Genomic DNA, 57,671 nt, shown 5'->3' on the forward strand with positions numbered 1-57,671 from the left:
TCAGTCCGAAGATTTCACTATATATCCTTCGCTCGACTTGCATGTGTTAGGCACGCCGCCAGCGTTCATCCTGAGCCAGGATCAAACTCTCATAATAAAAGTTTTATCCTTCAGAACTAATTACTTCTGTATGTTAAACATACAGACTTAAGTTATGAATTATATTTAAATCAAAGTTATTAACTTAAGGACTTTTTTACACTGTTTAATTTTCTAGGTTCTTTTGTTGCTTTTTTGCTGACTTATTCAGTATAGCGTATTTTTTTTATTTTGTCAAGTCTTTTTTTGATTTATTTTTTGTTCTTTTTTTATGTTTTTTATCTAATTCGCTATATCGGTGACAGCTCTTAAAAATATATCAGTTTTTTTAGATTTTGTCAATAGTTTTTTGCAAAAATATTTAAAATTTATATTTTACGTCTTAAATATTACAATTGCTATAGAATTTGATAATATATAAATATAGTATGAACTTTTTTTGAAAGTGGTGATTAAATTGGATCTTCGTCAATTAGAAACTTTTGTTGAAGTTACAAATCTAAAGAGTTTTTCTAAAGCTGCAAAAAAATTATATATTACACAACCTACTGTCACAAGCCATATTCAAAACCTAGAAAAAGAACTCGGAACAATACTTATAAATCGTTCTGGAAAAAACATGTCACTTACAGAAGCAGGAGATATTCTTTATAAATATGCTATAAATATTATTAATACTTGTGAAATGGCCAAGTTTCAACTTGCTTCTTATAAAGGAAAGATTCAGGGACATCTAGAAATATGCTCTAGTTCCGTTCCTAGAAAATATGTCCTCCCGAATATTCTTAAAGAATTTGTTCTAAAATATCCAGATGTAACTTTTTCACTAACTGATAGAGATTCAAAAGAAGTTATAAGAAATATTCTAGATGGTGAAAATGACTTTGGAATAGTTGGAGCAAAATATCCATCTAAAAATTTAGATTATATTGAATTGATTGAAGACGAGCTTCTTCTAGTTACAGCTAATATCCCTAAGTTCTTTCAAGATAACTATTCTTATTTGGATAAGGAAATATTATTAAAAGAAAAAATAATATTTAGAGAAAAGGGTTCTGGAACTAGAAATCTTTTAGAAAGGGAGTTAGAAAAAAATAATATTAGTTCAAATCTTTTAAATATAATAGGATATATAGAGGATACCGAAACCATAAAAAAACTAATATCCCTTGGAATCGGAGTTAGTTTTTTATCTGAAAAAACTATACTTGAAGAATTAAATTTAAATAAATTTAAAGTATTTAATATTAAAGGGTTTGATCTTAATAGAAAATTTTATTTTGTCTATCATAAAAATAGACAACTCTCTCCACTAAGTGAAACTTTTAAAAATTTTATGTTAGAACATATAAATAAATCAGGCAATATTGCCTGATTTATTTATATTAATATTAAGCCAAATAAAATGCTTTATATCCTTTATATGTCATGTAAACATCTGCTTTACTTACAGCTTCATAAGGTCCATGCATACTTAAAACTGGTACTCCACAATCTACTACGTCCATACCATAATTAGCTAATATATAAGCTATGGTACCTCCTCCACCTTGGTCTACTTTTCCCAATTCACCTGTTTGCCATATAATATTATTTTCATTAAATACCCTTCTAATATAATTTATATATTCGGAGTTAGCATCACTACTACCTCCCTTTCCTCTAGAGCCAGTGTACTTCACTAAAGTAATACCTCTTCCTATATAAGCAGTATTTAACTTATCGAATACTTGAGGATAATTAGGATCAAAAGCAGCTGCTACATCTGCAGATAAAACTCTTGAATTTGACATAGCTCTTCTGATATTTACTGCATTACAATCTCCTTCTCCTAGCGCTACTAATTCTGCAACAATATTTTCAAAGAATTTAGAATGCATACCTGTATTTCCTACGCTTCCAATTTCTTCTTTATCTACAAATAATGCTACTGAAGTCCTCACAGGTTTTTCAACTTCTAATATAGCATTTAAGGATGTGTATGCACAAACCCTATCATCATGACCATAAGAAAGCACTAAACTTCTATCTATTCCTAAATCTCTTGCCTTACCTTCTGGTACTGCTACAATCTCAGCAGTTGTAAAATCTTCTTCAGTTATTCCATACTTTTCATTTAGTATTTTTAAAACATTTAACTTAACTCTCTCGTCCAAATCTTTTTCACCACAAGGTATGGTTCCAACTGTTATATTTAAACCTTCTCCTTCAATTCCTTCACCAAGACTTTTCTTTTCTTGATCTTTTGCAAGATGAGGTAAAAGGTCGGATACAAAAAATACTGGCTCTCCTTCCTTTTCACCTATTACAATATTCACCTTTTCACCATTATTTTTTATTACTACGCCATGTAATGATAAAGGTAAAGACACCCATTGATACTTCTTTATTCCCCCATAATAATGAGTTTTAAATAGTGCCATATCAGAATCTTCATATAGTGGATAAGATTTTATATCTAATCTTGGAGAATCAATATGGGAACCTATTATATTCATGCCTTCTGTAATATTTTCAGTTCCTATCACAAATAAAGCCACAGCTTTGTTTTTATTATTTGCATAAATTTTCATTCCAGGTGTAAGTTTTTCTTTAGCATTTATCACATCTTCTATTGGCTTAAATCCATTTTCCTCAGCTTTTTTTATGATTTCGCTAGCTGCTTCTCTTTCAGTTTTACTTATGTTTAAAAACTTTTTATAGTCTTCGTTTAACTCAAATAACTCTTCTTTTTCTTCATCATTTATGCTGTCCCATACATTCCTAAATTTAAAAGTCAGCTTTTCTTTTAATTTCTTTCCATCCACGCTAATCCCTCCATATTATTTTAATCCCATATTATAAATTTCTATATTTTTTTTATATTATTTTTATATGCAAATATTGCCGCCTGAATTCTATCATTTACATCTATTTTTTTAAATATATTAGAAACATGATTTTTTACAGTTTTTTCACTAATAAACAATCTTTCAGCAATTTCCCTATTATTAAGACCTTCTGCTACTAAAGTTAAGACTTCATACTCTCTTTTAGTCAAAGCTTCAATTTTTAATAAATCTCCATTAGTTTCTTTTTCTTTAGAATTTAGTTCTTCTATAAGCATAGAAGCTACACTAGGTTGTATGTAAGTCTTCCCATCTTTCACATCTCTAATAGCTTTTATCAAACTATCGGCATCTGAATCTTTTAATATATAACCATTTGCTCCAATTTTTATAGTCTCACATAAATATTCCCTATCATCATGAATTGTAAGCATTATAGTTTTTGACGTAATACCTAGATCTTTAAATCTTCTTAATGTTTCTATCCCATTCATTTTAGGCATATTTATATCCAACAATATTACATCAACTCTATGTTTTAATGCTTTAGCAACTGCTTCTTCCCCATCTCCAGCTTGAGCAACAACATCTATGTCTTCCTCAAGATCTAAAATTTGCTTTAAGCCTTCCCTTAGAAGTACGTGGTCATCTACTATCATTACTGTTATATTTTTATTTTTCACAAATATCTTCCTCCTCATTTAATGGTATAGAAAGAGATATCTTGGTTCCCATACCTGGAGATGATTTGACTTTTAATTTACCATTTAATAGTTCAGCCCTTTCTTTCATACTCATAAGTCCGAACCCCCCAGAACGTATATCTTTATCTATAATCTCATCTTCAATAATAAATCCAATCCCATCATCAGATATTGATATATTAAGCCTAGTGAAAGTTTTTTCTACTAAAATATTTACTTTTCTGGCATGTGAATGTTTTTGAACATTATTTAAAGCTTCTTGAACTATTCTAAATACAGCAATCTCTATAGCCGATTCAAATCCAACTATATCACCTAATACTTTTAGTTCTACTAAAATATTACTTTCTTCCATAAAATTATAAATATATCTTTCTAAAGTAGGAATTAAACCTAGATCATCTAAAGTCATTGGTCTTAAGTCATATATAATCTTTCTTATATCATTTAAATTGGTTTTAGCTATATTCTTTAAACTGCCTAGTTCTTTTTTAGTTCTCTCAACATCGTGTTCTAAAAGTTTTTCACATAGTTGTGCTTTTACTAAAATATTAGCCATAGATTGAGCTGGACCATCATGTATATCTCTTGCAAGCCTTTGCCTTTCCTCTTCTTGAGCTTCAATAATTTTAATTCCCAGAAATTGTCTTTTACTTAAATCACCTACTGTAGACAAGATATCCTCAGCATTACCCTTTAAATATTGAGTAGCGACACCTATTTGTTTGCTCACTTTTTCTGCTTTTTCTAAAACTTTTATAGTTTCCTTAAGTCTTATTTCAAGTTCTCCTCTTTTTTCTATGAGCGTTCTTTCTTCTTCCCGTTTTAGAGTAAGTCGGACTCTTAGATCGTTTGCCTTTTCATAAGCATTTTTTATATCATTTTCATTATAAACATGGAAATTTTTGCTTACATTAGCCAGTTCGATCCTACTTCTCTTCTCTGCTATTTCTAATTTGTCCACCTCACAGATAATAATATCGACCTTTTCCCTAATTTTTTTTAGTTCATACTCAATATTTTTACACTCATTTTGAGTATGCTCTACAATATCAAACAGCTGCTCTCTACTGCTTTCAACAGCAGATATAGTTTCAGTTAGTATATCATTTATTTTCTTAAATCCTATGAAAGAATCACCCATTATAGTACACTCCTACTATTTTAATTCCATATTCCCTATCTCTTCCTTCTCTTCATCACTCAATACTTTTTCAAGATCTATTAGTATTAAGAGCCTTTTTTCATCTAGTTTCCCGACTCCCGTAATATATCTTCTCTCTATTTTTGATATAATATCTGGGGTTGGATCTATGTTTTTGTCATCTAATCTAACTGTCTGTGAAGCTTCATCAACTACAAATCCTACCTGTCTTTCTCCTAAATTAATAATAATTATCCTAGTATCATTTGTAACCCCTTCATCTATAAGATTAAATCTTTTTTTAAGATTTATTATAGGAATTACTCTGTCTCTAAAATTAATTATACCTTCAATAAAACTAGGTGCATTAGGTAGTTTAACAGATTCTTGATAAGGTCCTATTTCTTTAACATTCATAATATCTATGCCATAATCTTCTTTTCCTAGTTTAAAAACAACATATTGCTTTTCAGCCATCTTAACTTCCCCCCATATAAGATATTTTAACATATATTTCTACATATTTGTCATAAGTCCTCTATTTTTTTCATAAAGTAACATTTTCATTTCTGCAACAATTTTTTCCATGCTCCTATGTCTAAATCTTAAATATCTCATTCCCGATTTTATATATGAAAATATTCCTTCAGCTTGAATTGAACGATTAAGTCTTTCTGTAATTCCTTCTTTTGTAGTTATATTTTGTTCTGATTCTTTTCTTAAATTTTCAAATCGTTCTGCCACATATATTCGTTTTAATTGTATCAAGCTTATTAAGCCACTCTTCAAACAATTCATATCTTTTTTGTTCTTCTGTTTTTCTTTTCCCTTGACCATAAACAAATACTATATCTTTTGATTTACAAATATTTCTTACATTATTAAATTCCTTTAAAACAAGCTTTTTAAGATCGCCTTTTGATAATTCATCATTAATATTAAAATACTCCGAAATCTTTTCTATTTAGATATGCAAAAACTAATACTTTTAACATAGTACGTGGTTCTACAGCCGGCTTTCTACCTTTATGAAAGTAGGCACTAGTTAAAAAACTTAAATTCATCTCCTCAATAATATTGTGCACCAGGAAAACCTCGTCATCCATATCAAAATTATTAGTCAAATCAAAACTAAAAGATAGTTGCATTTTTTTGATTTTTGCTTTATGATTAAATTTAGTATGGTTTTTCATGACAGATAAATTATACTAAAAAACAGGTCTTAGAGCCAGTGCTCTTTGACCTGTTTTTATTTTATGGGTTGTTTATTTTGAAACAGCCCCTTCTTATTTTATAACTATACCATCTTTTATAACCTTTTCAACATGATTGATTCCAAAATGATATATAATATAGTTTAAATTTGGTGCATCAAATATAACTAGATCTGCTTTTTTACCCTCTTCTATGCTTCCTTTTTTTGATTCCAGTCCTAGAGAACATGCCCCGTTTATAGTTACTGCTGTAATAACTTCTTCTGGAGTCATTTTCATAATTAGTGAAGCAAAGCTCATTATTAATTGTAAATTTTCCGTAGGACAACTTCCTGGGTTATAATCTGTTGATAAAGATACTGGTACACCAATTTCTATTAATTTTCTAGCCTTAGCAAAATTGCCAGATTGAAGATTGAAAGAGGTTCCAGGTAATAAATTAGCTATAACTTTTTCCTCAGACATCCTCTTCATTCCTTCTTCACTAGCTGCAACTAAATGATCTGCTGTGATACATCCTATATCAGCTGCTAGTTCTGCTCCACCTAATGGTTTGATTTCATCTGCGTGTATTTTAGGTATTAGTCCATAGCTTTTTCCTGCTTCTAGTATTTTTCTAGATTGTTCTATACTAAATACACCTTTCTCACAGAACACATCACAAAACTTTGCAAGACCTTTTTTACTTACTTCTGGAATCATTTCTTCTATTATAATATCTACAAATTTTTCAGGATTGTTTTCATACTTTTCTGGTATAGCATGTGCCCCCATGAAAGTAGATACAATATCTATTGGATGATCTTCATCTAATTTTTTTGCTACTTCCATTTGTTTTAATTCTACGTCAAAATCTTCAATTCCATATCCACTTTTAGCTTCAACAGTTGTAACACCATAGGAAAGCATTGTATCTAAACTCTTTTTAGCTTTTTCATATAACTCTTGAAAAGTTGCTTCTTTTGTAGCTTTAACTGTGCTGTGTATTCCTCCGCCTTTTTCCAATATATCTAAATACTCCACACCCTTTAGTTTCATAGCCAGTTCATTCTCTCTTGAACCTCCATGAACTAAATGAGTATGAGAGTCTATAAGTCCTGGAGTTACAGTTTTTCCTGTCCCATCTATAAATACAGTATCATTATCTACTTCTATGTGAGAAGGAAGATTCCCTTCCCCTACATAGATAATCTCATTTCCATCAATTGCAACAATTCCGTTCTCAATTAAACCTATCTCTCTCATTTCTTGTCCGACTCTCGGCCTATTTTCACCTTTTAAGGTTATTAGTTTAGAAATATTTTCTATAACTAAAGTTGCTTTCATTTTATCACCCTATTCAAAAATTCTTTTTTCAAGTATTTGACTTTCATCAAAATCTTCGACTTTTAAATAATAATTAGCACAATCTATTAATGCATTCATTGGAACCAATCCGATTATTTCGCTTCCTATTACATTTACTCCATATCTATTAGCTTCTCTTTCAATCATATCAAAAACTCTATATAATGGAGTCTTTGTATAGTCAACCATATTCATACTAACTTGAACTATATTTCTTTCCTTTATTTCTATACCTAAAGCTTTACAATAAGCAAAACCTCCACTGCTTCCTCTAACTGCCTTACCTATCTTCTTTGCAATTGATAGATCATCAGTATCTAAATTAACATTAAATGCAACTAAAGGCATCCTTGCACCAACTGCCGTAACACCAGCTTTAATGTTTAATTCATTAGGTCCAAAATCTGGAGCCCATTCTTCTTCTTTTAATTTTTCTGCCATTCCTTCATATTGACCTTTTCTAACTTTTGCTAGATTCTCCCTATGAGGTGCAGAAGCAGACTTTTCATATAGATATACTGGAATATTTAACTCTTCTCCTATTCTTTTACCCAATTTTTTAGACATTTTAATAGTATCTTCTTCATTAATATCTGATATTGGTATTAGAGGTATAACATCTGTTGCTCCCATTCTTGGATGTTCTCCAACATGTTTAGTCATATCAATAAGTTCTGAAGCCTTTTTACATGCGTTAAATGCTGCTTCTAATACTTTTTCTGGTTCTCCTATAAATGTTACAACTGTACGATTATGGTCTTTATCTGAAGAATAATCGAGTAATTTCACTTCATCTACTTTTCTTACTTCGTCTACTATAGCCTCAATTACCTCCTTATTTCTTCCTTCACTGAAATTTGGTACACATTGTAAAATTCTAGCCATTTTATCGCCTCCTATATTTTTTATTTATTATATTTATCATAATTATTTTCAACAAGTTTATTAACTAAATCTTCATCGGCTATATAAGGAATAGTTATATGATCAGTATCTGTATGTTTATCATTATATTCCATACAGGTTTTTATAGAGTTTTCATTCCTTGCCCAAGACCTTCTAGCTACTCCTCCCATAACATCCCAAGGTATAGCTGATTTTATTATTTCATCTACTCTTTCACTTCCATCTAATACTAATCCAAAGCCGCCATTTATGGATTTTCCAATTCCTACTCCTCCACCATTATGAAGAGCAATTAAACTCATGCCCCTTGCAGAGTTCCCTGCATAACAATGGGTTGCCATATCTGCCATTATATTGCTACCATCTTTAATATTTGCTGTTTCTCTAAATGGTGAATCTGTTCCCCCTGTATCATGGTGATCCCTTCCTAACATTACAGGTCCTATTTCTCCATTCCTTACCATTTCATTGAATTTAAGAGCAATATCTCTTCTTCCTAATGCATCTTGATACAGTATTCTTGCTTGGGTTCCTACTACTAAATCATGTTCTTCCGCATCCCTTATCCAAATATAATTATCTCTGTCTTGTCCACGTCTGTTTGGATCAATACATTCCATAGCAGCCTTATCTGTCTTTATAAGATCTTCATGTTTTCCACTCAAGCATACCCATCTAAAAGGTCCATAGCCATAATCAAATAGCATAGGCCCCATAATATCTTCTACATAGGATGGAAATATGAATCCTTCACTTTCATCTACTCCATTTTTAGTAATTTCTTTTACCCCTGCATCATATACTGCTTTCATAAAACTGTTTCCATAATCGAAGAAGTAAGTTCCTTTATCTACTAGCTCCTTTATGAGTTCATAGTGACGCACTAAAGATCTATCTACTAATTTAACAAATTTCTTTTTATCTGCACGGAGTAATTCTGTTCTCTCTTCAAAAGTAAGACCTTGTGGACAATACCCACCATCATAAGGTACATGACAAGACGTTTGATCTGATAGCAAATCTATTTTGATTCCTTTTTCTACTATATATTCAAGTAAATCAACTATATTTCCATGATAAGCAATAGCTATAGATTCATTTTTGTTTAAATATTTATCCGCTATTTTAAATACTTCATCTAAATCATCTGAAACTTTATCTATCCACCCTTGATTTAATCTAGTTTCTATTCTTGAGTAATCAACTTCTGCAATAATTCCTACCCCATTTGCAATTTCTATTGCTTTGCCTTGGGCACCACTCATGCCACCAAGGCCAGAAGTTACAAATATATGACCTCTTAAATCTCCATCTTCTGGTATGCCTAATTTAAGTCTACCTGCATTTAATATAGTATTATAAGTACCATGAACTATCCCTTGAGGTCCAATATACATCCAACCTCCTGCAGTCATTTGTCCATAGTTAGCTACTCCCATAGCTTGAGCTTTAATCCAATGTTCCTGATCATCAAACATACCTACCATTAGTGCATTGGTTATAATAACTCTAGGACTATGTGGAAAAGATTTAAATAATCCTACAGGATGTCCTGAGGCAACTACTAATGTTTGCTCATCTGTTAGCTCTTCAAGATATTTTTTAAGAAGCCTATACTGCATCCAGTTCTGACAAACCTGCCCTGTTTCTCCATAAGTAACAAGTTCATAAGGATACAAAGCCACATCAAAATCTAAATTGTTATCAATCATCACTTGAAAAGCCTTACCTTCAATACACTTTCCTTTATATTCATCAATTGGTTTACCTTTAATATTACCTTCTGGTCTAAAACGATATCCATATATTCTTCCACGAGTAAATAATTCTTCTAAAAATTCAGGAGCTAGTTCTTCATGAAGTTCTTCAGGTACATATCTTAATGCATTTTTAAGAGCAATTTCTGTTTCTTTTTTTGTTAGATTAAATTCTCTCTTTGGTGCTCTCCTAATTCCTTCAACAAATTTAGGCATTGGAGGTAATTCATTATCCAATTTAATTGTCATAGCTTTTGAAATATCAAAATTGTTAACCACTTAAACTCCCCCTTTTTTTAATTTAATCTACCTAGTTTTTCTTCTACTCTATTTAAAATAATATTTGATTTTATTAATTCTTCACATTTATTTATCTCTTTGTACATAATTATATCATCTTCTACCTTACATGTATTTTCTCTTACTATATCATAGGCTATATTACTTCCATGACCTAGTCCACTATTTCCTCTTAAATCTATAGCCTGACATGCAGTTAGAAGTTCCATAGCAAGAACTTTTCTTGCATTATCTAAAATAGTTCTGGCCTTCCTGGCAGCTATAGTTCCCATAGATACATGATCTTCTTGGTTAGCAGAAGAAGGTATAGAATCTACACTAGCTGGATGGGCTAATACCTTATTTTCTGAAACAAGAGATGCAGCTGAATATTGAACTATCATAAATCCAGAGTTCAATCCACCTTCCTCTACTAAAAATGCTGGTAGCCCACTTAATGCTGGATTTACCATTCTTTCTATTCTTCTTTCAGAACTATTTGCAATTTCAGCTAAAGCAATACCTAAAAAATCAAAACTTAATGCCATAGGTTGACCATGAAAATTTCCACCTGAAATAACTTCTCCTACTTCACTAAATATTAGTGGATTATCTGTAGCAGAGTTTATCTCTATCTCCACTTTTTTCTTTACATATTCTATAGCATCTTTAGAAGCACCATGAATTTGTGGCAGACATCTTAAAGAATAAGCATCTTGAACCCTAATTTCGCCTTGAGTTGTAGTCATGTTACTTCCTTTAAGAAGTCTTAATAGGTTTTTAGCTGTATTTATCTGACCATTATGAGGTCTGACATTATGAACTTTTTCATCATATGCAGTTACTATTCCATTTAAAGCTTCAATTGTTAAAGATGAAGCTATATCTGCTATTTTACTTAAATTTATACTATCATATACTGCTAATGCACCAATAGAAGTCATAACTTGGGTTCCATTGATTAAAGCAAGACCTTCCTTTGAGGTTAACTGTACTGTAGAAATTTCAGCTAATTCCATAGCTTTTTTACCTTCCATTCTTTCCCCTTTATAATAAGCTTCTCCTTCACCTAACATGACCAATACCATATGTGCTAATGGCGCCAAGTCCCCACTAGCTCCCAATGAGCCTTTTTCCGGTATTACAGGATGGACCCCTCTATTTAACATTTCTAATAAAGTATTTAAAGTTGAAAGTCTTATACCAGAAAAACCTTTAGCTAGAGCATTTGCTCTTAGAAGCATTATACCCCTTACTATCTCTTCATCTAATGGATTACCTACTCCACAAGAATGACTTACTATGAGATTCTTTTGTAACTTTTTAGTTTCATCTTTAGATATAACTACATCACTAAACATTCCAAATCCTGTTGTAATCCCATAGACTACTTTTTCCTCTTCTACAAATTTATCTACTATCTTTCTTGACTCTTCTACATTTTTAATAGCTTCTTTAGACAATTCCACCTTGTATCCATTTCTTGCAACATTAGCAAATTCTTCAATCGTAAGACTATTTCCGTCGATAATTACTTTATTCATATTATCACTCCTTAATTAATTTATTTTATATAACCTTTTAGTTGACAGGTTTTAAGTCATCTTTTCTTTTAATTATGTGTTACATTATCTTAATAAAGTGTATAAAAAATACCACAGATTTATTCTGTGGTTATTTTTTTAAATTTATATGATTTTAATGGAGTATATACTCTCTTTCCCATAATTTCCTCACTCTTCATTAATTTTATTTTACTTAAAGTGAAGTCATAATCCATTTCTTTATTTAATTGATCTTTAAGCTCATAGAAATCTTTTTTAAGTACTACCCTTCTAGCTAAGGTAATATGAGGTTTAAATCTTCTATTCTCTCTTTTAAACCCTATTTTGACCATTTCATCTTCTAATCTTCTATGTAAAGTACTTAAAGCTTTAGTATCTCCTCTAGTTCCTAACCATAGCACCCTTATGTTTTCATTACCTTCAAAAAAACCAAGTCTATCTAATGTTAAATGTATAGGATTAAATTTTGTACAAATATTTTTTATTGATTTATCTATTTTGGGCATACCTTCCAATTTTATATTTCCTAAAAACTTTAAAGTTAAATGGAAATTATCATAAGGTACCCAAGAACCTTTTATTGCTTCTTCTTTAATATTAGACTGTATATTTGATAATTTATCTTTTAATTTTTCATCAAATTCCAATGCAATAAAGCTTCTCATTTTCCATCACCATCAACTATAAAAATGCTAACGCTACTATGGATAATAAAAAATCAATAGTGCCTACAAACATAAATCTTTTCCACAATAGTCCTAATACTTCTTTCTTTTTTTTAAGCTCATCTGATTTTTTAATATTTGATATGGTAACAGCATCTTTATGGCTATTTCCTAACCGTTGTAATTCTTCTATATCCATAGGTTGTTTGTTTAGCATTTTTTTGTGAGTAGACCAAGCAAATAATCGAAATGCCACACCTACACTTAGAAAAACTACTCCAACAATAAATAAATTATTACTCAATCTATGGATAAAACTGTATTTATGGCCTAATATTATCGATAAAATTAAAACTACTAAAATACTTATTATAAATAAAGTTAAGTAAGACTTTATTTCTTTATTTTTCAATTTTAGTACAACTCTCTCTCGTTAATATTTGAAATGGTAATTTAATATGAGACTTATCCATCTCTTCTCCTTTTATTTCTTTGATTATTCTCCTTATAGCTACAGCACCAATATCATAATAAGGTTCTTTAATAGTTGTAAGTCTAGGTCTATATATTGAAGCTATTTTTATATCTCCATATCCAGAAACAGAAATATCTTCTGGAACCCTTATACTATTATCATAGAAATAATTCATAAGTCCAATAGCCAATTCATCATGGCTACAGAACACCGCTGTTATATTAAGGTCTTTCTTAAGATTCAAAACATCTTTTCCTATTTCATAACCATCTTCAATATTATATCCTTTTGTGAAACAAAGTATTTCATCACTTTCTCCAAGTTCTTCAATGGCTTTTCTATAGCCAGCTATCTTTAATTTCTCTAAAGAATATTCTACTTCCTCATTAGTAGTTACATAAGCTATATTTTTGTGCCCTAAACTTATTAGATATCTAGTCATTTCATAGCTTGCATCATAATCATTTATTGATACAGTAGGAAAGTGTTCAATAAAAAAGTATCTATTTAAATATACAAATGGAATTTTCAATAGTTCTATTTGCTCTTTTACTTCTTTATTTACTATTTCTGATAGTAATATAATACCTTCTACTTGCTTTCTATTTAACAATTGTATAAATCTTAACTCAGTTTCTTTATCACCATAACTACTACAAAGTAATATATCATAATTATACATTTTTCCTACTTCTTCTATCCCTCTAACCATTTGTGCAACATAAGAGTTACCAATATCTGTTACTATTATACCTATTAAAAAAGATTTTTTAGTTACTAATGTTCTTGCTATTTCATTTGGTCTATATCCTAATTCTTCGATAGCATCTAGAACCTTTTTCTTAACTTCTTGACTTACAGGTTTTGAATCATTTATTACTCTAGAAACCGTTGATATAGATACTCCTGCTAACTTTGCAACATCCTTAATAGTTGCTGGCATCATTATCCACCTCATTTATTAATCATGAATCATGAACAAAATATAATTATAAATATCTTGTATATTATATCATATTATCTACGATATATGCAATAAAACTACTATAAGTTTAAAGACTTCATTTAAGTTTTCAATAAAACTTTTATTTTTATTAAATTTATATCAATTAGAGATTATTTTAATAAATATATATCTACTCTAATCATCTTTCATAGCAGTATAAAGGGAATCCAATGCTTTTTTTAAGAATTTTTTTTCTTCTTCTTTAAACCCCTTTAGTTTTCCATTTAAATAATCTATTCTTTTATCTAAAACTTTTTCTACTAAATCATATCCTATAGGTTGTACTTCAACTCTAACTACCCTTTTATCTTCCTTATCTTTCTTTCTTACAACTAGTCCAGCTTTTTCCATCCTATTTATTAAATCTGTTATAGTACTACAAGCTAAAGCCATTTCTTGGCTTAACTCTCCAACTGTTAAATCTCCTTGGCTTATTAATATTTGTAATGCTGTAAATTGAGGAATTGTAATATTAAAATCATTTAAAATCTCTCTACCTTTTTTTCTAATAATATAGTCTACTTTTCTTAAATGTTTTTCAATTTCAACTACATTTTCACATGCTTTTTCATTGCTCAAAAAAATCTCCTCCATTGTTTTTTGTATTTATCATATTATAAACTATTTGAGCTTTAGCCAAACATATTTTTTATTATATAAGTATTTATAAGAAATAGTATTTGATATTATAGAAAAAAGCAGATTAATCTGCTTTTTGTTACTTTACAAATATTCTAAAGCTACTAGGAACTACCTCAAAGGTTGAAGGAAGTTTTCCTCCAAATTCTCCATCTATGTCTATAGGTACATCTTCATCTGTATGTATAGTTATTTTTTTCGTTTTAAAATACTCTACATTTGGATGATTTATATGCTCTCCTGTAAAAATATTTATAAATATGGACATTAAATCTTGAACTTCTGATTTTTTGATTATAATACTATCTAAGTACCCGTCTGATACATTAGCCTTTGGTGCAAGCTTTTTAAAGCCTCCTATGGAAGAACTATTCGATAATAAGAATAGTAATATATCTTCTTCTTTAGTGTATTCTTCACTTTCAAACTTAACCCTTATAGGTTCAAATTTTTGTTTTGGTATCTCTTTTAAACCTTCTAAATAATAAGCCATTCTTCCCAATATAGCTTTTACTTCTGGCTGAACTTGATAGCCAACATTGGTAAGTAGTCCGCTAGCTGCTACATTCACAAAATATTCATCATTTACTTTACCTAAATCTACATCTACAGTATTTTCCTTTTTTATCATCTCATAAAATTCTCTACTATTCTTAGGTATATCCATATAGTTAGCAAAATCATTAACAGTTCCTGCTGCTAAAATAGCAACTGGTATTTTTCTTCCACCATTTACTATACCTTTAGCTACTTCATTTACTGTTCCATCTCCCCCACATGCAATTATTATGTCCCAATCCTCTTTGCAACATTTGATAGTTTCTAACATAGCATCATCTTTTTTTCTGGTTAAAAATTTACTTATTGTATAGCCATCATCAATAAGTAATTTACATATAGAATCAAGTCTTCTTTGTATTATTTGTCTTCCTGAAGAAGGATTGCATATTATCTTAACTTTTTTCATGGGTACCAGCCTTTCCTAATCTAATAATTAACTAACTACTCTTATACCAATATCAGGACAATCAGTTATTATACTAGTAACATTAAGTTTATTCATTAACGTAATCTCTTTTTCATTATTTACTGTAAATGGATTTACCATAACTTTATTAAAAAGACATTCTTTAACAACTTCTTTATTTATAGTAATAAATAGTGGATGTATAGCATCTGCTCCTATACTTTTAGCATACTTCCAGGGAGAAACCATTCCAGCTATATATAGTATACCTGTTTTAATTGTGGGTTCAAGTTTTTTTATTTTTAGCAAGCTATAATGATTAAAAGAAGAAATAATCACATGATTCTCCAATCTATAATCTTTTATAAGTCCCACTACATCTTCTTCTATATTTGAATAAAATATGGGACCATTTTTTAACTCTATATTTAAAAATATGTTTTCTTTTTTAACCAACTCAAATACTTCTTCTAATACCGGAATCTTTTCTTTAGAAAACTTTTTATCAAACCAACTTCCAGCATCTAGTGATTTTATCTCTTCTAAAGTTAAATCCTTAATATATCCAGTTCCATTAGTAGTTCTATCTACTTTTTCATCATGACATACTATAAGATGTCCATCTTTAGATTTATGAATATCTATCTCAATTCCATCTGCATTCATATCAACTGCCATTTCATAAGAAGCAAAAGTATTTTCTGGTGCATAATGAGATGCTCCTCTATGAGCTAATATTAAAGGTCTACCCAATTAAATCCCCCCTCTAAAAATACATCTATATCTATTATACACTTTTTATATTAAAAAAAATATAAAAAGTAAGAAATAGGGAGAGTTCCCCCTATTTCTTATTTTCTATACCTTTTAACATTTTTTGAAGTTTACGCGCTTGATGACCACATTCTTCTGCAAAATCTTTAAAAGCTTTAGCTATTTCAGTATCATGAACTTGTTTAGATTGTGTTTCAAAATCTCTTACCATCTCTTGTGTATCCAATATTTTTTTCTTGATAATTTCTTTTGTATTCATTTCCATATAATCACCTCCAAGTAATATCTACTAATATCTTTTCTTATTAAATGTTTTTTATGTGTTTATATTTAATATTTAAAGCTTTACTTATCTTTAATTTTAAAGTAAAATAATCTCAGTATAATTTTAAAAATAGGAGTGTATAAAATGTACGATTTTCATATTCACAGTGATTTCTCTATGGATTGTAAATATTCTATGGAGGATATGGTGTTGGAAGGAATAAGAAAAAATATGAGATCTTTATGCTTTACTGACCATATTGAATTTCAAGTTACGGAAAAAAAAATAGATATTGCTTTCCGAACAAAAGATTATTTTAGGAAAGCTAATCAAATTAAATATAAATATTTTAAAGATATTGAGATTTTAACTGGGGTTGAAATAGGAATGCAACCCCATCTAAGTAAACAATATAATTCCTTTCTAAATAAAGAACGTTTTGATTTTGTTCTCATGTCAATTCATTCTGTAGGAGGAAAAGATATATGCTTTGATGGCTTTTTAGATGGAAAAGATCCTACTGAAGCTATTTTAAAATACTATGAGAATATTTTAAATTGTGTGGAAAACTTTTGCAATTATGATATATTAGGCCATGTTGATTTAATAGATAGATATTTTGAAGACTTTTCTCTCATTCCTGAAACAAAAGAATATATAGACTTAGTAGAAAATATATTTAAAGTAATTATTTCTTCAGGAAAGGGGATTGAACTAAATACTTCAGGAATAAGATATGGATTAAAATATTATCATCCAAAAATCGAATTATTAAAACTCTATAAGAAATTGGGAGGAGAAATTATAACCATAGGTTCAGATGCACATAAACCAGATTTTGTTGGCTATGATTATAAAAAAGCAGAAAAATTATTAAGAGATTTAGGTTATAAATATATATTTATATTTAGAGATAGAAAAAAATTTCCAATTCAAATAGCCTAGTTAAATGTATATTCGATCTATATGAATTCTTCTGTCACTGTTACAATGAGGGCATTTATAAAGATGGGTACATTTATAACTAGGAACCCCATCAACTTTTGAAGTAATATCATCTAATAGATAAGGACTATAATCATCTAAATAATTTACTAAAGCTCCTTTATCTTTCATTACATTAGTACATACAGGACAACTAACCTTTATTTCATATATTCCATTGCATAGTGGACAGACACGATTCATATTTTCCCTTCTTTCTGCTATTATAGTATCAGTAAATATTATATCTACTTCTTTAAAAAATATGCAAAATACAAAAAATACAGAAAACCCTTAGATTGAATCTAAGGGTTTTCTGTATTCCCACAATGCCGTCTTCCTACTTAATTCACACCCGCCTCTTACAAGGTGGGTGTCCTGTCGATAATTTTTGACGTCCTTTTAAAAAGGCATGCCATACATTATCGAACTCAGACTCCCGTTGAATACTATGTCGGTTGAATTACTTAGGATAACGAACACCGCAGAAATTTTTCTATATATATTATAACCTCTATCTTCTTTAACTTCAAGTATTGTTTTCTATTAAGTTATTTTTTTCTATTAATTCAATAATTTTACGATACTAATCTATTCATATCTTCTTCATCTAATACTTCTTTTTCAAGAAGAAGAGACGCAATCTTATCTAAATACTCAATATTGTCTATAATAAGTTTTTTCGTTTCACTATAAAGACTATCTAATATATCTTTTATTCTATCAATCAATATTTTATTTCCTTCCATATTCTGTCCTAATATTGATTCATAATTTAAAAGTCCTAATTCTTTATCCATACCGTAAATTCCTATCATAGATAAAGACATTTCAGTAGCCTTTTTCAAATCGCTAGAAGCTCCTGTAGTAATATTATTTTCTCCAAATACTACTTCTTCCGCTGCCCTTCCTCCTAAAGCTACCATTATATTATTCTTTATATCATTTTTAGTTTGATACATCTTATCTGGAGGAATATTCATGCTAAATCCTCCCATTCCTCTCGTACTAGGAATAATACTTACTTTTGTAACCCTATTTTCTTTCGAGACTAGTTTTGTTATTAATGCATGTCCTGCTTCATGATAAGCAGTAATCTTTTTATCTTCAAATAGAATAGTACTTCTATCTTTTTTCTCTTCTCCTACTAATACTGTATAAAAAGCTTTATCTATATGATTCATATTTATTAAAGGATCATTATTTTTTGCAGCTAACATTGCAGACTCGTTCATTAAGTTTTCTAGCATAGCTCCACTAAAATACACTGTTTCATGAGCAACTTTCTTTAAATTTACAGAATCAGATAAGGGTTTATTTTTGCTATGAAGACTTAATATTTTATATCTAGCATTTACATCTGGAAGTCCTACTTCTATTTGTCTATCAAATCTACCTGGTCTAAGTAATGCCTCATCTAATGTATCAATCCTATTTGTAGCAGCTACGACTATAATACCTTCATTTTCTTTAAAACCTGACATCTCAGTTAAAAGGGCATTTAATGTTCTATCACTTTCATCGCTTCCACCATTTGAAAAGTTGCCCTTTCTCTTCTTACCTAATGCATCTATCTCATCAATAAAAATAACACTTTTACCACTTTCCTTAGCCTTTTTGAAAAGTGTTCTAATTCTACTTGCACCAAGTCCTGCATAAACCTGTATAAAATCTGAACCTGCTACTGAATAAAATGGCACTTTAGCCTCTCCAGCTAGTGCTTTTGCAAGAAGGGTCTTTCCGGTTCCAGGAGGACCATACAACAATACTCCTCTAGGTATCCTAGCCCCATATTTATCATATTTATCAGGATTTTGAATAAAATCTACCAATTCTTTTAATGATCCTATAGCTTCTTCATTTCCTGCCACATCTTTAAAAGAGATATCTTTCTCGCTAAAATTTTCTTCATCTACATTTGACATTACAGCCATTTCTTTCTGTGCCTGCTTTGTCATATTATTGTTTAAAAAATAGCCAATTGCCCCTATTCCTAATAAAAACAAAATAAAAGTTAACCCTTGCATTAAAGCTGAATTTCCATTAGTTTCTTTAACTTTTATATTGTTCTTTAATAAATTTTCTTTGAAATTTTCTGTTCTTGGATTATCAGTTACGAAATAGTTACCATTTTTAAGTTTCCCAGTTATTTTTGGGCTATCATCTAGCTCTACTTTTTCAACTTGTCCATTTTCTACATAGGATAAAAATCTTTTATAAGAAATCTCTTTATAATTCTTATTACTATTCATATATGAATATAGACTAGATAACAGAGCTATTGAAATTATTAGGAATAGAAGTACTTTAACTTTCCTATCTATTCTCATATTATTTTCCTCCTAGTTAACATAATGTAATGACATTATAACATTAATTTACTTCTATGTCTATTTCCTACATTTAGCAGTATGACAAAAAATACGTAGAAACAGCTTTTAAAACTATTAGATCTTTGAAATCTAATAGTTCTAAAAGCTATATACTATATCTAAATATTACATTTTTCTTTATCTATCTCCCTTAAGTACATTTAATAATTTATCTAATCTTTCTCTTTGTTCTTCATTGAGTAGTGGTCTTATTTTTTCAAGTCTTTCTAATAAATCTTCATATTCTTCTGGATCCATACTATCTTCCATTTTTTCATTTAATTTAATTATTTCAAAAAAAATTTCATCATCAGATTTGCTGGAATAATCTTCTGCTACTTTTTTTATATTTTCCATTTGTTCATCTGTAACTTCTGTATTTCCTATTTCTTCTAATGATTTTTTAAGTTCATCATTATTATCCATTTAAACGCCTCCTTAAAACTTTATATTCTAATTTATGTAATGTTTTTTGAATATATTACATTTCATGGAACATTTTTAATTCTACCTCATATAATAATATAAGTACTTTTTTCAAATGGGAGGATTTAATGTGGATAATAAATTATTAGCTTTTTTCATTTTTTATACTTTAAAGAATACTGAAATAAAAAAATCAAATGTAAAAAATGTTCTTTTACTAGATTTAGATAGCCTAGATACTGAATATACAACTGAAAAGATTAGAATTTTAAAAGAAGTAGGTCCTTACTTTCCAGAAGAACTAATTCCTATACTAAACAAATCTTTACTAATAACTGAAAAAATAATAAAAACACATGAGACTATGAATTTCATAAAAAATAATGAACCTTTTAAAGAAGTACAATTAACCAAAGTTGAAAACAATAAGGAAAGATTCAACTACATAATTTCAACATTAAAAAGAGAAATTCCTGAAGAAAAAATAAATAACATAGGATATCCTTTTAATTTAATTCTAAATTATGATAAATATAAGTATATGTTTAATCTATTTTCTTCTATAGTTTCCAATCCTGAAAAACTAGATAATCCTAAAGAGCTTATTTCCTTAATAGAGCCTATGATGGAAGGAAAAGATGAGAAAGAAAAAAAGAAAATGAAAGAAATGTTACAAATGGCTGAAATAATGATGGCTCTAGAACCTTCTAATAAAAAGGAAAAAGACTCAGAAACTAAATAGTTTCTGAGTCTTTTAAACTTTTCATCATATTTTTTATATCTAAAGGTAAAGGGGCATTAAATTCTATTTTTTCATTAGTTCTAGGATGCTTCGCTACTAATTGGCTAGCGTGAAGAGCTTGTCTCTTTATTAAATCACTAGGTTTATTGTACAATGTATCACCAATAATAGGATGACCAATATGATTTAAATGAACCCTTATCTGATGGCTTCTACCTGTGTATATTTGAACCTCTAAAAGGGTTGAATCTTTAAATCTCTTTATTACGTTATACTTTGTTATTGCCCTTTTCCCGTCTTTAGTAACTACTTTTTTTATACTTTTTTCTTCTTCTCGCCCTATAGGCAAATCTATTATATCCTCATCTTTCAAAACCACTCCCTCAACTATTGCTAAGTACTTTTTTATCACTGTGTTTTCCTGGAACTGTAGTGCCATCTGTTGATGGCTAAAAGAGTTTTTAGCTAATATTAAAACTCCTGAAGTATCCATATCTAATCTGTTAATAAATCTTATTTTCTTTTTAATATTTTTATTCCTATAATAATAACTAACTCCATTTGAAATAGTACCATCAACATGGCTTTTGGTAGGATGGACTACTATATTAGCTGCCTTATTGAGTACTAAAAGGTCATAATCTTCATAAATTATATCTAAAGGAATATTTTGAGGAATAGTATTATCTATTTCATCTTCCAATACTATAGATATAATATCGCCTTTTTTAGTTTTTTTAGTTCTTTTTACATTAGCTCCATTTAGAAATATTGATTTTTCTCTTTTTAATTTCCTAAAAAGCCTTCCAGAAATATTGTTTTCAAAAAGAACCTCTTCTACAGTCATTCCATTAGTTTTTACTTCGAATAAAACAACATTTTCACTTTCCTTTAAAATTCCCATATATATCCTCCAATTATTTTTCATTTATTGTATAATATATACATAACGTTAATTATTATATCAAATTTTTTATATTTTTAAATAAGAGCTTATTTAGGAGGGAGAAATTTGAGTTTAAATAAGGATCGAATCATAAATATTATCTCAAATAATAATAAGGATTCTAAAAAAACTCGTAAATTATTAGTAAAGAAACTAGATAACAATGGATTTATAGTTCCAAAGAATTATAATGATAATGGGGAATTAAATATTTGTATTGGTGGAGATGGTGCTTTTTTAAGAGCAGTACATAAATATAATTTCCCTAAAATCCCTTTTGTAGGTATAAATACAGGACATTTAGGATTCTTTCAAGAGATACTTCCAGAAAATTTAGATGAATTTATTAATAACTATAAAAACAAGAAATATTTTGTTGAAGAAATATTTCTTATCGAAGCAAATGTTTGCACTAAAGATCATTGTATAAAGCTTACTGGAGTTAACGAATTTGCTATTAAAGGAATCGATTCTAAAGTAGTCCATTTAGAAATTTTTATCAATGACAATCATTTAGAAAAGTTTAGTGGAGATGGAATTATTATATCTACTCCTGTTGGAAGTACTGCTTATAATTTCTCTAGTGGAGGAAGTATTGTCTATCCTTCTCTTAAAACTTTGCAAATAACACCCCTATCCCCTATTAGTTCTAAAGCTTATCGCTCCCTTCCAAACAGTACTATTGTTCCTGGTGATATGACTATAAAGATAAAACCAGAATATTTATATCAAAATTCTATCTTAATAGTAAATGATGGAGTTCAACATACATATGAAAATATAGTAGAAATTTATTTTACTATTTCTAAAATGACCATTTTTAGATTAGTCTTTAATAAAGATATGTACTGGAGCAATTTAAAAAGTAAATTTTTATAATATAAAAGAGAGGCTGAGCCTCTCTTTTATATTATATTTATATTAACTTATCCATTTCATCAACTAATTGGCTAAATAGTCCTAAAGCTTTATCTACAGGTTCAGATGTTGTCATATCTACACCAGCTTTTCTTAGAACATTGATAGGATAATCCGAATTTCCACTTTTTAAAAATCCAATATATCTATCTACTGCTTCTTCTCCTTCTTCAAGTATCTGTTGGGATAATGAAACTGCAGAAGAAAATCCTGTTGCATATTGGAATACATAGAAATTATAATAGAAATGAGGTATTCTGGCCCATTCAAAAGCTATTTCTTCATCAACAACCATATCTGGTCCATAATATTTTTCATTCAATCCTTTATACATTTCACATAGATAATCTGCCGTTAAAGCTCCTCCATTTTCTACATATTCATGAATATTCTTTTCAAATTCAGCAAACATAGTTTGTCTATATACAGTGGTTCTAAATTGTTCTAAATAATGATTTAATAGATATAATTTTTCATTATCATTTTTTACATTTTTAAGCATATGATCTATAAGTAAAGCTTCATTAGTTGTAGATGCAACTTCTGCTAAAAATATACTATAGCTTCCATAAATATAAGGTTGTGCTGTTTTAGAATAGTAGCTATGAATTGAATGTCCCATTTCATGAGCAATTGTAAATACATTATCTAAAGTTTCATGATAATTTAACAATACAAAGGGTTTAGAATCATAAGTTCCTGAAGAATAAGCTCCACTTCTTTTGCCCCTATTTTCATATACATCTATCCACCTTGAATTAAATCCTTCGTCTAGTATCTCTATATAGGCTTTACCTAAAGGTTTTAATCCTTCCTTAATAATAGTTTGTGATTCATCATAAGGTACCTTTATATCTACATCTTTCACTATAGGAGTATATATGTCGTACATATGAAGATTATCTAATTTAAGAGCTCTTTTTCTTATATCCATATATTTATACATAGCATCTAAATTGTTGTGAACAGAATTTATTAGGTTATCATATACAGAAGTAGGTATATTATTTTCATCAAGAGCAGCTTCTAAACTAGAACTATAGTTTCTTGCCTTTGAATAAAATATGTTTTTCTTAACACAACCATTTAATGTAGAAGCAAATGTATTTTTAAACTCTTCATAGGTATTATAAACTGCTTTAAAAGCCTCTTCTCTAACCCTTCTATCATTACTTTCCATAAGAGGTATGAAGTTTCCATGGGTTATTTCTACATTGTTTCCACTTTCGTCTTTTATAGAAGGAAATTTCATATCTGCATCACTTAGCATAGAAAAAACAGTTTCTGGAGTGCTAGCCATTTCCCCTATTTCAGCAAGTAAAGCTTCTTCTTTTTGGGACAATACATGGTTCTTTCCCCTTAGCACATCTTCTAAATAATGTTCATAAAGTTTTAAACCTTCTTCCTCTTGCATATACTTTTCTAAATCATCTTCTTCCAATGAGAGTATTTCAGGCACTATAAAAGAAGTTTCGCTATTTACTAATACATATAGATTTGTAGCTCTATCAGTTAATGCTTGATAAGTAGATTTTCTACTATCTTCATCTAATCTCATTCTTGCATATACTAATACATTAGATATTTTTCTATATAGATCATCCTTTAGTTTTAAAACTTCTAATAGTTTGCTGCTACTTTCAACAGTTTTACCCTTATATTTTGATATTTCCTTTACCAATACTTTGACCTTTTCAAAGTCCTCTTCCCAAGCTTCATTATTTGCATACATCGACTCTAAATCCCATTTGTATTTTTCTTGAATATTCTCTCTATCTATTGGTGTGTTTTTTTTATTATCCATGTAATTACCCCTTTCTTTTTTTATATTATATATTAATTTTATTATTTTATCCTATTTAATCCTTCGATCATAATTTGTCTAGCTATAGGAGCTGCAGTTTTTCCTCCAGTAGTTCCATCACTTTCTAATATTACGCTAATAGCAATTTTAGGTTCATCTGCTGGAGCAAATCCTATAAACCAAGCATGAGATTTTCCTGTTGGATTTTCTGCTGTTCCAGTCTTCCCTGCTACCCTTATATCACCAATACTAGCATTAGTACCAGTTCCCCTTTTTACTACTTCTACCATCATATTTTTTACCTGGTTAGCTATAAGAGGATCTGTTACCTGGGAAATAGTTTCTGTATCGTTTAATTTTATTAAATGTCCTTTAGGAGATAAAATCTCTTTTACTAAAATAGGTTTTACCATATTTCCTTCATTTCCAATAGCAGAAGCTACCATAGCCATATTTAATGGTGTTACAAGTGTTTTTCCTTGTCCAATACTAGAAGCAGCAATATCTGTCTTTTTTAATTCTTCACCATGAGCAAATTTAGAGGCCTTAACTGGTAAATCAAATGGAATATCTTTATTCATCATAAATCTCTCAGATACTCCTCCCAGTTCCTGTCTACCTACTTGTAGACCTAACTGTGCGAAATATGAATTACAAGATTTAACTAATGCTTCTTCTAATCCTAATTTGCCATGGGCTTTTCCACCATAGTCTTCTAATGTATAGCCCTCTACAGTAAATGAGCCCTTACAATCATAGGATTTACTAACATTAGGGTTTTCTAATCCAGCCACAGCAGTAACTACTTTAAAAATCGAACCTGGAGCATAAAGTCCACTAGTTGCTCTATTAAGGAAAGGGCTATCTGGATTTTCTACTATAGATTGCCAATTTTGTTTCATTGTATTAGGGTCAAAATCTGGCTGACTTACCATAGCATATATTTCTCCATTTTGTGGATTCATAGCCACTATAGAGCCTTTCTTTCCCTTAAGAGAATTTCGTGCAATTTCTTGTAATTCGTGATCTAATGTTAGCTTAATATTATTTCCTTCTCCATCAGGTTTTATAATCTTACTAATCTCCTTCAGAGTTGTACTTTCTTTTAAATTAAGTAATTCATTATTATAGGTTAATTCTAATCCTGATTTTCCATAGTCTCTATAGCTATATCCAATAATATGACTATAAAGACTTCCATAATTATAATGTCTTATAGTTGAATCTTCAGTTTTTTCACTGTAAGCCAATGTTTTCCCATTTCTATCTAGAATCATTCCCCTTAAAATATTTTCTTCATCTATCCACAATCTTTTATTAAAACTATTATTTTTTATCTTTGGAGCTGTGAAAATTTGAAAATAGCTTAAATAAACTATTAAACTAGTAAAAAGTAAACACATAGCAATAAGTACCCTTGCCATTCTTTTAACTTCCTTATTCATGCTCTTCCACCTCTTCCATAGGTAACTCTTCAGAAGCTACTTGCAAAATACCTAATGCAATAAAACTAGAAATTATAGAGCTACCTCCATAGCTTATAAAAGGTACTGTAATACCAGTTAGAGGTATCATTTTAATAACTCCTCCAAAAATTATAAAGGTTTGAAAACCAAACATAGCACTAATGCCAAAAGCAACTATCCTAAAAAACTTATCGCTTTGGCTTAAGGCAATTTTAAAGCCTCTATAAACTAATATTAAAAACAACATCATTATAGCAATACCAGTAAATATTCCCATTTCCTCACAAATAGCAGGAAATATAAAATCTGTGTGAACTTCAGGAATAAAATCTGGATGGCCTAAGCCTATACCAGTTCCAAAAAAACCTCCATTAGCAATAGCAAATAAGGATTGAGTAATTTGGTATCCTTTGTTGTCTACATATCTCCAAGGATCTATCCAAGTTTCTACCCTTATTTTTACATGGTCAAATATAAAATAACTAACTATAGCTCCTATAGAAGCTAATAGTATATTATACAATATAAGTTTTCTATCCTTTTCATAAACGTATTGAATAACTAAAAATATCAAATAAAATAATAGTGCACCACCTAAATCTTTCTGTAAAAATAAAAAGCCAATAAATACATATACAGATATTAATAATCTATATCCAGATTTCCCATTTTTATCGAATTTTTTTTCATTTGTATAAAATGATGCAATAAAAAATATAAAAGCTATTTTTATAATCTCAGAAGGTTGAAAACCAAAACTACCAATTTTAATCCAATTCCTAGCTCCTCCAATGGTCTTACCAAATACTAATGTAAATAAGAATAAAACTACTGAACCTAATCCATAAAATAAAGTTAACCTATCCCACTTTTTGAAGCTTTTCACAATTATATAAGAAATAAAAAAAATCAAGATTCCTCCACTTACCCATACTACTTGTCTAGCCCCTAATTTTGGATTTAATCTATATATCATTATGATGCCTAGTTTAAGAAGCATAGTAACGATTAAAAAAATATAATGATCACCAGAAGATATTTTTAACAAAATAAAATTTGATACATATATTATAAATATTAATACAATTCCAGTAATCAAGGTAAATTTATCTAATTCATCAGTACTATATGCAAATAATAGTAATAAGGCAATTACATCAATAAGTACAAGAAGATTTCTAGGGACTCTATAGCTTATTAATTTTTTAAACATTTTTTCAACTCCTTATTTCCTATTTACAAATAAAAATTCTACCTGCCCTAATCTAATTCTATCGCCATTTCTTAGTTTTACTACATCCATTATTTTATCTCCATTTACAAATGTTCCATTTGCGCTTTCTAAATCCTCTAGATAATAATCACCTTCATCTTTTACTATCTTTAAATGTTTCTTAGATATATAAGGATCTTTTATAATTATATTATTTTGATTGCCTCTACCAATAGTCGTATCTTTATCTAATGAATAGACTTCCTTCACCTTAAAAGGTAAAGTTTCCTTTTGATTTATTAGTTTAAGATAATTATTTTTACTTAATGTATTAAGGCTCATACCTTTTATGTCTAAATAAATTAATCTTATAATACTTAACATAAACAAATAAATTATAAGTATAAAAACATATTTAAATACTACTGATAATATATTAAACATTTTTAACCTCCAAATTATGAAACTATTATACTCTTTTAGAATAATGTTATCATATTACTTAATGAATGTGAATAAACATATTTTAATTTTTAAACAAGTTTAATTTAGACTAATAATCTGTTAATATTAATCTATATGGATTTATTTAGGGAGGTATTTCTATGTCAAAAAAGTTCTATCGTTCTTCTAATGATAAAATCATAGCTGGAGTATGTGGTGGATTAGGTGAATATTTTAATATTGATCCTTCTATCATTAGAATTTTCTGGTTGCTTTTCTCCATATCAGGAAGTGGCTCAGGTATAGTTGCTTATATTATATGTGCTATTGTAATTCCTGAAAAGGACAGCGATGTTATTTATTATGATGAAAATGAGAATAAAAGTTATAAAAATAGTGCCTTATTTATTGGCATAGTATTAATTTTAATAGGTGCCAGCCTACTAGTAAGAAAAATTTGGCCTTGGTTTAGTCTAAAAAGTTTAAAAATAGCCAGATACTGGCCTATACTATTAATAATTGCCGGAATATACATTATATATAATCAAAAAAAAGAAAATTAAATAATAAGTCTTGATTTTTTAGCTAAAAAATCAAGACTTATTATTTTTATAGATTATTTATAGTATTCTTTATTCTAGATAACCCTTCTTCTAAAATACTTCTTGGACATCCTATATTCAATCTTTGGAATCCACTTCCACCTATTCCAAAGGTAGGACCATGATTCAATCCAATTTTAGCTTTATTTATCATTAAACCTTTTATTTCTTCATCACTTAATCCCAGTTTCCTAAAATCTAACCAAATAAGAAAAGTTCCCTCAGGTCTTACCACTTTAATTTCTGGTATATTCTTTTCTATATAATCCATAAGAAAATTTAAATTTCCTTCTAAATAAATTAAAAGCTCATCTAACCATTCTTCTCCATAATTATAAGCTGCTTCAAGTCCTACAAGTCCAAATATATTAGTAGTATTCGCTCCTATTAAATCGATAGTTTCTTTATATTTTTTCCTTATTTCTTCATTAGGAATAATTGCTACTGAAGTATGAAGACCTGCTATATTAAAAGTTTTACTTGGAGCCATTAAAGTAATAGTATTCATTGCCATATCATCAGATATAGAAGCTATAGGTATATGCTTATTTCCACTATATATAATATCTCCATGTATTTCATCTGAAACTACTAAAATTTCCTTTTCTAAACATACTTTCTCTAATCTCTTTAGTTCTTCTTCATCCCAAACCCTTCCTACTGGGTTATGGGGACTACATAAAAATAATATCTTTGTATCTTCATCAATATTTTTCTCCAAATCATCAATATCCATAATATATCTTATACCATTAAATTTTAGTGGATTATTTAAAACCTTTCTTCCATTTTTTTCTATAACTTTATAAAAAGGTGGGTATATGGGAGGTTGAAGAACTATCTTATCACCTTTTTTAGAAAAGCTTAATACTGCTAAATTAAGTCCTGTAACTACTCCTGGAGTAAACACTATCCATTCTTCATCAATATTCCATCCATGTCGCTTTTTAACCCAATTAGCTACAGATTTATAAAAAGATTTAGGTATACCTGTATAACCAAAAATTCCATGTCTTACCCTTTCCTCCATAGCTTTAATAACTTCATTAGGAGATTTAAAATCCATATCTGCTACCCACATAGGTAAAACCTCTTCATCTCCATATATCTTTTTTAAATAGCTCCACTTTGCTGAATGAGTAGACTTTCTATTAATTATTTGATCAAAATCATATTTCATACATCTCTCCCCTTTATCCTAAGTACATAGTATCTAAAGCATATATTCTATATATCTTTATAAAGTCCTTCTAATACTTAATGCTTTAGATGTCAATACTTATTTAAATAAGTTTTTGATCAATTTCAAGGATTTTTTTGAATATATAGGAAATAATACTATAAAAAGATATAAGGAGTGGTTATTTTGAGAATTCCTAAACACATAGGTATTATTCCAGATGGTAATAGAAGATGGGCTGTAGAAAATGGGCTTACTAAAGAAAAAGGATATGAAAGAGGTTTAAATCCTGGACTTGAACTTTTTAAACTCTGTGAAAAAGAAGGTATTGAAGAAATTACTTATTATGGATTTACTGTAGATAATACTAAAAGGCCAAAATTTCAAAGACTGGCTTTTAGCCAAGCTTGTGTAGATGCTGTTAAAATGCTTTCTAAAGAAAATGCCTCCCTTTTAGTTGTTGGCAATACAAAATCTCCTATGTTCCCAAAAGAACTTCTTCCCTATGCCATAAGACGTCAAACTTTTGGAAATGGAGGTATTAAGGTAAACTTTTTAGTTAATTATGGTTGGCAATGGGATTTAAAAAATCACTTTTCAGATGAAAATAAAAAACAAGATCCCTTAAATTTAGTTTATTCAAGAGATATTTCTAGAATAGATTTAATAATTAGATGGGGTGGCAGAAGAAGACTTAGTGGCTTCTTGCCTTTACAATCTGTTTATTCAGATTTTTATGTAATTAATGATTATTGGCCAGATTTTAGAGAAGAACATTTCTATGATGCTTTAAGTTGGTATAATAAGCAAGACATTACATTAGGGGGATAACCCCCTTTATTATTGCCTTAATTGAAATAAAATGTTAAAATTAGTTGACAAACTAAGGGAGGGATATGATGAAAGAATATGGCGTTTTTGATGTTTTAGGCCCTATAATGATAGGTCCTTCCAGCTCCCATACTGCCGGTGCTGCTCGCTTAGGTAAAATCGCAAAGCAAATCGTTGGAGAAGACTTTGTTAAAGCAACCTTTCTACTCCATGGTTCTTTTGCAAAAACTTATAAAGGTCATGGTACAGATAAAGCTTTAGTCGCTGGAATATTGGGAATGGATCCTTCTGATGAAAGAATTAAACACTCGCTAGAAATTGCCGAAAAAAAAGGTATTGTAATTCAATTTCATGAAACAGATTTAGGATATGAACATCCTAATAGTGTAAAAATAATATTTGAAGATAAAAAAGGAGATACATTTTATATAATAGGTTCTTCTATAGGTGGAGGAAGTATTTTAATCACAGATATTGATGGAACTAAAGTTGAATTTACAGGCAATCTACCAACTTTGATACTAAAATATGATGATAGAAAAGGAAGTGTTAGTAGGATAAGTACTATACTCTCTTCTAATAGTATAAATATTGCTACAATGAAAGTTTCAAGAGAAGGTAAAATCGCTACAATGGTTCTTGAAGCTGATAGTGAAATAAATGAAACTGTTCTTAAAGAAATTTCAAATATTGAACATATCTTCTATATTAAGGCTGTAAATCCTATAGATAAGAGGTGATTATTTTGTTTAATAATGGTGAAGAGCTATTAACAATATGCAACAAGGAAAATAAAAAAATTTATGAAGTAGTTCTTGAAAAAGAGATGGATCAAACTGGAAAACCCATAGAAGAAATAAGAAATTTAATGAAAGAAAATTTAAATGTAATGATAGAATCTTCTAATCATGCCCTTGACAAAAATATCATTTCAGTAAGTGGATTGATTGGAGGACAAGCAAATAAAGTAAAAAGATATAGTGAAAATAATAAAACTTTATGTGGTGATTTAATAAATATTGCAATGGCAAGGTCTTTATCAACTTCAGAAGTAAACGCTTCCATGGGTAAAATAGTGGCAGCACCTACAGCTGGAGCTTCTGGTATTTTACCTAGCGCAATAATTACAACAGCAGAAAAATTTGATTTAGGTAAGGAAGAAATGATAAATAGTTTATTTACAGCTGCTGGAATTGGAGAAATAGTAGCAAAAAATGCAACTATTTCTGGGGCTTATGGAGGTTGTCAGGCTGAATGTGGGGTGGCAGCTGCTATGGCTGCAGCTTCCATTGTTGAAATGCTGGGAGGAAGTCCTGAAGCCTGTCTTCATGCCGCAAGTATTTCAATAGTAAATGTACTAGGTCTTGTATGTGATCCTATAGCAGGTTTAGTAGAATTTCCATGTGCATTCAGAAATGCTTCTGGAGTAGTTAACGCTTTAATTTCTGCAGATTTAGCCCTAGCTGGAGTAAAAAGTTTAATTCCTTTTGATGAAGTAGTTGAAGCTATGTATAAAGTAGGAAAATCATTACCTGATTCTTTAAAAGAAACAGCATTGGGAGGATTAGCTGCTACACCAACAGGAAAAGATTTGAAAAATAAAGTCCTATAATAAATAAAACTCTCCGAAAATCGGAGAGTTTTATTTATTTATTATATTTTTCTTTTATATATTTATCTATAGATGCTGCTGCTTTTTTGCCTGCTCCCATAGCAAGTATAACCGTTGCAGCACCAGTTACTGCATCTCCACCAGCAAACACACCTTCTCTAGATGTTTGTCCATTTTCATCTGCTACTATACATCTTCTTCTATCTATTTCAAGGCCTTCTGTAGTTGATGGTATAAGTGGATTTGGTGATGTTCCAAGGGACATAATAACAGTATCTACCTCAAATTCAAACTCAGTACCTTCAATAGGCTCTGGTCTTCTTCTTCCTGATTTATCTGGTTCGCCAAGCTCCATTCTTATACATCTAATACCCTTTACCCAACCCTTTTCATCTGCAAGTATTTCTATAGGATTGGTTAGAAGTTCAAAGTTTATACCTTCTTCTTTAGCATGATGAACTTCTTCCACTCTTGCTGGTAACTCTTCTTCAGACCTTCTATAAACTATCCAAACTTCAGCTCCTAATCTTTTAGCAGTTCTAGCAGCATCCATTGCAACATTTCCGCCACCTACTACTGCAACTTTGTCTCCTACTTTTATAGGTGTATCATAATTTTTTCTAAAAGCCTTCATAAGGTTATTTCTTGTTAAAAATTCATTTGCTGAAAATACTCCATTAAGATTTTCTCCAGGTATTCCCATAAATTTAGGTAAACCAGCACCTGAGCCTATAAATACTGCATCAAAACCTTCTTTTTCCATAAGATCTGCTATAGTTACAGTTCTACCTACTACTACATTAGTTTCTATTTTCACTCCGAGCTTCTTTAAGTTTTCTATCTCTTTTTTAACAACTTTTTCTTTTGGCAATCTAAACTCAGGTATTCCATATACTAGAACTCCACCTGCTTCGTGAAGGGATTCAAATATAGTTACATCATATCCTTCTTTAACCAGATCTCCTGCACAAGTAACTCCAGCAGGTCCTGAACCTATAACTGCTACTTTATGTCCATTCTTTTCTTTAACTTCTCCTACTTGTATATTATGTTCTCTTGCCCAGTCTGCAGCAAATCTTTCTAATTTTCCAATAGATACCGGATCCCCTTTATGCCCAAGAACACAAGTCTTTTCACATTGTTCTTCTTGAGGGCAAACCCTTCCACAAACTGCAGGAAGAGCACTATACTTAGCAAGAATTTGAGCTGCTTCTGCAAAATTACCTTCTGCTATTTCTTTAATAAATGCTGGTATATCTATAGATACAGGACAATTTCCTCTACAAGCAGGTTTCTTACAGTTTAAACAGCGCTTTGCTTCAGCTATAGCCTCTTCTTCTGTATATCCAAGACATACTTCATCAAAGTTTTTTATTCTTTCTTCCGGGTCTTGCACTGAAATTGGCACTCTTTTAAATCTATCCATTATTTAGCACCTCCTTCAGTTTGTTTACATCTGCATTCATATTGTTCATCTTTTTCACATTCTTCATTTTTATATTGAGCTTGTCTTTTCAAAGCTTCATCAAAATCTACAAGATGACCATCAAATTCCGGACCATCTACACAAGCAAATTTAGTTTCATTTCCAACTGTAACCCTGCAAGCACCACACATTCCTGTACCATCTACCATTATAGGATTAAGACTAACAACCGTATCTATCCCTAATTCATCTGTAAGCTTACATACAAATTTCATCATTATCATTGGTCCAATTGCTATTACTTTATCGTAATGTTTTCCTTGATTTTTTACAAGTTCTTCAATTAAACCAGTTACCATACCATTAAATCCATAACTTCCATCATCAGTTGCTATATAAAGATTTCCTGCTACACTTTTAATTTTATCTTCTAGAATTATCATTTCCTTATTTTTGGCTCCAACTATTACATCAACATCAATACCATTTTCATGGAACCATCTTACCTGTGGATAAACAGGAGCTGCGCCAACTCCTCCAGCTACAAATAAATATTTTTCTTTCTTCAATTTCTCAATATCTTCATTTACATATTCTGATGGTTGTCCAAGAGGACCTACAAAATCTTTAAAATACTCTCCCTCATTGTATCTAGCCATTTTTTTAGTAGAACAACCCATAGATTGAACTACTATAGTAACTGTTCCTTTTTCCTTATCATAATCACATATAGTTAGAGGAACCCTTTCTCCCTGCTCATCAGCTATAACAATAACAAATTGTCCTGGCTTAGCTGACTCAGCTACCCTTGGAGCTAAAATATCCATGGAAAAGATATTTGGTGCTAAACTTTTCTTTTCTACAATTTTGAACAATTACAACTCCTCCCTCAATTGACAATATAATTCTAATCATACATTACTAATACTACTTATTATACATTGATAATATTACTCAAAATATCTTATTTTAAAAATAAGATATAGAATCATATTGTCCTAATATTTAATTTAAACTAGATAAATAAGTTTAGATAAGACTGAAACTCCCATGGCTAAACCAATGGGCCTCTCAGGTACTATATAGATTTCTTCAATAATCTTACTGTGTTTACTACAATTAGAACATATTGAAACTATCTATTTTCCCTAAGACTTTTACTAACTATGAATATTCCAGTGAGCCACATTAATGTTAGTATAAACCTCGTTTCAAAACCTATCTTAGGCTACCCGTTCCATACTTAAAAATATGGACCTTCCGCCTTTATTTGTAAACTTGCCCCTATATTTAGTTTTTAATAAAAAATTTTTTATTATTAATATATTACTAATTTTGCATTAGGAAAACCTTTTCCATATAATATAAATCTATCTTCCTATGATAATTTTATCACAATATATTTAATAATTCAATGAATTATTAAATATATTCATTATTGAAGCATTGGATCTTTTTAAATTTATCTGAATTTTATTTCTCCATTTTCTAAACTGTCTATTATTACTAATGAATCCACTCTAATTTTATTGTTTCTTAAATTATCTCCTCCTTTTTGAAATCCTTTCTCTATAACTATTCCTGCCCCTACAAGGGTAGCTTCTGCTTGTTCTACTATATCCTTTAAACCTAATAGTGCTCTTCCATTAGCTAAGAAATCATCTATTAAAAGGATTCTGTCTTCCTTATTTAAATATCTCTTTGCTACCCTTATTTTATAATTTTTTTCTTTAGTATAGGAATATACATTACTTTCATAAGTTTCCTTATCTAAATTCTTTGACTCTGTTTTTCTAGCAAAAAGTACAGGAACATTAAAATATTGGGCAGCTATTGCTCCAATCGCTATTCCTGAAGTTTCTATAGTTAATATTTTAGTTATTTTTTCATTTTTAAATCTTCTTTTAAATTCTTTTCCAATTTCATTTAATAGTTCAATATCTAATTGATGATTTAAAAAACTATCTACTTTTAATATATTCCCTTCTTCTATTCTTCCTTCTTTTAGTATTTTTTCTTTTAGTATTTCCATTTCTTTATTTCCTCCTCGATTATTACTCTATTTAATGCAATATTATATCAATTATATATAAAAAAAGATAGAGTCTACAAATACGACTCTACTTTATGCTTTCCTAAAACTACTTCTATATGATGACTTTTATAGTCATTTATTAATTTCACATAGTTTTCATCTAATAAAATCCCATCTAATTTTATATATCCTATACCAGTATTTAATTTATATGGATTTCTCACTTCTATATTATAAATAGTTTCAAAATATTTATATTTTATATTGTACTTATCCCAATTTTTAGGAATACAAGGATTTATATATAAATTTTCTCCTTCTAATCTAAAACCTAATATATGCTCTAAGCCTACTTTATAAATCCATCCTGAAGAGCCAGTATACCACGTCCATCCTCCTCTTCCTATATGAGGGCTAACCCCATATACATCGGCTGCCATTACATAAGGTTCCGCTTTATACTTTCCACATTCAATTAAAGTTCTTGTGTGATTAATAGGATTTATAATATTGAATAGTTTAAAAGCTTTATCTCCTTCTCCCATAAGTGCAAAAGCTCCTATGACCCAAGCAGCCGCATGAGTATATTGTCCTCCATTCTCCCTTACTCCTGGGACATAACTTTTTATATATCCAGGATCTAGTTCTCCACTATCAAATGGTGGACTTAGAAGTAGTATCATCCCTTCCTCTGCTTTCACAAGATATTCTTCTACTGATTTCATAGCTTTTTGATTTCTATCTTTAGTACCAAGACCAGATAATACTGCCCAAGTCTGAGCAATAGAATCTATCCTACATTCTTCATTCTCTTTTGAACCTAAAACATTTCCGTCATCAAAATATGCTCTTAGATACCAATCCCCATCCCATCCATTTTTTTCTATAGATTCTTTTATATTATTTATTAGCTCTTCATATCTTTTTGATCTATCTAGGTCTCCAACTTTTTTACATATAGGTACAAATTTGCTTAAAATACTTCCTAAGAACCATCCTAGCCAGATACTTTCTCCTTTGCCTTTATACCCTACTTTATTCATTCCATCGTTCCAATCACCTGATCCCATAAGAGGAATGCCTCTTTCTCCAAACTTGAGGGATTTTTCAATAGCTTTTATACAATGTTCATAAACGGTACCAATTTTTTCAGACATATTTGGTACTTCATATCTCTCTTGTTCTTCACTACTAAGAATTACACTTTCAATATAAGGAACTTTTTCTTCCAGGATAGAATAATCTTCAGTAATCATTAAATATTCTGCTACTACAAAAGGTAGCCATAACAAATCATCTGAATACTTACTTCTAATCCCTTTGTGAACCTTATCCATAGGGTTAGGATGCCACCAATGCTGTATATCTCCTTCCACGAACTGATGTCTACAATTATTTATAATTTGTTTTTTGCATTCTTCTGGAGCTATATATAAACAGTTCATCACATCTTGAATTTGATCCCTTCCACCAAAAGCACCACCCACTTGGTAAAATCCTGTTCTGCCCCAAAGTCTAGAAACTATAGTTTGATACATTAGCCAATTATTCATAATTAGATTCATAGAAAGTTCAGGAGTATCTATTTGAATCTTTTCCAGTTTCTCCTTCCAATACTCTTTAACTTTAGTTAGCTCTTCTTTAGCCTTATCTAATTTTCTATATCTTTTAATCATAGAATATCCATTCTCTACACTACCACTTTCACCTAAAACCATAACCAATTCCTTTTCACTTCCACTAGGAATAGTTACTTCAACTTCAATAGACGAACAAGGATCATATCCTATACCTACAGTATTAGAAAGCCTTTCCTTTTTCAGAGCTTCTGGATCTTCTAATGAGCCTAAATCTCCTATGAATTCTCTCCTATTTCCTGTATAACTTTTAATTTTCTCTGAAGTTCCAATGAAAATACTACTGTTTCTAAAATCTACATTTGTTGAGTTTTTTATTAAAAATATTTCTTCTTTTTCATCCATATCAGTTTCAATAAATTTATCTGTAATTTCATCTGTTACACCTAGTACAGGTCTTACAAAGTATACTAAAGTTAACTTTCTTTCAAAACTTGAATGGTTTTTTAATTTAATTAAATTCATCTTAATATTATGATCTAAAGCTGTGTATAGAGTTAGTTCTTGTTCAATGCCTTGGCTAAAATGATTAAATTTAGAATACCCCTGCCCATGAGTAATAACATAGTCTTCTTTTTCTCTAATAGGAGAAGAGGTTATATTCCAAATATAACCAGTGTCATCATCTCTTAAGTATATTATTTCTCCTGGTAAATTCACTACAGCATCATTGTACCAAGGAGTCAATTTATTTTCCCTGCTATTATGTGCCCAGCTAAAACCTGCACCAGTTTCTGAAACTATAAATCCAAAATTTCTATTAGCTATAACATTTATCCAAGGAAGAGGTGTATTTAAGCCTTCAGTAAGCTTTATAATATATTCGCTTCCTCCTTTTGCAAACCCTCCATAACCATTGAAATATTCAAGGTCTAATTCTTTTTCAATAGTAGGATAATCTTTCCTTATTCCAGTAAAAGTTTTGTCAGGAATATATTCTTCCTTTTCAAGTTTCTTTTTTAATCCTTCTTCTGCATCAATTATTAAGGATGCCCATTTAAATAATAATGCTCTGTCCTCATAAGGCATATTATTAGATTTTCTAATATATATATTGCTACTATTTCTACCGCATTCAAATACAGTTTCCTGAATACTTTCATACAATGGTTCATAATAAGAACTTTCATATTCACATAGTATAACTAAATCTACTTCTAATCCTTTAAAAAACCAGTAGCCATGAGCTCTTAATATTTTCTTCAAGTTTTCTAATCCTTCCAAGCTCCGTATTATTATGAGAACAATAGGAATATCCCCAGAAATTCCATAAGCCCATAACCCTTCCTGTCCTTTAAAACTTTCTTTTATAATATCTCTATATTTAATAATATTTGTATTATTAAAAAATACTAGACTAGAAACCAATTCATCGTATAATTTTAAGTCATCCCCTTTGTAAGTTAAATATCCAATCTCTGCTTGACTTCTAGTATGAGCTAATTCAAAGGCCTTAGAAAAGCTGATTTCATCATTATATTTTTTGAAAAGTTTGATTGCTCCTTCTTTAGTGCTGTCTATTCCAGTTACAAAGTAAATTTCTTTACTTTCTCCGCTTTTAACTTTTACTCTTCTTTTAAGGCTCATTATTGGATCTAAAACAGCACCTGTTGTATTGGTAAGTTCTTTAAATAATCCTTGGGGATTTGATAGTTTATTCCCTCTACCAATAAAATTAAATCTATTAGTTTCATATTCAAATGCTATTTCATCTTTATCTTCATTCCCTATGCCATGAACTATATATACTATATCCTGGTCTTCTCTTCTCTTCCTTCTGTAGGCTATAATGCCCTTACTATCTTCTATCTCTTCTGTCCTTATAAATAAATTATTAAATACAGGATGAGATATATCTGCATCTAAAAGATCTCCCACTATTTCAAAATAACTACACACTTCAAGTAAAGCGTCTTCTTCACCATTGTTTGTTAATGTAACCTTTCTAATCTCCCCGTCTTCTTCAGATAATAAAACTATATCCATTCTAGTTTCTATATAACCATCTTTTCTATAAAAACTTACTTTATCATTAGAAAAATAAACTTTATATTCATCTGGTTCTACCTTAGTAGGCTCATAGGTTGTAGACCAATACCTGTTCTCTGTTAAATTATTTATATATATAAACTTTCCATATTGATTTACTAATTCTTCTTTTCTCCATCTATTTATAAAAATATTATCCTTCTTTGAATATCCTAATCCTTTATTAGTAATCATTGTTGAGTAATCTCCTGAAGCCAATATATGACAGTGTGTATTTTTTAAATCCTCCTTATCATATATTCTTCCTAAGTTTAAATGTCTTTTTTCTTCCTGGTATTCTATATCTACTAGATTTTCTTTTTCTTTGGCCACAACTACTTTCATAGGTATTTTTTCTTGCAATAAAAGCTCCCCTGTTTTCATTTCAGGATTTCTATGAAATCTATCTATTAAAATTTCTCCATTTAAAAAATTATTTATAGATAGAAATATCATACCTTGATGATGTGTCATATAGCTTTTTACTATTCCTTTATCCATGTTTTGTGGAAGCCTTCTAGTAGTAAAATCTATAGCCTCGTATAATCCATATTTTCCATCCATTTGTTCTTTGACTAAATTATCTACATTAGATATAACGGATTTAGGATTAAATTTTATAGCAAGAATAGAGGAATATGGGGATATTACTAAATCTTCTTTAAGACCTCTTTTAAAACCTAACTGGGGAACCCCAAAAGCCTTATATTGATAATTTAAGTTTACATCAAAAGCAAAAAATCCTGATTCAGATATTCCCCAAGGAAGATTTTTATCACTGCAATAATTCTCTTGTACCCTTATAGCTGTATTATAGGTTTCATCTAATAAAGTGTTTTTATAATTTTTCATAATTAGTGTAGGCATTAAATATTCAAACATAGTTCCAGTCCAAGAAGCTAATCCTCTATATCCATCTTTCTCAATTAAAGTTCTTCCTAATTTAAACCAGTGCTTCACAGGAACTTCTCTTCTGCATATAGCAATATAACTAGTAGTCCTTGCTTCTGAAGCTAATAGGTCATAATAAGAATCTAATAATTCTTTTTTCTCAACAATATATCCTACAGAAAATAACTCTTTCTCTTCATTATATAAAGGTCTAAAATCCACTTCATCTATTAACCTTTCTATTCTGGATATTAGATTTTCAATATTATCTATAGCTCTTTGTGTATTTTTATATAAAACTTTTATATTTTCATCTTCAGTATCTTTTAAAAGTTTTTCGTAATATGTTTTTAAATCTAAAAGGGAGTATTTATTATTTTCATCTAGTATATAATCTCTATACTCTTTTAATAAAGCCTCAACCCTGCTTAAACTTTTAATAGCCCATTTATCTTTATTAAGGTCAATATTATTATTTAGTCTATCTTTTAGCTCTTTCAATCCATCTATACTTATATCTTCTATTTCTTCAACTTGAGCAACTATTTCCGACTTTAATTCTTCATCTTCTATTAAATTTATAGTATCTTTTAATCCTTGTAGATCTTTTTTATCTATCAATGGATTTCTTAAGTACTCTTTAAGACCTTCTCTTAATGCATAAAGGTAAGAAATAAAATTACCACTATCTACTGTAGATACAAAGTAAGGACGTAATGGCTCTAAGTCTGTTGTACTATACCAATTGTACAAATGTCCTTCCCATTTCTCCATTTTTTCTACTGAAGAAATAGTCTTATCAAGTAATTTTGCCATTTCTGATATGGTTATATATCCTAAATCTTTAGCAGATAAAATCCCTACCCATAAAAATCCTATATTAGTTGGAGATGTTCTATAAGCTACTCCATTATAAGGATATTCTTGATAGTTATCTGGAGGTAGAAAATTATTCTCTTCATTTGTAAACATCTCATAATAATCCCAAGTCTTTCTTGCTATCTCCCTTAAATAATTAGTTTCTATTTTAGGTTTTTCCTCTATATCTTCTTTACTAATAAAATAAGCTATTATAGGAGATCCGATCCATAGTATCACAATGATTATTGATGCATATATATTTTTTATATTAAGTAAAAAAGTTAATCCAATTGTAGCAAGCCCTATTAAAACACTACTTCTCATTCTTAAAAAGAAACTTTTTAAATCATTTTTAAGCCTCTTCTCCATATCAAAAGCAGTAGTCCATTGAAGTAAATTTTTCTTTGAAAAAAACACTCTATAAATTGTTCTTAAAATAGCATCTACCATCATATACCCTTCATAAGGTAAAAATATAAAAGAAAGTACTCCTTGATAGAAGCTACCCTTTACACCTGTTATTATATTTCCATTTAATTTTAATTTACTTATAAGATTGTTTCCATATAGTATATGTTCCATCAATGTAATTATAAAAGGTGTAAATATAGCAAGTAACCCTACCATTATCCAAAAATATATACTTCCAGGAAAAATAGTTAAACCAAATATTATTGTAAGAAGTACACTTACAGGAACTAAACTTCGCCTCATATTGTCCACTATTTTCCACTTGGAAATTGACGATATAGGATTTCTTCTATTGCTCTTAAGCCATCTAATTAATTGCCAATCTCCACGGACCCATCTATGGAGTCTCATTATATAAGAATTATACTTTTCTGGATATCCATCTATTAACTCAACATCTGTTGCTAATCCTGCCCTGACATAACAACTTTCTAATAAATCATGACTTAATACTGCATTTTCAGGTATAGAATCTTTTAAACATGTTTGAAAAACCTTTAGATCATATATTCCTTTCCCTGTGAATATTCCTTCTCTAAATAAATCTTGATATATATCAGATACAGCTGTAGTATAAGGGTCTATTCCACCTTGTCCTGCATATATCCTAGTAAATAATGATTTATTTGAACTTTCAATATCTATAGAAATTCTAGGTTGAATTATTCCATAACCTTCCGTTACAATATTTTTCTCACTATCAATTATTGCTGAATTTAATGGATGAGCAATTGTACCTACAAGTTTTTTTGCTGATTCTAAAGGCAGTTTGGTATCAGCATCTAACGTGATTATATATTTTATTTTATTTTTTAATGAAGATATATCACTAGATATCACTGAATAAGTAGTATCTTCATTTCCTAATATTAACTCATTAAATTCTACTAGTGCTCCTCTTTTTCGTTCCCATCCCATCCACTTTTCTTCACCATCAGAATATACTCTATCCCTGTGAAAATAATAGAATATCTTCTCATTTTTACTATATTTATTATTTAATTCTTCAATAGCTTGTAAACCTTTTTGAATTATCTTTTCATCTTCTTTTTCCTTTTCTAATTGACCATCTTTGAAATCCCCAATTAAACCAAAATACAAATTCTTTTCTCCATTGGATAGATAATGAATCTCTAATTGTTTTACCAATTCTTCTACCCTTTTTTCATCTGTTAAAAGGGTAGGTATGACTATAAAAGTTTTAAATTTATCTGGTATTCCATCTTTAAACTCTAATTTTGGCAAATGTATTGGAGAAAACTTCTTAGAAAATATTGTATTAAATATCCCTATAGATATATTAGAAGCAGGAACTAATGTTGTTAATCCAACTAATATTGCCATAACTATATTACTTGTTGCATAAGCATATCTTCCAAATAAAAATACAAGAAACAATGTAAAGAGAACTACAGGAAGAGTATAATATTTTTCACTCTTTAAATAAAATCCTGTTCTTTTTTCCTTTTTATTTAAACTATTAAAAATTTCTTCTCTTCCATCATCTATAATATAATATCCTACATGACTTTCTTTACCTTTATTTCCATTTTCATATTCATTTCTAGCTAGCTCTAATGCTTTTTTAGCTATAAAGATTTCCTTTGTATTTAATTTTTCAGCCAATTCCTGAACATGGTGTATATAATAATTTTTTGATTCTAAATCCATATTTCTATAAACTTCTAAAGGATCTTCTTTCAGTGTCTTTTCTACAATACTTAATGATTCAAATATATTGACCCATTTTAAATTTGAAATGTTTTTTAAACTAATTATGCTATTACCTATTTTTAATTTCATATTGGCCTGTTTAATATGTTCTTTTTCTATTATTTTTTCAACTGTAGTACCAAGATAGTTAAGTCTTCTTTCAAACGAAAATATACTTTGTTGTGTCTCTTCTTTTTTTATTCTAACAAATAATCTTTCTAAGAAGGATGAACTTATTTCTTCCATTTCTTCAATATACTTTTCTATATCTCTAATTTGAGACAGATCTATTTCATTAGCCTTTTGCCATTGATTGCTTATATTTTCAATTTTAGTGCAAATATTTCGAATATAATTCATTAAAGCTAAAGTTAGCATAAGTGGCAAAGAAGAAACTTCTTTAATAGATAAAGTACTTTCCTCTTGATAAGAATTTATAAAATCTATTAAAGTTTCCTCTGTAACAACACCTTCTGTATGAGATATTAGCTCTACTGCTAATATATAGATTCTAGGACAATTTCTAAATACTCCATTTTCTAAAGTATTTAGCTCTAACCCTCTTTCTTCTTCTAAACTTTGTCTTATCTTTTTATATTGAAGTTCTATTATATAAAAATTATCCAGAAGCCATTCTGAAGCTTTAGGCAAGTCCTTATTTCTGCTTAACATTGTATTTAATTTCAAGTATATTTTTTCAATATATTTAAAGTTTTTGTCTAGATTGAACATTAGAAAATTTTTTACATCAGTTTTTTTTCCTATTTTATGATTTCTTCCTAGCTCTCTACCATGTTTCAATAGTTCTTCTCTGGACAAAAGTATATCTTCAGTCTCTATAACACAGGTTTTCTTTCCTCTTAAATATTTCCGCATCTAACTCATCCCTTTCAACTGCTAATCTATGTAGAGTCTTTCCTTATCATCTTTCTTATCTTTTTATCATAAAAATCAGATAATTCTTCAGCATATTCCTCTGATAAACCCTCTACATATATATTGAACACAGGTTTTTCATTGTCTGGTAGAACTAAAACCCATCCTCTATCTTCTACAATTCTTGCCCCTTCAAAAGTTTCTATAACATCATTATCTTCTTCAATAAGCTTTCTAAGCACTTCTCCTTTATCTTCCCATTTACAAGGAACTTGTTTTTCTAAATAATAATATCTGGGTAATTCATCTATTAAGCTAGTTAAAGAAATATCATTTCCTACTAAGAAATCTATTATTTTTCCTACTCCCCATATAGCATCAAAGTTTAATATATATTGACTTATACAATTTCTATTTATTATTTCAGTCATAATATCTGAAATATTCGTCTTTGCTATATGAACTTTTCCATTAAACTTTTCTGCCATCTCTTCTACAACTCTTGGAAAATTATATGGCACAATAACCTCTTCAATTTCTCCAGATTTAAATCCTATTAAAGTAGTGAATAATAAAAATTCTTCTTCAGTTAATATTTTTCCATTACTTTCTATTAGAATTAAATCCTCTCCATCTTCACTAAATACTATTCCTAAATCAAATTTTTCTTTTTTCACTTCTTCAGATAAAATTTCCATTGATTTTTTTCCATAAAAGTCAGTTGTTTTTACATTACAACCAATGCTCTCTAAATACTCTTTAGCAAGAGTTATTATATTATGGGATTTTGAACTAATTAAGATATTAGGGGACTTTCTTTTTATTTTGTTAATATTTTTTAATATTTTTTTACCTTCTTCTATGTATATAGAAGAAAAATTATACATCTTAACTATATCCTTAACCCTTTTTCCACTACATCTTTTGAAATCTTCAATAGCAAAGGTATTTTCAATTTTTCTTTCTAAATTTCTACTTATATTAACACCGTTACTATCAAGTAATTCTATATGAATTTTATTTCTATCCAAAGAATCTACCTTAACTTGTATTCCTCCGCTAGCTTGAAATTTTTTTACTGCAAATCTACACATAGGAAGGGAAGCTTCCTCTATATCTATCACCTTGGCACCTGTTGAAAGTACACCAGCTATCAAAGAGTTTTTAATTAAATTAGATGAATTGTACTCATCGCAACTTATTATAAACGTTCCACTTTCTTTGATTGTTGAGGCAAAAGCTGTCCCTAATTTAGACGCAAATTCAGGTGTAATATCTATATTTGCATCTCCTGATATATCTCTATATCCGAATATATTCTTTGAAGCCTTTGAGCTCCAAATTAAATTTTCTTGTACTACTGCACCTTCTTCTACTGTTTTATATGGCCATATTTTTATATTAGGATTTATAGTTGAATTTGCTAAGAGTTTCGAATTACTTCCTATTACTGCTTCTTCATAGATTTTAACTTGTTCTTCAATTTGTACCAAATCGCATACAACACTTTTTCTAAGCTCTACATTATCTGATACAAATACCTTATCCCATAAAATACTTCTTTTTAATGATGAGTTTTTACGTATATGACAATTATCTCCGATTACACTATAAGGCTCTATAATAGTATTGTCTTCTATAATAGTATTATCTCCAATATAAACTGGTGGAATTAACTTCACTCCATTTCCTAATGAAGTCCCATCTCCAATCCATATTCCATCTTTTATTTCTTTCGACTTAAATTTCATTTCTATTTTTTTATTTAGTAAATCTTCATGGGTTTTTATATATGAATTTAAATCCCCTATATCGCACCAATATTCATGGGTTACATAACCATACATAGGGACATTGTCTTTCAAAAGTCTTGGAAATAGATCTTTGCTAAAATCAAAATTCTCACCTTTTTTATAATAGTCTAGTACTTCTGGTTCCAATATGTATATACCAGTATTTATAGTATCGCTAAATACTTCTCCCCAACTAGGCTTTTCTAAAAATCTTGTTATCTTACCATTTTCATCTGTTATTACTACACCATACTCTAACGGTATAGGTTCTTTTTTCAATATAAGAGTAGCTTTAGAATTTCTTTCTTTGTGAAAATTTAAAGCTTTTTCAATATCTATATTAGTAAAAGCATCACCACTTACAACTATAAAAGTATTGTCAAGAAAATCTTCTGCATTTTTCACACTTCCACCTGTGCCTAATGGTGTTTCCTCTATATAATAATCCATATTTACACCAAATCTTTTACCATCGCCAAAATATTCCGTTATCATTGCAGGTAGATAGTGTAAAGTTACAGCTATATCATTTATATTGTACTTTTTTAAAAGATCTACAGTGTATTCCATGACTGGTTTATTGAATATGGGTACCATTGGTTTTGGAATACGACAAGTAAGAGGTCGTAATCTAGTTCCTTGACCACCAGACATTATTACAGCTTTAATTTTAATCACTCCTTGCTTTCTTTTATCGTATACATTATTGTTTCATATAAGTGGGAAATATATTCATAAAAGTCATTTTTTCGTAACAATAAAAAAGCTAAGGTTTTAAACTATAGTTTAAAACCTTAGCTTTCTATTATTATTTAAAATATTACTTCACAGATTTTATTCTTTCAATTACAGCTTCTTCAATAGCTTCTATTTGTTTTAAAGATTCTTCTTCGCTATCTGCTTTTGAATAAATATATATTTTTATCTTAGGTTCCGTTCCTGATGGTCTTATGGCATACCAAGCTTCTGTATCAAATATATATTTAAGTACATTTGAAGGAGGTGTACCTGTATTTCCTTCTAAATAATCTATGGTCTTTACAAGATTATTATTTCCTATACTTTTAATAGCTTTATCTCTAAAGGAATCCATTATTCTTCCTATTCTTTCCTGCCCCTCTATACCTTCTAAAACTATTGATATTAATTTTTCTTTATAATAACCATGTTCTTTATACAATTCTTCTAATATATCTAAAAGGGTTTTTCCTCTTTTTTTATAATAGGCAGCCATTTCAGCAATAAGCATACTGGATATAACTCCATCCTTATCCCTTACTATAGTATCATATACATATCCAATACTTTCTTCATATCCAAAGATAAAAGTATGCTCTTTAGTCTTATCAAATTCATTTGCCTTTCCACATATATGCTTAAATCCTGTTAAAGTATCTATGGTTTCTATACCATACTTTTTAGCAATTGATTTACTTAAATCTCCAGTTACTATAGATTTAACTATCACTCCATCATTAGGTAAATTTCCTTTTTTGTATCTAGACCCTAAAATATATTCAACTAATAGAGCTCCCGTTTGGTTTCCATTCAAAGGAATGAAATCCCCTTCACTATTCCTTACAACACAAGCTACCCTATCACAATCTGGATCTGTTGCTATTAATAAATCAGCTTCTACATTCTTTCCTAACGCTTCTGCGTATTCAAAAGCTTTCACATCTTCTGGATTTGGATATCCTACTGTAGTAAAATCTGGATCTGGATTTTCTTGTTCAGGTACTACTATAATATTTGTAAATCCTCTTTCTTTTAAAACCCTTCTTACAGGTTTGTTTCCTGTTCCATTTAATGGAGTATATACAATTTTAATTTCCTTATCTATATCATTGTTTAAAGCAAGAGATTTTACTTTCTCGATATATTCATCTTCCACATCTTTCCCTATAATATTTAACAAGCCACTTTCTTCTGCTTCTTTTCTTTCCATAATCTTTATATCTGAAAAATCTTCTATATTTTTAATATTGTTTAAAATCTTTTCTGCAATATCATCTAGTATTTGGGAACCTTCTTCCCAATACACTTTATAACCATTATAATCTCTTGGATTATGGCTAGCAGTTATTACTATTCCAGAAATAGTATTTAACTTTCTAACAGCAAAAGAAAGTTCTGGTGTAGGTCTTAAATCATCAAAAAGATATACCTTAATTCCATTTGCAGCCAATACTAATGAAGATATTTCTGCAAATTCTTTTGAAAAATGTCTTACATCATAGCCTATAACTACTCCCCTATTCATAGCCTCTTGACCAAAAGATTTTATTGTATCCGCAAGTCCTTGGGTTGCTAAGGAAACAGTATATCTATTCATCCTATTAGTTCCTGCTCCAATTTTTCCTCTTAAACCAGCTGTTCCAAAAGATAAATCAGCATAAAATCTATCTTTTATTTCTTCATTATCCTCTTTTATAGATAAAAGCTCTTCCTTAGTTTTTTCATCAAAATATGGACTATTTAGCCACCTCTCATATTTTTTTATGTAATCCATACTATCCCTCCTCAAAATCTTCAATATCTAGTTAAAAAACTTAATACATTTTTACATTGTAATAATACCCCAATTTTAAGACAGTTTTCATCAATATCAAATAGTGGTGTATGAGCCTCATGGACTATTCCATTCTCTTCATTTCTGGAGCCTAAATTGAAAAAAGCTCCTGGAACACTTTCTGCAAAATAGGAAAAATCCTCTACTCCAAAACTAGGATGTTTTATATTTATTATATTTTCTGCTCCAAGTAGATCCTCTCCATTATTATATACAATATCTACCATGCTGTCATTATTTATAAGGGAAGTATAACTTTTTTCCCGTATAACTTCACCTTTTCCACCCATTGATAAAGCTATGTTTTCAACTATATCTATTAATTCTTTCATAACTTTTTCTCTTGTAATTGGATCTAAAGTCCTTACTATACCCTCCATTTCAACTTTATCTGCTACTATATTCCTAGCTTCCCCTCCATGAATAGTCCCTATAGTTATTACTGCTGAATTTCTTGGATCTACTCTTCTACTTACAATAGTTTGAATAGTAGTTACTATTTGTGAAGCAATAGCTATAGCATCTATTCCTAAATCAGGATAGGCTCCATGACTATTTTTACCATGAATAATTATTTTAATCATATCTGAACTAGCATTCATTTGACCATATCTTATACCTATTTCTCCTATTTCTATTCCATTAGATACATGAAGGCCAAATATTCCATCAACTTTTGGGTTTTCTAGAACTCCTTCTTCTATCATTGGTTTTGCTCCTCCCACAGTTTCTTCTGCTGGTTGGAAAATCAACTTTACATTTCCTTTAAATTTATCTTTAAGCTCATTAAGTACTTTAGCTGCTCCAAGTAATATGGCAGTATGTGCATCATGTCCACAAGCATGCATTTTTCCTTTTATTTTAGATTTATAAGGTATTTCTTTTTTATCTTCCATAGGAAGGGCATCTATATCTGCCCTTAAGGCCACAGTTTTCCCTCCTGCTTTTCCTTTAATAATACCTACAACTCCTGTATTTGCAATATCTTTTTCATATTCAATACCCATTTCTTCTAAATATTCTACTATCTTATCTCTAGTCCTGTATTCTTCCATTCCCAATTCTGGATACATATGAAAATCTCTTCTTGTCTTTATTAAAAAGTCTTCGATTTCATTAACCTTCTTCTCTAATTCTTTATTAGAAATCATTTTTTCCTCCTATTTTTTAATTTAAATATATTTAATTTTGAATATATTTAAATCTATTATAATAAGCTATTATATAACAATAAAATACATTTAGAAAGGGGCACAAAATGAATAAAAAAATATCCTTAGTAATTATAATTGTTGTAATATTAAGTATTTTAACTATAAAATACACACAAAGAAGGAGTAGATTTACTTTTGGAAATAACTATGCACAAGTAATAAAAAAAGGTACAAAAGAAGAAAAAATCATAGCTTTAACTTTTGATGATGGTCCACATCCAGATTTTACCCCTAAAATACTGGATATATTAAAAAAATATGATGTAAAAGCAACTTTTTTTATTCTTGGTCAACATGGACAAATGTATCCAGATATACTAAAAAGACAAGTAGAAGAAGGTCATGAAATTGGAAATCATACTTTCTCTCATATAAATATTAAAAAAACACCTGAAGAAAAAATTAGAGAGGAATTTTATAAAACTCAAGAGGTAATTTATTCTATAACAAATACAGAACCTAGGTTATTTAGACCACCTTATGGAATCTATAATGATCTAGCCATAAATCTTGCTAATGAAAATAATTGTTCTATAGTGTTATGGACCCCTCATCAAGATTCTAAAGACTGGGGTAATCCAGAAGTGGAAGAAATAATAGATACAACTGTTTCTAAAATAGAAAATGGAGATATTATCCTATTCCATGACTATATTTATGATGAAAAAAGCAATACCATAGAAGCATTAGAATATATAATACCAGAGTTAAAAAATAGAGGATATAAGTTTGTAACTATGTCTGAGTTAATAGATTTATCGGTGAAACAAGTATCCCATTAAAAAACTTGATTAGATTTTGGTCTAATCAAGTTTTTTATGTAAAAATGAATTCACCAACCTAGTAATTCTTTGTTGATTTTGGGGACTTCAATGCTAGCTATTTATGTTTTTCCGTATGAAGTAAATCCTGATATAGAGATTGTTATCAAAGGACAATTCCCATATGCAAGATATATGTCTTTTACTTTAGCTGGCCAACTGGGACAATGTCATAGCTACAGCTCCTGATAGAGTGTTAATTCCAGGCCCTAGAAATACCAATCCTTTCTTGCCTGGTGCTAATTGGAATACAGATAATCGTAATTACACTATAAAAATCCGTTCTATTCCTCCACCACAAAGCTCCGAGCATTTTATTCCGGAGGCAGGCAATAACACCTTTTGTGCGGGAACTTTAAAAGATAGCACACCTAATAAATTTGGACTCATTGGGATACGAATTTATGTTCCCAGCATTGGCCATGATAAAACAGGTGGTGTAGGACTTCCTAAAATCACTTACTGTACCGCGAAAAAGATCGTAGAGATACAAGCATTTCCGAAACTGATGCTAAAACTACTCAGCCTGAGAATCCACTAAACCCAGCAGATGTTTTTAGCAAAGAAACTTCCTTCCAGCATTGTTGTGATTGCAATGATAAACATGACAATAATAAATGCTCTTGTTAGTGTCTAGAATGTTTATTGCATAATAGAATTTCTCAAAATTGCAAAAAACATTACAGGCACCACACTATGAAATTATCCTTGTAATCTCAATTACAATGGAAGAATGGCTTAAGGCTTCTAATAAAGATTTAGTGCCAGCCCTCATCAGATATTAAATATTACTTTATCTGATGAGGGCTGATGTGAGTATAGTTCTGTATAATGGAAGATATATTAGCAGCTAAAAAGTGCACCTACCTATAAAGGTTTTTAATATATATTCTAGTATATAGATGACATATGATTAAACCAATATAAAAAATCTTTCTTCCTTTTAATAGGTACTCCTATTGAATATAATATAAAAGATAGGACAAAACTGAATATAAAATTATATTACATCAACTCTACAAATTGTATTTTATCTATTTATGTAAAGCATAATCATTATAACAAATGAAATTAAATTATATCCACAGTGTTGCAAACATACAACTCAAAATTGAATCTGTTTTAATGAAAAGAAGCCCAAGTATAATTCCACAAATAAAAGCAGAAAACGTCTAAACCATATTAAAATGAAGCAGGATATAGATTTTCAAATATTGGGTCAAAACATTTATCTAAAAAAAATAGAATAGTATAGAACAGCCAACTGCTAAGAGAATATTTATAATTGTAATATTCTCAAAAACTCTAACTTTATAACCTTGAACCATCGGATTCTGATTTTTTATACTATTATCATCTTCTATAACTACCTTATCTATAATAAATATCCATAAAACTTCATCAAAATCTGTTAAAATTGTATCTTGGCTACCTTTTCTAACCTTGTTTTCTTGCTGCTTTCCAAAAAACAATAAAACCCCTTGAAATCAAGGAGCTTACACTGTAACAATATTTAATTTATATTTGGTGGAGACGGTGGGAGTCGAACCCACGTCCGAAAGTACTTTATAAGGAGTTTCTCCGAGTGCAGCTATTGATTTAGTATTCGCTAAATATAACGCCCAATAGCAAGCTTTATATCTAGCTATCTCCAAAGTCCACTATAGGTTGGAGAAGGCCTATAGCAGTTCCCCACTATAAATGACACTCTATTCTAGTAGGTGGGACTACTAGGTAGAGCGACAGCGTTTAAATTACGCTGCTAATGCTAAATTATCGTCTGCGTTTAAATTTAAGTGCCACTTTTTACGTTGTTTGGCGACAACGACTCGCTACTCCTTACTCCATACTCCCGTCGAAACCAGTTTCGTCCCCAAGTATTAGTATCTTTCTTTAAATTCTCTTTGTATCTTTCTTTCTACTTCTTTTTTAGCTATGCTTTCTCTTTTATCATAAAGTTTCTTACCTTTTGCAATAGCTAATTCGACCTTTACAAGTCCATTTTTTATATAAACAGTTATTGGAACTAGTGTATATCCTTTTTGAGCTGTATATCCTATTAATTTATTAATCTCTCTTTTATTGAGAAGAAGTTTTCTTTTCCTAGTAGGATCTTCATTATATCTATTTCCCTGTTCATAAGGGCTGATATGCATATTATAAAGAAATACTTCTCCATTTTCTACCAAAGCATGGCTATCTTTTATATTACATCTACCTTGTCTTATAGATTTTACCTCTGTTCCTTTTAAAACTATACCTGCTTCTATTGAATCTTCTATAAAATAATCATGCCTTGCTCTTCTATTCTTCGCCATTACTTTAACATTACTTTTTCCCATTTCAATCACCATGCCTATTTTTGAGAGTCCATTTAATATAGTATCAAATTTTCAGAAATATGTCAATATCTTAGATAGTTCAAATGAAAATAAGTAAGTATCTCCTTCTTTTGATATAATACCAAAAGTCAAAAGAGATACTTTACTTATTATTAAATATTTTTATATTAATAATACTCTAACTTACTCAATTAACATAAAATCAATCTTTCCTCTAAGAACATCTGCCCCTATAACTTTTATTTTTACTTCATCACCTATTCTATATTTCTTTTTAGTTAATTCTCCCATTATATAATATTTTTCTTCATCATAATAATAATAGTCATCTAGCATATTGCTAAAATGTACAAGACCTTCAATAGTATTTTCAAGTTGAACAAATATACCAAAATGGGTCAAGGATGAAATCATGCCATCATATTCATTCCCTATTCTTTCTTTCATGTATTGAGCTTTCTTTAAGTCTTCCACATCTCTTTCAGCTTCTTCTGCTATTCTTTCCATAGTAGAAGATTGTTCAGCTATTTGAGGAAGTTTAGATTCTATTTGTTCTATTGTACTAGATTTTAATCTGCCATTTATATATTCTTTTATTATCCTATGAATTTCTAAATCTGGATATCTTCTTATAGGGGAAGTAAAATGACAATAATACTTAGCTGCAAGACCAAAATGCCCACCTATTTCACTGCTGTACTTAGCTTTTTTAAGGGATCTTAGTAATAACTTGTTAAGAAGTTCCTCTTCTTTTTTACCTTTTACTTCAACCATAAGATTTTGTAATTCTTTAGGGTGAACTTCTTTACTCCCTTTCAAATTATAACCAAAATTGTGTATAAATTTATTAAACTCTTCTATTTCATCTGCATCAGGATCCTCATGAACCCTATATATGAGAGGAATTTGGGCCCAATACATGTTTTCTGCTATGGTTTCATTACATACGAGCATAAATTCTTCTATCATTTTATTAGCAATTCGTCTTTCTTCTTTTCTTATATCAACTGGTCTTCCTTCCTCATCTAAAATTATTTCAGTTTCAGGAAAGTCAAAATCTAAACTACCTCTTTTCTCCCTTTTCTTCTTTAAAATATGGCATAGTTCTTCCATATAAACAAGTTCTTTATATATATGGTTATATCTATCTTTAAGTTCTTTGTCACCTTTTTCTAATATATCTGATATATCATCGTATATAAGTCTTTCTTTACTTTCTATTACGCTTTCAATTATTGTATGCTCTTTTACATTACCATTTTTATCTATTTCCATAAATACTGAAAGGGTAAGTCTAGGTTCATTAGGGTTTAAACTGCAGATGCCATTGGACAATTCCTTTGGTAACATTGGAATAACCCTATCTACTAGATATACACTATTTCCCCTCTTCAATGCTTCTTTATCAAGAGGGCTATTTTCTTTAACATAATGAGATACATCGGCAATGTGAACTCCCAATTTATAATTTCCGTTTTCTAATTTTTCTATAGATACAGCATCATCAAAATCTTTAGCATCTTCTCCATCTATAGTAAATGTAGTTAAATCCCTTAAATCTACTCTTCTTTCTATTTCCTCTTGGGTAACAATTTGTTCAATATTATCTACCTGATTTAATACTTTATTAGGAAATTCTTCAGGTAAATTAAATTGCTTAATTACAGATAATATATCTGTCCCTTTTTCATCAATATAACCAAGGACTTCTATTACTTTTCCTTCAGGGTTTCTTCTTTTTTCAGGCCATCTGGTTATTTCCACGATTACCTTCTGATTAGGTAATGCATTGTTCATATGTGCCTTTGGTATAAATACATCCATACTTATTCTTCGATCATCAGGTAAGACAAAACCAAAATTCTTGCTACTTTCAAAAGTTCCTACAATAGTAGGATTACCCCTGTCTAATATGCGAAGGATTTCTCCTTCTTCTCTTCTTCCCTCTTCACTTCTCTTAATTATTCTAGATACAACTTTATCACCATGTAGTGCTCCGTTCATATTTTCAGATGATATATATATATCATCCCTATCTTTTTTCTCTGGTATAACAAAACCATACCCTTTTTCATTTCCTTCTAACTTTCCTATAACTAAATTCATCTTTTCAGGTAAACCATATCTTTCATTCCTAGTTTTTATTATGGTTCCTTCTTTCTCCATATCCTCTAATACCTTGTAAAACTCTTCTTCATAGTTTTTTTCTATTTCAAATGTACTGGCCAATTCTTCCCTAGTCATAGGTTTATATAATTTTTCTTCCATAAAATTTAAAATGTTTATTTTTATACTCATCTTTTTCACTCTCCATTAGTGATAATTATTTCCTTATCTGGTTAAAGTATATTACCCTTTAATTTTAATTTTAACCTATTTTATAAAAAATAATGTAAGATATATTAATATATCTTACATTTTCCCTGTTTTGCCGCCAAACTGTATCTTATTAAATAAATCTGCATCATAGGAATACATGTTTTTTTCTTTTTCATCATAAACTTTTAATGCAATATCTATCATTTCATTTATTAATTGTTTAAACGAGATACCTTTTCCTTCCCAAAGATAGTATGCAATAGAACCTGGCAAAGTATTTATCTCATTGATATATACTTTGTTTTTCTGGTCTAATAAAAAATCTATTCTAGCGTTCCCTCTTCCATCTATTGCTTTGAAAGACTTTTTAGCAATAGTTTCAATTTCTGCTCTAATTTCATCTTCTATATCTGCTGGTATTCTTCTTCTTTCTTCTCCTCCATATTTCGCATTACTATTTACATATTTATCTTCATAAGAAAGAAATTCTTGCCATCCTAATGGTTCTTCACATAAAGATGTTTTTAAATTTTCATCATAACCTATAACAGCACAATTTATCTCTCTTGGATTTTCAATAGCTTTTTCTACAATTATTTTTCTATCATATCTAATTGCTATTTCCACTCCATTAATTAAGGAATTTCTATCTATTGCTTTAGAAATACCAACACTAGATCCTAAATTAGCTGGCTTAATAAAAAGTGGATATTTAAGCTTATTTTCAATTTCTTCTAAGATTTCTTCCCTATTTTCTATCCATTTTGATCTATAAAACCAGGTATAATCTACTATTGGTAGATTATTGGATTTGAATACATCTTTCATCAAAATCTTATCCATACCTACACTTGAAGCTAATACGTTGCTGCCTACATATGGTACATTCATAAGTTCAAATAAACCTTGAATAGTACCATCTTCTCCATTAGTTCCGTGGATAGCTGGAAAAATTATATCTACCTTTCCTACTATCTTCTTTCTAAAAATACCTGCCTTATTTGGAATAGCATATAAATTAAAATCATTATGTGTGGGACTAATCATTATCTCTTCTGTATCTTCAAAATTATTGTGTTTAAAATTTTCAAAATCAAATAAACCATTTCCAGTAAGCCATTTTCCTTCTTTATTAATGTATATTGGAACTACATCATATTTATCTTTATCTATATTTTCCATTATTTGAAGACCAGTAATTATCGAAACCTCGTGTTCTACACTTCTGCCACCAAATACTACTCCAACATTTTTTTTCATTTTACATCCTCCTTAAACTATTCTTCATAGTTATCAGGTAAATCATTTTCAAATAATACTACATCTTTAGGTCTAACAATTTTTTGAAACTCTTTTGTAGCCTCATCTAAGTTTTGTACAACAATTATATTATTTTCATTATACCCTGATTCTTTTAACCCTTTATAAATAGGTTTAGTCCTATTTTTACCTACCAATATTACATAATCGCATACAGTGCTCATTCTAACTCCAAACTCTCTATTTGATTCTTCTTCCTTATCACCTAGTTCAACCATTCCAGGAGTTATTATTATCTTCCTACCTTCTTTAAATTGGTTTAAGACTTCTAGTGCTGCTTTTACTCCTACAGGATTTGAATTAAAAGTATCATCTATAACTATAACACCTGTTCCTGGATTAATGATATTCAACCTATGGGGTATAGGTTCAATTTTTGCTATTCCTCGTCTTATTTCTTCAAATGTAAGTCCCAATGCTTTTGCTACACTAGCTCCTGCCAGTATATTATATATATTATGCTTTCCTAGAAGTTTAGTTGTACATTTTATTTCTTCTCCACTTTTATCTTTTAAAATAAAACTAGATCCTAATTCTGATACTTCTATATCTGTAGCATAAATATCTAGTTTTTCTTGATTTTCTAATCCATATAATATTTTTTCTTTAAATGTTTTATCTGCTAATTTTCTAAGGTATTTATTGTCATAATTAAATATAGCTATCCCATCACTTGGTAACTCTTCTATAAGCTCATATTTCGTTTTCATTATATTTTCAATGTTTTTAAAAGTTTCTAAATGGGCTGGCCCTATAGATGTAATAACTCCTATTTTAGGATGTACTAGCTTAGCAATTTCCTTTATATCTCCAATATACCTAGCACCCATTTCTGCTATAAAAATTTCATAGTCATTTGTCAATTTGCTATTTATCACTTTACTAATGCCCATAGGAGTATTATAACTTTCAGGAGTTTTCAACACCCTATATTTTTCTTTCAATATAGTATCTACAATGAATTTAGTACTGGTTTTACCAAAGCTTCCTGTTATGCCAACAGTATCTAAATCATCCATAGACTTTATCTTTTCTTGAGCCATTGTATAATAATATGTATTTATTCTTTTTTCAATTGGATTTACTATAGTATTAGCTAATATCATATTCCTTCCCTGTAAAAAATTGATTATAAATAGTCCGTATAAAATTATAGTAATACTGGTTTTTCCGTTTGGAAATAAAATTTTAATTATTATAAACAATATTAATAATTGCAAAATATTAACTAAGAGGGA

47 protein-coding genes, 1 rRNA gene and 2 other RNA genes are annotated in these 57,671 nt (G+C 29.4%); 9 read left to right on the forward strand and 41 right to left on the reverse strand.

The genetic code is table 11. The features are described from left to right. A 16S ribosomal RNA gene (locus FYJ27_RS00005) occupies positions 1-97 on the reverse strand; the annotation flags it as partial. A 399-nt stretch (positions 98-496) separates the two neighbouring features. Between FYJ27_RS00005 and FYJ27_RS00010 the strand changes: the two genes are divergently transcribed. Continuing rightward, positions 497-1,414 carry a selenium metabolism-associated LysR family transcriptional regulator gene (locus FYJ27_RS00010; protein ID WP_154481222.1) on the forward strand — a complete coding sequence of 306 codons (918 nt, stop codon included), beginning with the start codon at positions 497-499 and terminating at the stop codon, positions 1,412-1,414. 16 nt (positions 1,415-1,430) lie between these two features. Here FYJ27_RS00010 and FYJ27_RS00015 read toward each other — a convergent pair whose 3' ends face one another. The 17 genes from FYJ27_RS00015 to FYJ27_RS00095 form a co-directional block, all read right to left on the reverse strand. Then, a complete protein-coding gene (locus FYJ27_RS00015) occupies positions 1,431-2,846 on the reverse strand; it encodes an aminopeptidase (protein WP_326831010.1) in 1,416 nt (471 codons plus the stop codon). A gap of 41 nt (positions 2,847-2,887) precedes the next feature. Then, a complete protein-coding gene (locus tag FYJ27_RS00020) occupies positions 2,888-3,550 on the reverse strand; it encodes a response regulator transcription factor (RefSeq protein WP_326831011.1) in 663 nt (220 codons plus the stop codon). Next, on the reverse strand, positions 3,540-4,715 hold the full coding sequence (locus tag FYJ27_RS00025) for a sensor histidine kinase (RefSeq protein WP_154481225.1): 1,176 nt from the start codon (positions 4,713-4,715) through the stop codon (positions 3,540-3,542). The genes FYJ27_RS00020 and FYJ27_RS00025 overlap by 11 nt, the downstream gene beginning before the upstream one ends. Positions 4,716-4,730: 15 nt before the next feature. Further along, the gene (locus FYJ27_RS00030) at positions 4,731-5,192 is read right to left on the reverse strand and encodes a chemotaxis protein CheW (protein WP_154481228.1); all 462 of its coding nucleotides are present in this window, start codon (positions 5,190-5,192) and stop codon (positions 4,731-4,733) included. Positions 5,193-5,231: 39 nt separating this feature from the next. Continuing rightward, positions 5,232-5,552: a transposase gene (locus tag FYJ27_RS00035; RefSeq protein WP_229775435.1), complete on the reverse strand. Its 321-nt coding sequence runs from the start codon at positions 5,550-5,552 to the stop codon at positions 5,232-5,234. Positions 5,553-5,653: 101 nt separating this feature from the next. After that, positions 5,654-5,800: a hypothetical protein gene (locus FYJ27_RS00040; RefSeq protein ID WP_154481234.1), complete on the reverse strand. Its 147-nt coding sequence runs from the start codon at positions 5,798-5,800 to the stop codon at positions 5,654-5,656. Positions 5,801-6,001: 201 nt separating this feature from the next. Beyond that, positions 6,002-7,255, reverse strand: a complete 1,254-nt coding sequence (hutI, locus tag FYJ27_RS00045; RefSeq protein ID WP_154481237.1) for an imidazolonepropionase — start codon at positions 7,253-7,255, stop codon at positions 6,002-6,004. A 9-nt stretch (positions 7,256-7,264) separates the two neighbouring features. Next, on the reverse strand, positions 7,265-8,161 hold the full coding sequence (gene ftcD / locus FYJ27_RS00050; protein WP_154481239.1) for a glutamate formimidoyltransferase: 897 nt from the start codon (positions 8,159-8,161) through the stop codon (positions 7,265-7,267). A 20-nt stretch (positions 8,162-8,181) separates the two neighbouring features. After that, the gene (locus FYJ27_RS00055; protein ID WP_326831012.1) at positions 8,182-10,218 is read right to left on the reverse strand and encodes a urocanate hydratase; all 2,037 of its coding nucleotides are present in this window, start codon (positions 10,216-10,218) and stop codon (positions 8,182-8,184) included. A gap of 17 nt (positions 10,219-10,235) precedes the next feature. After that, positions 10,236-11,762, reverse strand: coding sequence for a histidine ammonia-lyase (gene hutH, locus FYJ27_RS00060; RefSeq protein WP_154481242.1), 1,527 nt, complete (start codon positions 11,760-11,762; stop codon positions 10,236-10,238). Positions 11,763-11,881: 119 nt separating this feature from the next. After that, a complete protein-coding gene (gene thpR / locus FYJ27_RS00065; protein ID WP_154481245.1) occupies positions 11,882-12,448 on the reverse strand; it encodes an RNA 2',3'-cyclic phosphodiesterase in 567 nt (188 codons plus the stop codon). Positions 12,449-12,464: 16 nt separating this feature from the next. Then, positions 12,465-12,860: a hypothetical protein gene (locus FYJ27_RS00070; RefSeq protein WP_154481248.1), complete on the reverse strand. Its 396-nt coding sequence runs from the start codon at positions 12,858-12,860 to the stop codon at positions 12,465-12,467. Then, positions 12,850-13,866 (reverse strand): LacI family DNA-binding transcriptional regulator, encoded by a 1,017-nt coding sequence (locus FYJ27_RS00075; protein ID WP_154481251.1) that lies wholly within the window; start codon positions 13,864-13,866, stop codon positions 12,850-12,852. Before FYJ27_RS00075 ends, FYJ27_RS00070 begins: the two co-directional genes overlap by 11 nt. A gap of 198 nt (positions 13,867-14,064) precedes the next feature. Further along, positions 14,065-14,508, reverse strand: a complete 444-nt coding sequence (locus tag FYJ27_RS00080; RefSeq protein WP_154481254.1) for a MarR family winged helix-turn-helix transcriptional regulator — start codon at positions 14,506-14,508, stop codon at positions 14,065-14,067. Between the two features lie 139 nt (positions 14,509-14,647). Beyond that, positions 14,648-15,535, reverse strand: a complete 888-nt coding sequence (locus FYJ27_RS00085; protein ID WP_154481257.1) for a diacylglycerol/lipid kinase family protein — start codon at positions 15,533-15,535, stop codon at positions 14,648-14,650. A gap of 27 nt (positions 15,536-15,562) precedes the next feature. Then, positions 15,563-16,288, reverse strand: a complete 726-nt coding sequence (locus FYJ27_RS00090; RefSeq protein WP_154481260.1) for a glycerophosphodiester phosphodiesterase — start codon at positions 16,286-16,288, stop codon at positions 15,563-15,565. Positions 16,289-16,379: 91 nt separating this feature from the next. After that, on the reverse strand, positions 16,380-16,574 hold the full coding sequence (locus FYJ27_RS00095) for a ferritin family protein (protein ID WP_154481263.1): 195 nt from the start codon (positions 16,572-16,574) through the stop codon (positions 16,380-16,382). 144 nt (positions 16,575-16,718) lie between these two features. Between FYJ27_RS00095 and FYJ27_RS00100 the strand changes: the two genes are divergently transcribed. Continuing rightward, positions 16,719-17,519, forward strand: a complete 801-nt coding sequence (locus FYJ27_RS00100) for a histidinol-phosphatase HisJ family protein (RefSeq protein WP_154481266.1) — start codon at positions 16,719-16,721, stop codon at positions 17,517-17,519. Here FYJ27_RS00100 and FYJ27_RS00105 read toward each other — a convergent pair whose 3' ends face one another. The 4 genes from FYJ27_RS00105 to FYJ27_RS00120 form a co-directional block, all read right to left on the reverse strand. Beyond that, positions 17,520-17,762: a hypothetical protein gene (locus tag FYJ27_RS00105; protein WP_154481269.1), complete on the reverse strand. Its 243-nt coding sequence runs from the start codon at positions 17,760-17,762 to the stop codon at positions 17,520-17,522. It abuts the gene before it with no gap. A 113-nt stretch (positions 17,763-17,875) separates the two neighbouring features. Then, positions 17,876-18,052: non-coding RNA, 6S RNA (gene ssrS / locus FYJ27_RS00110), on the reverse strand. Positions 18,053-18,136: 84 nt separating this feature from the next. Next, entirely contained in the window at positions 18,137-19,888 is a 1,752-nt protein-coding gene (gene ftsH / locus FYJ27_RS00115) for an ATP-dependent zinc metalloprotease FtsH (RefSeq protein ID WP_154481272.1), read from the reverse strand. Between the two features lie 180 nt (positions 19,889-20,068). Then, the gene (locus FYJ27_RS00120) at positions 20,069-20,356 is read right to left on the reverse strand and encodes a hypothetical protein (protein ID WP_154481275.1); all 288 of its coding nucleotides are present in this window, start codon (positions 20,354-20,356) and stop codon (positions 20,069-20,071) included. 130 nt (positions 20,357-20,486) lie between these two features. Between FYJ27_RS00120 and FYJ27_RS00125 the strand changes: the two genes are divergently transcribed. Beyond that, positions 20,487-21,098: a hypothetical protein gene (locus tag FYJ27_RS00125; protein ID WP_154481278.1), complete on the forward strand. Its 612-nt coding sequence runs from the start codon at positions 20,487-20,489 to the stop codon at positions 21,096-21,098. Here the strand turns inward: FYJ27_RS00125 and FYJ27_RS00130 are convergent. After that, complete coding sequence (locus tag FYJ27_RS00130; RefSeq protein WP_154481281.1) at positions 21,091-22,002, reverse strand: RluA family pseudouridine synthase; 912 nt, start codon at positions 22,000-22,002, stop codon at positions 21,091-21,093. The two genes, FYJ27_RS00125 and FYJ27_RS00130, sit on opposite strands and share 8 nt — an antisense overlap. Before the next feature lie 108 nt (positions 22,003-22,110). On the opposite strand from FYJ27_RS00130, the gene FYJ27_RS00135 reads away from it, so the two are divergent. Beyond that, positions 22,111-22,923 carry an NAD(+)/NADH kinase gene (locus tag FYJ27_RS00135; protein ID WP_154481284.1) on the forward strand — a complete coding sequence of 271 codons (813 nt, stop codon included), beginning with the start codon at positions 22,111-22,113 and terminating at the stop codon, positions 22,921-22,923. Positions 22,924-22,960: 37 nt separating this feature from the next. On the opposite strand, the gene pepF is transcribed toward FYJ27_RS00135, so the two are convergent. Genes pepF through FYJ27_RS00155 form a run of 4 tightly spaced genes read right to left on the reverse strand, consistent with a single transcriptional unit; the run spans position 22,961 to position 27,889 of the window. Beyond that, the gene (gene pepF, locus FYJ27_RS00140) at positions 22,961-24,766 is read right to left on the reverse strand and encodes an oligoendopeptidase F (RefSeq protein ID WP_154481287.1); all 1,806 of its coding nucleotides are present in this window, start codon (positions 24,764-24,766) and stop codon (positions 22,961-22,963) included. Between the two features lie 41 nt (positions 24,767-24,807). Further along, on the reverse strand, positions 24,808-26,211 hold the full coding sequence (locus FYJ27_RS00145) for a peptidoglycan D,D-transpeptidase FtsI family protein (protein WP_154481290.1): 1,404 nt from the start codon (positions 26,209-26,211) through the stop codon (positions 24,808-24,810). Then, positions 26,204-27,445 (reverse strand): FtsW/RodA/SpoVE family cell cycle protein, encoded by a 1,242-nt coding sequence (locus tag FYJ27_RS00150; RefSeq protein ID WP_154481293.1) that lies wholly within the window; start codon positions 27,443-27,445, stop codon positions 26,204-26,206. The genes FYJ27_RS00145 and FYJ27_RS00150 overlap by 8 nt, the downstream gene beginning before the upstream one ends. A gap of 12 nt (positions 27,446-27,457) precedes the next feature. Continuing rightward, positions 27,458-27,889: an FHA domain-containing protein gene (locus FYJ27_RS00155; protein WP_154481296.1), complete on the reverse strand. Its 432-nt coding sequence runs from the start codon at positions 27,887-27,889 to the stop codon at positions 27,458-27,460. Between the two features lie 161 nt (positions 27,890-28,050). Here FYJ27_RS00155 and FYJ27_RS00160 point away from each other — a divergent pair, with 161 nt between their 5' ends. Continuing rightward, positions 28,051-28,452: a PspC domain-containing protein gene (locus FYJ27_RS00160; RefSeq protein ID WP_154481299.1), complete on the forward strand. Its 402-nt coding sequence runs from the start codon at positions 28,051-28,053 to the stop codon at positions 28,450-28,452. Positions 28,453-28,498: 46 nt separating this feature from the next. On the opposite strand, the gene FYJ27_RS00165 is transcribed toward FYJ27_RS00160, so the two are convergent. Further along, positions 28,499-29,671, reverse strand: coding sequence for a MalY/PatB family protein (locus FYJ27_RS00165; RefSeq protein ID WP_154481302.1), 1,173 nt, complete (start codon positions 29,669-29,671; stop codon positions 28,499-28,501). Between the two features lie 177 nt (positions 29,672-29,848). Here FYJ27_RS00165 and FYJ27_RS00170 point away from each other — a divergent pair, with 177 nt between their 5' ends. The 3 genes from FYJ27_RS00170 to sdaAA all read left to right on the forward strand — a co-directional run bounded on the left by FYJ27_RS00170 (position 29,849) and on the right by sdaAA (position 32,114). Then, on the forward strand, positions 29,849-30,502 hold the full coding sequence (locus FYJ27_RS00170; RefSeq protein ID WP_226808639.1) for an undecaprenyl diphosphate synthase family protein: 654 nt from the start codon (positions 29,849-29,851) through the stop codon (positions 30,500-30,502). A 68-nt stretch (positions 30,503-30,570) separates the two neighbouring features. After that, entirely contained in the window at positions 30,571-31,242 is a 672-nt protein-coding gene (sdaAB, locus tag FYJ27_RS00175) for an L-serine ammonia-lyase, iron-sulfur-dependent subunit beta (RefSeq protein WP_154481308.1), read from the forward strand. Then, entirely contained in the window at positions 31,239-32,114 is an 876-nt protein-coding gene (sdaAA, locus tag FYJ27_RS00180; protein ID WP_369880953.1) for an L-serine ammonia-lyase, iron-sulfur-dependent, subunit alpha, read from the forward strand. The genes sdaAB and sdaAA overlap by 4 nt, the downstream gene beginning before the upstream one ends. 34 nt (positions 32,115-32,148) lie before the next feature. Here the strand turns inward: sdaAA and gltA are convergent, their stop codons facing one another. From gltA to FYJ27_RS00215, 7 genes are all read right to left on the reverse strand, one after another. Continuing rightward, positions 32,149-33,540, reverse strand: a complete 1,392-nt coding sequence (gltA, locus tag FYJ27_RS12995; protein ID WP_154481314.1) for an NADPH-dependent glutamate synthase — start codon at positions 33,538-33,540, stop codon at positions 32,149-32,151. Further along, a complete protein-coding gene (locus tag FYJ27_RS13000; RefSeq protein ID WP_154481317.1) occupies positions 33,540-34,415 on the reverse strand; it encodes a sulfide/dihydroorotate dehydrogenase-like FAD/NAD-binding protein in 876 nt (291 codons plus the stop codon). Before FYJ27_RS13000 ends, gltA begins: the two co-directional genes overlap by 1 nt. A 587-nt stretch (positions 34,416-35,002) precedes the next feature. After that, the gene (locus FYJ27_RS00195; RefSeq protein ID WP_154481320.1) at positions 35,003-35,572 is read right to left on the reverse strand and encodes a xanthine phosphoribosyltransferase; all 570 of its coding nucleotides are present in this window, start codon (positions 35,570-35,572) and stop codon (positions 35,003-35,005) included. A gap of 74 nt (positions 35,573-35,646) precedes the next feature. Then, entirely contained in the window at positions 35,647-44,052 is an 8,406-nt protein-coding gene (locus FYJ27_RS00200; protein WP_154481323.1) for a GH36-type glycosyl hydrolase domain-containing protein, read from the reverse strand. A gap of 26 nt (positions 44,053-44,078) precedes the next feature. Next, on the reverse strand, positions 44,079-46,523 hold the full coding sequence (locus tag FYJ27_RS00205; RefSeq protein WP_326831013.1) for a sugar phosphate nucleotidyltransferase: 2,445 nt from the start codon (positions 46,521-46,523) through the stop codon (positions 44,079-44,081). A 142-nt stretch (positions 46,524-46,665) separates the two neighbouring features. Beyond that, positions 46,666-48,357: a phospho-sugar mutase gene (locus FYJ27_RS00210; protein ID WP_154481326.1), complete on the reverse strand. Its 1,692-nt coding sequence runs from the start codon at positions 48,355-48,357 to the stop codon at positions 46,666-46,668. Between the two features lie 20 nt (positions 48,358-48,377). Next, positions 48,378-49,568 carry a M20 metallopeptidase family protein gene (locus tag FYJ27_RS00215; RefSeq protein ID WP_154481329.1) on the reverse strand — a complete coding sequence of 397 codons (1,191 nt, stop codon included), beginning with the start codon at positions 49,566-49,568 and terminating at the stop codon, positions 48,378-48,380. Between the two features lie 107 nt (positions 49,569-49,675). Here FYJ27_RS00215 and FYJ27_RS00220 point away from each other — a divergent pair, with 107 nt between their 5' ends. Continuing rightward, positions 49,676-50,413 (forward strand): polysaccharide deacetylase family protein, encoded by a 738-nt coding sequence (locus FYJ27_RS00220; protein WP_154481332.1) that lies wholly within the window; start codon positions 49,676-49,678, stop codon positions 50,411-50,413. Between the two features lie 1,271 nt (positions 50,414-51,684). Here FYJ27_RS00220 and FYJ27_RS00225 read toward each other — a convergent pair. The 6 genes from FYJ27_RS00225 to FYJ27_RS00250 all read right to left on the reverse strand — a co-directional run bounded on the left by FYJ27_RS00225 (position 51,685) and on the right by FYJ27_RS00250 (position 57,539). Further along, positions 51,685-51,924, reverse strand: a complete 240-nt coding sequence (locus FYJ27_RS00225) for a hypothetical protein (RefSeq protein ID WP_154481335.1) — start codon at positions 51,922-51,924, stop codon at positions 51,685-51,687. Positions 51,925-51,977: 53 nt separating this feature from the next. Next, positions 51,978-52,327, reverse strand: a transfer-messenger RNA (tmRNA) gene (ssrA, locus tag FYJ27_RS00230). A gap of 5 nt (positions 52,328-52,332) precedes the next feature. Continuing rightward, positions 52,333-52,794: an SsrA-binding protein SmpB gene (smpB, locus tag FYJ27_RS00235; protein ID WP_154481338.1), complete on the reverse strand. Its 462-nt coding sequence runs from the start codon at positions 52,792-52,794 to the stop codon at positions 52,333-52,335. A gap of 183 nt (positions 52,795-52,977) precedes the next feature. Further along, the gene (gene rnr / locus FYJ27_RS00240) at positions 52,978-55,092 is read right to left on the reverse strand and encodes a ribonuclease R (RefSeq protein ID WP_154481341.1); all 2,115 of its coding nucleotides are present in this window, start codon (positions 55,090-55,092) and stop codon (positions 52,978-52,980) included. Positions 55,093-55,206: 114 nt separating this feature from the next. Beyond that, positions 55,207-56,373, reverse strand: coding sequence for a D-alanine--D-alanine ligase family protein (locus FYJ27_RS00245; RefSeq protein ID WP_154481344.1), 1,167 nt, complete (start codon positions 56,371-56,373; stop codon positions 55,207-55,209). 17 nt (positions 56,374-56,390) lie between these two features. Next, the gene (locus FYJ27_RS00250) at positions 56,391-57,539 is read right to left on the reverse strand and encodes a UDP-N-acetylmuramoyl-tripeptide--D-alanyl-D-alanine ligase (RefSeq protein ID WP_226808155.1); all 1,149 of its coding nucleotides are present in this window, start codon (positions 57,537-57,539) and stop codon (positions 56,391-56,393) included. Positions 57,540-57,671 lie beyond the last annotated feature (132 nt).

Source organism: Anaerosalibacter bizertensis (genome assembly GCF_009696605.1).
GTDB lineage: Bacteria > Bacillota > Clostridia > Tissierellales > Sporanaerobacteraceae > Anaerosalibacter > Anaerosalibacter bizertensis.

Excerpts from the sequence above, each read along its gene's own strand:
- FYJ27_RS00025 (WP_154481225.1), bottom strand. The coding sequence starts at position 4,715 with ATGGGTGATTCTTTCATAGGATTTAAGAAAATAAATGATATACTAACT.
- FYJ27_RS00030 (WP_154481228.1), bottom strand. The coding sequence starts at position 5,192 with ATGGCTGAAAAGCAATATGTTGTTTTTAAACTAGGAAAAGAAGATTAT.
- FYJ27_RS00035 (WP_229775435.1), bottom strand. The coding sequence starts at position 5,552 with ATGGTCAAGGGAAAAGAAAAACAGAAGAACAAAAAAGATATGAATTGT.
- hutI (WP_154481237.1), bottom strand. The coding sequence starts at position 7,255 with ATGAAAGCAACTTTAGTTATAGAAAATATTTCTAAACTAATAACCTTA.
- ftcD (WP_154481239.1), bottom strand. The coding sequence starts at position 8,161 with ATGGCTAGAATTTTACAATGTGTACCAAATTTCAGTGAAGGAAGAAAT.
- hutH (WP_154481242.1), bottom strand. The coding sequence starts at position 11,762 with ATGAATAAAGTAATTATCGACGGAAATAGTCTTACGATTGAAGAATTT.
- thpR (WP_154481245.1), bottom strand. The coding sequence starts at position 12,448 with ATGAGAAGCTTTATTGCATTGGAATTTGATGAAAAATTAAAAGATAAA.
- FYJ27_RS00075 (WP_154481251.1), bottom strand. The coding sequence starts at position 13,866 with ATGCCAGCAACTATTAAGGATGTTGCAAAGTTAGCAGGAGTATCTATA.
- FYJ27_RS00085 (WP_154481257.1), bottom strand. The coding sequence starts at position 15,535 with ATGAAAAAAGTTAAGATAATATGCAATCCTTCTTCAGGAAGACAAATA.
- FYJ27_RS00095 (WP_154481263.1), bottom strand. The coding sequence starts at position 16,574 with ATGGAAATGAATACAAAAGAAATTATCAAGAAAAAAATATTGGATACA.
- FYJ27_RS00100 (WP_154481266.1), top strand. The coding sequence starts at position 16,719 with ATGTACGATTTTCATATTCACAGTGATTTCTCTATGGATTGTAAATAT.
- FYJ27_RS00105 (WP_154481269.1), bottom strand. The coding sequence starts at position 17,762 with ATGAATCGTGTCTGTCCACTATGCAATGGAATATATGAAATAAAGGTT.
- ftsH (WP_154481272.1), bottom strand. The coding sequence starts at position 19,888 with ATGAGAATAGATAGGAAAGTTAAAGTACTTCTATTCCTAATAATTTCA.
- FYJ27_RS00120 (WP_154481275.1), bottom strand. The coding sequence starts at position 20,356 with ATGGATAATAATGATGAACTTAAAAAATCATTAGAAGAAATAGGAAAT.
- FYJ27_RS00130 (WP_154481281.1), bottom strand. The coding sequence starts at position 22,002 with ATGGGAATTTTAAAGGAAAGTGAAAATGTTGTTTTATTCGAAGTAAAA.
- pepF (WP_154481287.1), bottom strand. The coding sequence starts at position 24,766 with ATGGATAATAAAAAAAACACACCAATAGATAGAGAGAATATTCAAGAA.
- FYJ27_RS00145 (WP_154481290.1), bottom strand. The coding sequence starts at position 26,211 with ATGAATAAGGAAGTTAAAAGAATGGCAAGGGTACTTATTGCTATGTGT.
- FYJ27_RS00150 (WP_154481293.1), bottom strand. The coding sequence starts at position 27,445 with ATGTTTAAAAAATTAATAAGCTATAGAGTCCCTAGAAATCTTCTTGTA.
- FYJ27_RS00155 (WP_154481296.1), bottom strand. The coding sequence starts at position 27,889 with ATGTTTAATATATTATCAGTAGTATTTAAATATGTTTTTATACTTATA.
- FYJ27_RS00160 (WP_154481299.1), top strand. The coding sequence starts at position 28,051 with ATGTCAAAAAAGTTCTATCGTTCTTCTAATGATAAAATCATAGCTGGA.
- FYJ27_RS00165 (WP_154481302.1), bottom strand. The coding sequence starts at position 29,671 with ATGAAATATGATTTTGATCAAATAATTAATAGAAAGTCTACTCATTCA.
- sdaAB (WP_154481308.1), top strand. The coding sequence starts at position 30,571 with ATGAAAGAATATGGCGTTTTTGATGTTTTAGGCCCTATAATGATAGGT.
- gltA (WP_154481314.1), bottom strand. The coding sequence starts at position 33,540 with ATGGATAGATTTAAAAGAGTGCCAATTTCAGTGCAAGACCCGGAAGAA.
- FYJ27_RS00195 (WP_154481320.1), bottom strand. The coding sequence starts at position 35,572 with ATGGAAATACTAAAAGAAAAAATACTAAAAGAAGGAAGAATAGAAGAA.
- FYJ27_RS00200 (WP_154481323.1), bottom strand. The coding sequence starts at position 44,052 with ATGCGGAAATATTTAAGAGGAAAGAAAACCTGTGTTATAGAGACTGAA.
- FYJ27_RS00210 (WP_154481326.1), bottom strand. The coding sequence starts at position 48,357 with ATGGATTACATAAAAAAATATGAGAGGTGGCTAAATAGTCCATATTTT.
- FYJ27_RS00215 (WP_154481329.1), bottom strand. The coding sequence starts at position 49,568 with ATGATTTCTAATAAAGAATTAGAGAAGAAGGTTAATGAAATCGAAGAC.
- FYJ27_RS00220 (WP_154481332.1), top strand. The coding sequence starts at position 49,676 with ATGAATAAAAAAATATCCTTAGTAATTATAATTGTTGTAATATTAAGT.
- smpB (WP_154481338.1), bottom strand. The coding sequence starts at position 52,794 with ATGGGAAAAAGTAATGTTAAAGTAATGGCGAAGAATAGAAGAGCAAGG.
- rnr (WP_154481341.1), bottom strand. The coding sequence starts at position 55,092 with ATGAGTATAAAAATAAACATTTTAAATTTTATGGAAGAAAAATTATAT.
- FYJ27_RS00245 (WP_154481344.1), bottom strand. The coding sequence starts at position 56,373 with ATGAAAAAAAATGTTGGAGTAGTATTTGGTGGCAGAAGTGTAGAACAC.
- FYJ27_RS00250 (WP_226808155.1), bottom strand. The coding sequence starts at position 57,539 with ATGATATTAGCTAATACTATAGTAAATCCAATTGAAAAAAGAATAAAT.